54 protein-coding genes (2 of these 54 only partly in view) are annotated in these 56,774 nt (G+C 62.6%); 22 read left to right on the top strand and 32 right to left on the bottom strand.

Going from position 1 to position 56,774, the window contains the following annotated elements; genetic code table 11:
* Positions 1-1,098: the 5' portion of an acyltransferase family protein gene (locus tag ARGLB_RS11860; RefSeq protein ID WP_280959906.1), read on the bottom strand. 15 nt of this gene lie to the left of the window's left edge; only the first 1,098 of its 1,113 coding nucleotides appear in the window; it begins with the start codon at positions 1,096-1,098; its stop codon lies off the left edge, out of view.
* A gap of 653 nt (positions 1,099-1,751) precedes the next feature.
* On the opposite strand from ARGLB_RS11860, the gene ARGLB_RS11855 reads away from it, so the two are divergent.
* A complete protein-coding gene (locus ARGLB_RS11855) occupies positions 1,752-2,987 on the top strand; it encodes a glycosyl hydrolase family 28-related protein (RefSeq protein WP_175304987.1) in 1,236 nt (411 codons plus the stop codon).
* Between the two features lie 34 nt (positions 2,988-3,021).
* On the opposite strand, the gene ARGLB_RS11850 is transcribed toward ARGLB_RS11855, so the two are convergent.
* From ARGLB_RS11850 to pdhA, 8 genes are all read right to left on the bottom strand, one after another.
* Positions 3,022-4,440, bottom strand: a complete 1,419-nt coding sequence (locus ARGLB_RS11850; RefSeq protein ID WP_043418882.1) for a hypothetical protein — start codon at positions 4,438-4,440, stop codon at positions 3,022-3,024.
* 89 nt (positions 4,441-4,529) lie between these two features.
* Complete coding sequence (locus ARGLB_RS11845) at positions 4,530-5,153, bottom strand: SGNH/GDSL hydrolase family protein (RefSeq protein ID WP_003802694.1); 624 nt, start codon at positions 5,151-5,153, stop codon at positions 4,530-4,532.
* Positions 5,154-5,169: 16 nt separating this feature from the next.
* Positions 5,170-5,847: an SGNH/GDSL hydrolase family protein gene (locus tag ARGLB_RS22430; protein ID WP_280959905.1), complete on the bottom strand. Its 678-nt coding sequence runs from the start codon at positions 5,845-5,847 to the stop codon at positions 5,170-5,172.
* Between the two features lie 235 nt (positions 5,848-6,082).
* Entirely contained in the window at positions 6,083-7,324 is a 1,242-nt protein-coding gene (locus ARGLB_RS11835; RefSeq protein WP_043418880.1) for a MinD/ParA family ATP-binding protein, read from the bottom strand.
* Positions 7,325-8,443: 1,119 nt separating this feature from the next.
* Positions 8,444-9,268, bottom strand: a complete 825-nt coding sequence (locus ARGLB_RS11825) for an MBL fold metallo-hydrolase (RefSeq protein WP_003802685.1) — start codon at positions 9,266-9,268, stop codon at positions 8,444-8,446.
* Positions 9,269-9,655: 387 nt separating this feature from the next.
* Positions 9,656-11,212 (bottom strand): dihydrolipoamide acetyltransferase family protein, encoded by a 1,557-nt coding sequence (locus tag ARGLB_RS11820; RefSeq protein ID WP_003802683.1) that lies wholly within the window; start codon positions 11,210-11,212, stop codon positions 9,656-9,658.
* 4 nt (positions 11,213-11,216) lie between these two features.
* Positions 11,217-12,329 carry an alpha-ketoacid dehydrogenase subunit beta gene (locus ARGLB_RS11815; RefSeq protein ID WP_003802681.1) on the bottom strand — a complete coding sequence of 371 codons (1,113 nt, stop codon included), beginning with the start codon at positions 12,327-12,329 and terminating at the stop codon, positions 11,217-11,219.
* Positions 12,326-13,582: a pyruvate dehydrogenase (acetyl-transferring) E1 component subunit alpha gene (gene pdhA, locus ARGLB_RS11810; RefSeq protein ID WP_003802679.1), complete on the bottom strand. Its 1,257-nt coding sequence runs from the start codon at positions 13,580-13,582 to the stop codon at positions 12,326-12,328. The genes ARGLB_RS11815 and pdhA overlap by 4 nt, the downstream gene beginning before the upstream one ends.
* A 158-nt stretch (positions 13,583-13,740) precedes the next feature.
* On the opposite strand from pdhA, the gene ARGLB_RS11805 reads away from it, so the two are divergent.
* From ARGLB_RS11805 to ARGLB_RS23260, 3 genes are all read left to right on the top strand, one after another.
* The gene (locus tag ARGLB_RS11805) at positions 13,741-14,208 is read left to right on the top strand and encodes an Lrp/AsnC family transcriptional regulator (RefSeq protein ID WP_003802677.1); all 468 of its coding nucleotides are present in this window, start codon (positions 13,741-13,743) and stop codon (positions 14,206-14,208) included.
* A gap of 256 nt (positions 14,209-14,464) precedes the next feature.
* Positions 14,465-15,970 carry a tyrosine-protein kinase domain-containing protein gene (locus ARGLB_RS22815; protein ID WP_003802675.1) on the top strand — a complete coding sequence of 502 codons (1,506 nt, stop codon included), beginning with the start codon at positions 14,465-14,467 and terminating at the stop codon, positions 15,968-15,970.
* A 110-nt stretch (positions 15,971-16,080) separates the two neighbouring features.
* A complete protein-coding gene (locus ARGLB_RS23260; RefSeq protein WP_139023325.1) occupies positions 16,081-17,142 on the top strand; it encodes a glycosyltransferase family protein in 1,062 nt (353 codons plus the stop codon).
* Between the two features lie 1,640 nt (positions 17,143-18,782).
* Here the strand turns inward: ARGLB_RS23260 and ARGLB_RS22805 are convergent.
* The 3 genes from ARGLB_RS22805 to ARGLB_RS22795 form a co-directional block, all read right to left on the bottom strand.
* Positions 18,783-19,358: an acyltransferase gene (locus ARGLB_RS22805; RefSeq protein WP_003802668.1), complete on the bottom strand. Its 576-nt coding sequence runs from the start codon at positions 19,356-19,358 to the stop codon at positions 18,783-18,785.
* A gap of 2 nt (positions 19,359-19,360) precedes the next feature.
* Entirely contained in the window at positions 19,361-20,062 is a 702-nt protein-coding gene (locus tag ARGLB_RS22800) for a glycosyltransferase (protein ID WP_003802666.1), read from the bottom strand.
* Positions 20,063-20,472: 410 nt separating this feature from the next.
* On the bottom strand, positions 20,473-21,000 hold the full coding sequence (locus tag ARGLB_RS22795; protein WP_245531523.1) for an LbetaH domain-containing protein: 528 nt from the start codon (positions 20,998-21,000) through the stop codon (positions 20,473-20,475).
* 153 nt (positions 21,001-21,153) lie between these two features.
* On the opposite strand from ARGLB_RS22795, the gene ARGLB_RS22790 reads away from it, so the two are divergent.
* The 7 genes from ARGLB_RS22790 (at position 21,154) to ARGLB_RS11765 (ending at position 29,987) form a co-directional block, all read left to right on the top strand.
* Positions 21,154-22,182, top strand: a complete 1,029-nt coding sequence (locus ARGLB_RS22790) for a glycosyltransferase (protein WP_245531522.1) — start codon at positions 21,154-21,156, stop codon at positions 22,180-22,182.
* Between the two features lie 250 nt (positions 22,183-22,432).
* Positions 22,433-23,461, top strand: a complete 1,029-nt coding sequence (gmd, locus tag ARGLB_RS11790; RefSeq protein WP_003802656.1) for a GDP-mannose 4,6-dehydratase — start codon at positions 22,433-22,435, stop codon at positions 23,459-23,461.
* The gene (locus ARGLB_RS11785; protein ID WP_003802654.1) at positions 23,461-24,435 is read left to right on the top strand and encodes a GDP-L-fucose synthase family protein; all 975 of its coding nucleotides are present in this window, start codon (positions 23,461-23,463) and stop codon (positions 24,433-24,435) included. Before gmd ends, ARGLB_RS11785 begins: the two co-directional genes overlap by 1 nt.
* 3 nt (positions 24,436-24,438) lie before the next feature.
* Entirely contained in the window at positions 24,439-25,935 is a 1,497-nt protein-coding gene (locus ARGLB_RS11780) for a sugar transferase (protein WP_003802653.1), read from the top strand.
* Between the two features lie 62 nt (positions 25,936-25,997).
* Positions 25,998-27,311, top strand: coding sequence for a UDP-glucose dehydrogenase family protein (locus ARGLB_RS11775; RefSeq protein WP_003802651.1), 1,314 nt, complete (start codon positions 25,998-26,000; stop codon positions 27,309-27,311).
* Between the two features lie 95 nt (positions 27,312-27,406).
* The gene (locus ARGLB_RS11770; RefSeq protein ID WP_245531520.1) at positions 27,407-29,194 is read left to right on the top strand and encodes a DUF4012 domain-containing protein; all 1,788 of its coding nucleotides are present in this window, start codon (positions 27,407-27,409) and stop codon (positions 29,192-29,194) included.
* 169 nt (positions 29,195-29,363) lie between these two features.
* Positions 29,364-29,987, top strand: a complete 624-nt coding sequence (locus ARGLB_RS11765; RefSeq protein WP_003802646.1) for an LPXTG cell wall anchor domain-containing protein — start codon at positions 29,364-29,366, stop codon at positions 29,985-29,987.
* Positions 29,988-30,132: 145 nt separating this feature from the next.
* Here ARGLB_RS11765 and galU read toward each other — a convergent pair whose 3' ends face one another.
* On the bottom strand, positions 30,133-31,023 hold the full coding sequence (gene galU / locus ARGLB_RS11760) for a UTP--glucose-1-phosphate uridylyltransferase GalU (RefSeq protein ID WP_003802645.1): 891 nt from the start codon (positions 31,021-31,023) through the stop codon (positions 30,133-30,135).
* A gap of 86 nt (positions 31,024-31,109) precedes the next feature.
* On the opposite strand from galU, the gene ARGLB_RS11755 reads away from it, so the two are divergent.
* A complete protein-coding gene (locus ARGLB_RS11755) occupies positions 31,110-31,589 on the top strand; it encodes a VanZ family protein (RefSeq protein ID WP_003802641.1) in 480 nt (159 codons plus the stop codon).
* Here ARGLB_RS11755 and ARGLB_RS11750 read toward each other — a convergent pair.
* The 6 genes from ARGLB_RS11750 to paaA all read right to left on the bottom strand — a co-directional run bounded on the left by ARGLB_RS11750 (position 31,586) and on the right by paaA (position 36,572).
* Positions 31,586-32,365, bottom strand: coding sequence for an enoyl-CoA hydratase/isomerase family protein (locus ARGLB_RS11750; protein WP_003802639.1), 780 nt, complete (start codon positions 32,363-32,365; stop codon positions 31,586-31,588). The two genes, ARGLB_RS11755 and ARGLB_RS11750, sit on opposite strands and share 4 nt — an antisense overlap.
* A gap of 96 nt (positions 32,366-32,461) precedes the next feature.
* Entirely contained in the window at positions 32,462-33,688 is a 1,227-nt protein-coding gene (paaE, locus tag ARGLB_RS11745; protein WP_003802634.1) for a 1,2-phenylacetyl-CoA epoxidase subunit PaaE, read from the bottom strand.
* A 10-nt stretch (positions 33,689-33,698) separates the two neighbouring features.
* Positions 33,699-34,235 carry a 1,2-phenylacetyl-CoA epoxidase subunit PaaD gene (gene paaD / locus ARGLB_RS11740; protein ID WP_043418933.1) on the bottom strand — a complete coding sequence of 179 codons (537 nt, stop codon included), beginning with the start codon at positions 34,233-34,235 and terminating at the stop codon, positions 33,699-33,701.
* 5 nt (positions 34,236-34,240) lie between these two features.
* Entirely contained in the window at positions 34,241-35,164 is a 924-nt protein-coding gene (gene paaC, locus ARGLB_RS11735; RefSeq protein ID WP_003802630.1) for a 1,2-phenylacetyl-CoA epoxidase subunit PaaC, read from the bottom strand.
* On the bottom strand, positions 35,161-35,544 hold the full coding sequence (gene paaB / locus ARGLB_RS11730; protein WP_003802628.1) for a 1,2-phenylacetyl-CoA epoxidase subunit PaaB: 384 nt from the start codon (positions 35,542-35,544) through the stop codon (positions 35,161-35,163). The genes paaC and paaB overlap by 4 nt, the downstream gene beginning before the upstream one ends.
* Positions 35,541-36,572, bottom strand: a complete 1,032-nt coding sequence (paaA, locus tag ARGLB_RS11725; RefSeq protein WP_003802626.1) for a 1,2-phenylacetyl-CoA epoxidase subunit PaaA — start codon at positions 36,570-36,572, stop codon at positions 35,541-35,543. The genes paaB and paaA overlap by 4 nt, the downstream gene beginning before the upstream one ends.
* 166 nt (positions 36,573-36,738) lie before the next feature.
* Between paaA and ARGLB_RS11720 the strand changes: the two genes are divergently transcribed.
* The 3 genes from ARGLB_RS11720 to ARGLB_RS11710 all read left to right on the top strand — a co-directional run bounded on the left by ARGLB_RS11720 (position 36,739) and on the right by ARGLB_RS11710 (position 39,818).
* Complete coding sequence (locus ARGLB_RS11720) at positions 36,739-38,943, top strand: acyltransferase family protein (RefSeq protein ID WP_003802625.1); 2,205 nt, start codon at positions 36,739-36,741, stop codon at positions 38,941-38,943.
* A 186-nt stretch (positions 38,944-39,129) separates the two neighbouring features.
* On the top strand, positions 39,130-39,387 hold the full coding sequence (locus ARGLB_RS11715) for a hypothetical protein (protein ID WP_043418874.1): 258 nt from the start codon (positions 39,130-39,132) through the stop codon (positions 39,385-39,387).
* Between the two features lie 2 nt (positions 39,388-39,389).
* On the top strand, positions 39,390-39,818 hold the full coding sequence (locus ARGLB_RS11710) for a hypothetical protein (RefSeq protein ID WP_003802620.1): 429 nt from the start codon (positions 39,390-39,392) through the stop codon (positions 39,816-39,818).
* A 163-nt stretch (positions 39,819-39,981) separates the two neighbouring features.
* Here the strand turns inward: ARGLB_RS11710 and ARGLB_RS11705 are convergent, their stop codons facing one another.
* From ARGLB_RS11705 to ARGLB_RS11685, 5 genes are all read right to left on the bottom strand, one after another.
* Positions 39,982-40,278: a hypothetical protein gene (locus tag ARGLB_RS11705; protein WP_003802618.1), complete on the bottom strand. Its 297-nt coding sequence runs from the start codon at positions 40,276-40,278 to the stop codon at positions 39,982-39,984.
* Between the two features lie 120 nt (positions 40,279-40,398).
* Positions 40,399-41,388 carry an NYN domain-containing protein gene (locus ARGLB_RS11700; RefSeq protein WP_003802616.1) on the bottom strand — a complete coding sequence of 330 codons (990 nt, stop codon included), beginning with the start codon at positions 41,386-41,388 and terminating at the stop codon, positions 40,399-40,401.
* A 250-nt stretch (positions 41,389-41,638) separates the two neighbouring features.
* Complete coding sequence (locus ARGLB_RS11695) at positions 41,639-42,142, bottom strand: LGFP repeat-containing protein (RefSeq protein ID WP_003802614.1); 504 nt, start codon at positions 42,140-42,142, stop codon at positions 41,639-41,641.
* A gap of 110 nt (positions 42,143-42,252) precedes the next feature.
* Positions 42,253-42,744, bottom strand: coding sequence for a DUF3592 domain-containing protein (locus tag ARGLB_RS11690; protein ID WP_139023323.1), 492 nt, complete (start codon positions 42,742-42,744; stop codon positions 42,253-42,255).
* Between the two features lie 44 nt (positions 42,745-42,788).
* Positions 42,789-43,589: a helix-turn-helix transcriptional regulator gene (locus ARGLB_RS11685; RefSeq protein ID WP_003802610.1), complete on the bottom strand. Its 801-nt coding sequence runs from the start codon at positions 43,587-43,589 to the stop codon at positions 42,789-42,791.
* Between the two features lie 65 nt (positions 43,590-43,654).
* Here ARGLB_RS11685 and ARGLB_RS11680 point away from each other — a divergent pair, with 65 nt between their 5' ends.
* Positions 43,655-44,167 carry a VOC family protein gene (locus ARGLB_RS11680; protein WP_043418927.1) on the top strand — a complete coding sequence of 171 codons (513 nt, stop codon included), beginning with the start codon at positions 43,655-43,657 and terminating at the stop codon, positions 44,165-44,167.
* 37 nt (positions 44,168-44,204) lie between these two features.
* Here the strand turns inward: ARGLB_RS11680 and ARGLB_RS11675 are convergent, their stop codons facing one another.
* From ARGLB_RS11675 to ARGLB_RS11660, 4 genes are read right to left on the bottom strand one after another with little or no spacing between them, the layout of a single operon-like run.
* A complete protein-coding gene (locus ARGLB_RS11675) occupies positions 44,205-44,450 on the bottom strand; it encodes a hypothetical protein (protein WP_003802607.1) in 246 nt (81 codons plus the stop codon).
* A gap of 33 nt (positions 44,451-44,483) precedes the next feature.
* A complete protein-coding gene (ykgO, locus tag ARGLB_RS11670; RefSeq protein ID WP_011693081.1) occupies positions 44,484-44,606 on the bottom strand; it encodes a type B 50S ribosomal protein L36 in 123 nt (40 codons plus the stop codon).
* Complete coding sequence (locus ARGLB_RS11665) at positions 44,603-45,733, bottom strand: GTP-binding protein (RefSeq protein WP_003802605.1); 1,131 nt, start codon at positions 45,731-45,733, stop codon at positions 44,603-44,605. Before ARGLB_RS11665 ends, ykgO begins: the two co-directional genes overlap by 4 nt.
* Positions 45,734-45,785: 52 nt before the next feature.
* Positions 45,786-46,901, bottom strand: coding sequence for an EAL domain-containing protein (locus ARGLB_RS11660; RefSeq protein WP_003802603.1), 1,116 nt, complete (start codon positions 46,899-46,901; stop codon positions 45,786-45,788).
* A 147-nt stretch (positions 46,902-47,048) separates the two neighbouring features.
* On the opposite strand from ARGLB_RS11660, the gene ARGLB_RS11655 reads away from it, so the two are divergent.
* The 3 genes from ARGLB_RS11655 (at position 47,049) to ARGLB_RS11645 (ending at position 49,408) form a co-directional block, all read left to right on the top strand.
* Complete coding sequence (locus tag ARGLB_RS11655) at positions 47,049-47,450, top strand: YidH family protein (RefSeq protein ID WP_003802601.1); 402 nt, start codon at positions 47,049-47,051, stop codon at positions 47,448-47,450.
* A gap of 3 nt (positions 47,451-47,453) precedes the next feature.
* Entirely contained in the window at positions 47,454-47,807 is a 354-nt protein-coding gene (locus tag ARGLB_RS11650) for a DUF202 domain-containing protein (RefSeq protein WP_003802599.1), read from the top strand.
* Positions 47,808-47,989: 182 nt separating this feature from the next.
* Positions 47,990-49,408 carry an FAD-binding oxidoreductase gene (locus ARGLB_RS11645; protein ID WP_003802597.1) on the top strand — a complete coding sequence of 473 codons (1,419 nt, stop codon included), beginning with the start codon at positions 47,990-47,992 and terminating at the stop codon, positions 49,406-49,408.
* A gap of 201 nt (positions 49,409-49,609) precedes the next feature.
* On the opposite strand, the gene ARGLB_RS11640 is transcribed toward ARGLB_RS11645, so the two are convergent.
* Positions 49,610-50,632 (bottom strand): LacI family DNA-binding transcriptional regulator, encoded by a 1,023-nt coding sequence (locus tag ARGLB_RS11640; protein WP_003802593.1) that lies wholly within the window; start codon positions 50,630-50,632, stop codon positions 49,610-49,612.
* Positions 50,633-50,797: 165 nt separating this feature from the next.
* Here ARGLB_RS11640 and ARGLB_RS11635 point away from each other — a divergent pair, with 165 nt between their 5' ends.
* Positions 50,798-51,733 (top strand): dihydrodipicolinate synthase family protein, encoded by a 936-nt coding sequence (locus ARGLB_RS11635; RefSeq protein ID WP_003802591.1) that lies wholly within the window; start codon positions 50,798-50,800, stop codon positions 51,731-51,733.
* 116 nt (positions 51,734-51,849) lie between these two features.
* Entirely contained in the window at positions 51,850-53,148 is a 1,299-nt protein-coding gene (locus ARGLB_RS11630; protein ID WP_003802589.1) for an Nramp family divalent metal transporter, read from the top strand.
* 73 nt (positions 53,149-53,221) lie between these two features.
* On the opposite strand, the gene ARGLB_RS11625 is transcribed toward ARGLB_RS11630, so the two are convergent.
* Entirely contained in the window at positions 53,222-54,673 is a 1,452-nt protein-coding gene (locus ARGLB_RS11625) for an MFS transporter (protein ID WP_003802587.1), read from the bottom strand.
* Positions 54,674-54,770: 97 nt separating this feature from the next.
* Here ARGLB_RS11625 and ARGLB_RS11620 point away from each other — a divergent pair, with 97 nt between their 5' ends.
* The gene (locus tag ARGLB_RS11620; protein WP_003802585.1) at positions 54,771-55,148 is read left to right on the top strand and encodes a MarR family winged helix-turn-helix transcriptional regulator; all 378 of its coding nucleotides are present in this window, start codon (positions 54,771-54,773) and stop codon (positions 55,146-55,148) included.
* A gap of 58 nt (positions 55,149-55,206) precedes the next feature.
* Here ARGLB_RS11620 and ARGLB_RS11615 read toward each other — a convergent pair whose 3' ends face one another.
* Together ARGLB_RS11615 and ARGLB_RS11610 are read right to left on the bottom strand one after the other, a co-directional pair.
* A complete protein-coding gene (locus ARGLB_RS11615) occupies positions 55,207-55,887 on the bottom strand; it encodes a class I SAM-dependent methyltransferase (protein ID WP_043418919.1) in 681 nt (226 codons plus the stop codon).
* Between the two features lie 5 nt (positions 55,888-55,892).
* A protein-coding gene (locus ARGLB_RS11610; protein ID WP_003802580.1) for a glycosyltransferase crosses the window boundary here: on the bottom strand, positions 55,893-56,774 show its 3' portion. Its footprint extends 390 nt past the window's final position; only the last 882 of its 1,272 coding nucleotides appear in the window; its start codon lies off the right edge, out of view — the gene reads right to left on this strand; it ends in the stop codon at positions 55,893-55,895.

The following is a 56,774-nucleotide window of genomic DNA, read 5'->3' as shown; positions in this document are numbered from 1 at the left end:
TGCCTCGGTAAGTGTCCGCTCAGGCGCCGGCTCAGCGAAGGAGCCTGTCTTCTCGGCCGGTTCCGCCACGGGGCCGCGGCTCGAGGCCCGGTTCCTAAGCCGGGCCTCAAGGGGACGCTCAAAGAAGGTGTAGGCGGCGCCGGCAAGCGGGATGGAGATGGCAATTCCGACGACGGCGAACGCGGCCCGCTCGGCAAGGCTCTCCGGTCCAAGTTCCAGGGCTGTGCGCAGCACGAGTTCGTGGACCAGGTAGAGGGCGAACGACCATTCACCCAGCTTCACCATGGCAGGCGAGCTGGCGAACGTGGGGCGGCCTCCGCAGCGGTCCCGGTCCGCATAGGCAGCAATCAGCAGGGCGTAGCCGGGAATGCAGAGCGCGCCCGCCAGCGGCCCGGCGGTGTGCCAGGGTGCGATGCCGTCGACGATCTCGAGGATAAGGAACGAACCGATGGCCGCGGCCACTCCGACACCGATGCCGAACCTGGGCTTCCAGCCTTTCCGCATGGCGATGGCCAGGCACACACCCACAATAAACTCAGCTATCCGGAAGGCGGGGAACGTATAGAACAGGGCTCCCCAGTCGAAGCCGGGGCCGAGCGCGAGCAGGACGGCAATGAAGGACACAGCGGCAACGAAGACCGTGGCGCCGACGCGGAAGAGCTTCCCCGGTTCGAGACGTGCAAGCCGTACCGCCAGGAACGGGAACACCGCGTAGAAGAACGCTTCGCACGAGAGCGACCACGACACCCCGTTGTAGGCGTAAACCCAGTGCTGGTCGCCGAGCCAGCCCTGAACGAGGAGCAGGGAGGCAAGGAGTTGGGGAACTGACTGGTCCCCCTGCGTTGCGAAAACAAGGACGACGGCGGCCAGCGCCGTGAGCGCGTGCAGCGGCCAGATCCGGGCGAACCGGCGCCAGTAGAACTGGCGCTTGGTCGTCTTTGGGTTCATCGACCACGCGAGCACGAACCCGGACAGCAGGAAGAAGAAGGTCACGCCGGTCTGCCCCATGGACACGAGCGGGTACATCTCGGGCACCAGGGTCACTGCCGCGTGGTACAAAACCACGAGTATGGCGGCGATGAACCGCAGTCCTGTCAGTGAATCCAGCCGGGCGCGTGAAATGGTTCTCCTCCTTGGGTGACGGCAATGAACCGTCTAGTCTACCCACGACAAGGTGCATTATCACAAAAGGGTAACGGCGCACCTGGCCTTGGGACATAAGGAGTACGCATCTGGCCAGTACCTAGAACGCTGGGGTATGGCGCACTTCCCTGTGCAGAGCAGCTCGCGAAGGAGATCAAGACACGATTTTCCTCAATCTAGCGTTTGCATCCCCTGGCAGGACTCTGACCTAACTGAGTAACTACCTGTTCCACGCGGGTGCTCGTTGTCGAGAAATCACGTATCTTCCACGGTGGTCCAGCAAACTCCCGAGGAAATACCTTCTACTTATGGCTAGCGAGATTAGTAAAGAGGATCGTTCGGCGTCCCGGAGCGACAGCGCAGTTAAGCGCCGAGGGCTCCTCAGAGTTGGAAGCCTCATAACAGCATTTACTGGTGCTTCGGCAATTTCCGCTATCGCCGCTACGAGTGCCGAAGCCGCTACGAGTGACAATGCTGCTTCCACCACATACATTCCCGCGTCCGAAAAGGGCGCCCCACTAGGGGTGGCAACGCTGGACACGGCAGCAAAGCTCCCACCAGCTCTGCTTCCTGACCTATCGGCTACCTATTCTCCGAAGACAGATGTCGTGAACCGCAGCACAGACCAGCTAGGGATTACGAATGGCATCCTTGGACAAAAGGATTACCGGGACCGTGTGACCGGTGTGGCCTTCCATATGCGCGGACCCAAGCAGATTGATATGCGGGCGCATGGTTACGACGCAGACAATACGGGTGTTGCATCATCATGGGTAGCCTTGAACAACGCGAAGACCGCAGTGGGAACGGGCGGTGAAATCTTCTTCCCGCCTGGCCGGTACCTGCTGGACCAAGGCGGCATCGAATACTTGGCTGGACAAACTATCCGTGGTGCCGGTCCAGAACTGACCACTTTGGTGTTCTCCAATTCGGCGGGACTGGGTTCCAACCTCATCAAGCTTGCCCAGTACGGGCAGACAGTCCGCGACCTCAGCATCGACGTGACCAACACGACGAAGACTACGTACCCGATCCGGCTCATCAACAGCACGGGGGCGCGGGTCGTTAATGTCAAGGTCAACGGCTTCGCGGAAGGTGGCGTTTATCTAGCGGGTTCATCCGTCGATTCTGAGATCACGGATTACCAGTCCAGAGGCGCAAAGTATGGCATCATCACGGATCCAAGCTCGATTATCAACGGGCTGAACATCAGCCGGTTCCTCATCGATGGGCAAGGTGTGACAGGTGACGGGCTGGAGATCAACGTACCCACCGGCTCGCTCCAAAAGTTCAACTTCAGCCATGGAACCATTTGCAACTACGCCTTGTCCACATCGCGCAACGGTCTGGGTATCGGAATAGCAGGGCCCGCCAAGCGCGGCGTCATCTCACACATCAAGGTCACCAACACCGCTCTTGACGGCATCCACTTGGAAGATGGAGGCAGTGACATTCTCATCCACAGCAACCAGTTCGAGGACATCGGACGGGCCGCAGTGAGTGTCCAAATGCGCCTAGCCGCACACCTGTACGAGGCGATCAACGTCTACGGCAACACTGCAACGAGGGCGTTCGCCACCAGAGACACCTCAACGCCGGGCGGAGTGTACGAATTTTCTGGGCAGGCAGGTTCCATCAAAGCCAGCCGTATCGGCCCCAATATGGCACGCGACTGCGGTCAGGCCACTAAAGACACCGTTGGAGCCTTGCTGAGTGGTCTTGCCAGCTATTGCCGCATCGACGAGATGACGACAATCCGCCAGCTTGGCACCGGTGTTGGGGACGCGCTTGCTGTGCGCGACGGGGGAACCAACAATCGTGTCGCCACCCCGATCCGCATTTAGCCTTTAAGTGGCTGGTAAGACCTGGTCAGCACGCCTAGCAGTTGGTGGCAGCAGCTCTAGCTCGCTGCTCCGCCAGTCGCTTGTAGTGGTCAGGCACATTCGACTTCTTGGCGGCCAACAGGGGTTCCTTCTGCGGGATCTCGGCTGGATCTAGGGCCGCTGCCGTACCCAGCGCTGCAAGGGCGAATACCCATGCAGAATCGAGAGCGGGCTGAGACGTGAGAAGCGTGAGTGCGAGGGCCGCCAGAACTGGGAGCAATCGCCGGCCGTGAGGGTGGCGGCGCAGCGGAGCGATAGTGCTCAGCCCCATCAAGACTGAAAATGGGAGTCCATACGCCGCAATGGCCGCTACGAGGTTGACAGCACCGACTTTGTCTGCCGCTAGCCCACCTGAGAAAGGATCATTCTGGAGGGCCCAAAAGCCCATATCGGTGGCAATGGAACGCTCGGAGAGGGAGATTCCGTTCTGCTCGCCCTTAGCCCCGAATCCCAAGACGGGAGCATAGACAGCTGCCCAAATAGCGAAGGCGATCATGGCTAGGCCGAAGCAAATGCGCATGGCACCTTCGAACGAGGTCCGAGATCGCCCGTTGACGGTGAAGTCTACGGCGAGACAGAAAGCCAGCACACCGAACCCTGCAGTTGATACCGTCCCGAGTACTCCAGCAAGGATACCCAGTTTGACGATCTTGCTGCGCCACCCGATTAACGGGAGCAGGAAGTAGGCTACGCACCCGTACATGGCCATCCAGCCGGGCTCGCGTCCGAACCCGACAAAACGTGGCACGACAAAGCCCAGGATCGGCTGAGTAGATACCGTGGTCGTGAAGGGGAAATAGATTGGCTGTGGCGTCGGCCACGCCCCGATGATCATCGTCCCAACCGAGCCAGTTCCAATACCCATAACAGCCCACAGCCCGACGGTGCAGACATAGGACAACGAGACAGCGAAAACGACCGCGACGAAGCCCTTTACCAGGTATCCTCGGCGCGCCTTGTCTCCGACAATCACGACCACGGCCAGCACGCAGGCCGCCGTTGCCACATAGCCACTCATACTTTGACCAACGGTATCGAGCCCATGATAGCTGGCACGCAGCAGCAGCCAGAGATAAGCCAGGCTCACCCAAAATAATGGGCTTCTGACCGGCCGGTACTCACGTTCGGCGTAGAGAAATTGGCCCCGGTCTTGGATGAATGCGATTCCAGTTGCCAGAAGGAAGAGCATCAGGCCCACGTTCGAATATTCCTCGCCCCAGACGTTGGGGCGAATGAAGAACATGCCGGCTAAAGCAACAAGAGGGGAAAGCAGCTTGGGCTTTCGCGACCCAACCACAAGAAGCACGACAAGGCCAATAACTCCGACAGTGCCGACAGGGAAGGCAACAACGGCTACTGCGACTAGAGCGACGAAGAGAAGCCGTTGGCCTGCCCAGCGCGATATTATATCCACTTATCCCTCATACTTGGTTTTCAGCGACAACCATTATCGCTTAGAAGCATGTGCCGAGATCATGACGTGCGCCCGTCTCGCATGGTTCGCTAACGGATCCGGCGGGCTACCTGTCGCAGCGCCTGAACGAGGCGGCCGAGGGCGTACTCGACAGAGTACCTGACGCCCACTCGTCCCTTACCATCATTCCGAGCCATTGCGGACGGTCGCGGCGCACCCAGCGCGCTGGCCGCACGGTCGGCGATTGCCAAATGGCCTAGTGCGGTCGGATGGACACCGTCTGGCTTCAGTAATCGTGCGCCGCGGACATCGGCGTCGACGACAATGATTCCGCACTCGCTTGAGACGCGGTGCACGATGTCTGTTGCCTCTTGAGAGACAGGAACCGTCAAGGCTACTACCTGATCGCAGGCGGCGGTTAGAGTCCTGGCGGCTTGACGGAAGTTGCTTTCGAACCGGCCTGCATCCCACTGTCCGATAGCGTCATTGGTCCCCATGTTGAAGACCCCGACCGCATAGCGCTTACGTACCAGCGGTATCAGTTGCTCGACGATGGCGGAAGATGTAGCGCCGCCACGCCCGTAGCGGGTGTATGAAAGGTCCAGGGCGTCAGCTAGCCATTGGGGCCATCCCAAGGCGGGAACGCCCGCCATGCTGTCACCATGTCCGTTGATGACGCTGTCGCCAACGGCGACCAATCCCCCAGTAGTCATGCGAATCAGTTTACGTTTACCGGGCCGCTGCTATGCCAGCAGACTTCATCTTTTCGAGCATCGCGACGAAGATTACGTCGTGGCCGGCGTCCGTCGGATGGATGCCATCAGGACCGATAAGTTCAGGGTGACTGGCAAGCGGCTGTCCAATGTCGACGTACGTTCCGCCAGCAGCCTGCGCTGCTTCGCGGATCGTTGCTGCCATTCTATCGATCGAATCAGGGCGAGGGCGGCTGTCCCAAAGCGGGTTCGTAGCAATAATCTTCGCCCTGGGGAAAGTCTTCCTCAGCGTCTCGAAGAATCGCTCGATGGCGGCTGTTTCCGTTTCTGGCCCAACCTTGGCGTCATTGCGGCCTCCCGTTACAAGAACTACGTCTGGGCCCACGGTCCTGGCTTCCGGGATAGTCTCTACATAGTTGAGGCACCGATCGAGCCGACACGACTCCTGAGCCGCAGCTAGCTTCATGACATTGGACTTATAGCCCGTTCCGCCGCGGGAGAGATTGGTCAAATTCCATCCCTGGTTCCTTTGGAGCCGACCAATCCAACCCATGGTTCGGTCAGAGGCACCCGCCCCTTGCCCGAAAGAGTCACCGAATACCACGACTTTCGGGGCCGGCGGCTCTTGCGTCGGGGCCGGAGGAGTATAGTTCGCGACCTTATCAGACACGGGAGGCGGAGAAACTGGCCCCATCAGCGCGAATCCCGCAACACACGCGGCTGCAATCCCGATTAAAATCAGCTCCAGCATCTTCAGCTTCGTTCCATGCCGCATTCGCCGGCTCACATCCCCCATCGAAGTCAGACTGTCATAGACAATTCTACGGTCAGCGAAGGGGGCCACGGGACCGGTTATTCCGCCGCATGGCTTCGTATAACGCCTAGATTGCCGATGTGGTCATGCCATGCCGCCCCGTGATGCGAACCCGCTAACGGTACCCGTCCACGATCGCCGCGGCAATTTCCTTGTACGCGCGCCGCGTCTCCGGCTTCAAGTGGTCCAGCGTGACAAGATCGCCGTCTGCCACGCCCCTGTCGTGCGGCACGGCGATAAGCTCCCGGCACATGCCGGCTAGGTGCTCCTCGATCGCATCCTTGTCCACGCGGTTGGAGACCTCGTCCTTGTCAGTGATCACCACGATCGCGTTGCGGGCAAGTTCCTCGTAGCCGTGGCCGGAAAGCCACTGGAGCGTGCTACGGGCACGCTTGGCGCCGCTCACGGCATAGCCGGCGGCGATGATTAGGTTGTCCGCCGACTGCAGGATACCGCTCATCGCGTTGTGCGTCACGCCGGTGCCGCAGTCGGTCAGGGCCACAGAGTAGTAGCTGGAGATGAGCTTGCGGATCCGCAAGTATTCCTCAGCCGTAAGCGAGTCGGACACTTCGGGGTCCTGCTCGCCGGCGATGAGGTGCAGCCGGCCGGAGTGGTGCATGTAGCGGGACAGCTCGGTCAGCGAGTTGACAGAGTCGATGTTTTTGAGGAGGTCCGTGATGGTCCGCGGCATGGCCTTCTGGTAGATGCCCTCTCCGAGTGCGCGCTCCACGAGGTCGCCGGAGTCCGGGTTCGCGTCGATGGCGCAGGGCGGGTCGCCGCGGAACTCGGCCAGGGTGAGCCCCACGCCCACGGTGGTGGAGGTCTTGCCGATGCCGCCCTTGAGGCTGAGCACGGCGGTGTTGAAGCTGCCCTGCAGCTGGCGCGAGATCCGGCGCGCCAGCTCGTCCTCTTCGCGTTCCAGCGCGCTCGGGCCGAAGTTCCAGGCGCCACCGGTGGCCCGGTACAGGAAGCCGCGAAAGCCCTTCTTCGGTCGCGGTTTCTGCTGGCGAACAAACGACGTCGGCATTGCACCGGCGTCCGCTGTAGGCGCTTCAGGCTCCGGGAGGCTTTCCGGAACACGCGACGACGGTGCGCCCGCAGGCTGGCGGTCCGGCGTCGGCGGGGCGGCCGTGGCGGGCGGCGAGTCGGACAGCGCGTCGGCGGCCGCGGCCGCTTCGGCCCATGAGGAGCTGCGGAGGGGACGGGGCGGTGCAGTGGGCTCAGGTGTCACGGCGGGAAAGGTTCCTGTCCAGGCGTCGGAGCCGTCGGCATTGCGACGGCGGAAGCGGCGGCGGAGCTCGGGCTGCTCCGTGTCGGTATCGGCCTCGGCTAATCGGTTATCCGCTGGTTCAGGCATGGTTCAGTCCCCCGGGGCTCGCAGCGGCGTCCCGCTGCGGTGGTCGATTGGCTTGGTTCAAGCATTCATTCTAGGTGCTCGCAACTGCCCCAACGGTCAGCACCCTTGCCAACAGCCCTCCAGGCGCCCGGAGCGGCATCCGTTAGGTGTGCGTCAGGGCTGCTGACACGACGGCGATGGTGGCCACCAAGAGGACGGCCAGAGCCACGTAGCCCCACCACTTGGGCCTGCTGCGGTGCGGGTTAATGTCGATGTATGGCACGCTAATTCACACGTCCTTGGGCAACCTCAGAAACGGGAATGGCGGCAGGCCCAACGGCCCGACGCTTGAGCCGGAGCATCCAGTAAAGCCCGGCGAACGGGACCAGCAGACTGCCCATCAGGACGGAAAGCGCAAGTACAAAATCGGTGACAGCCACGGTTGAGACCTCCGTAAGCGGCAGCTCCTTCGACCCCACCAGAGCGACGATACTCAGCGTGCGACGAAGGGACTGGGAATGGACCCCCATTTTTTGGATCGATCGCCAGCCTACTTAGCAGTCTAGGGCGCTGTCCAACCGGACACGCCCTTTAGCAATTTCAGCCAAGTATTAACCTATGCGCTTGGCGCCTTGTTCCTTATCTACGGGGAGCCAGCACCACCACCACAGTCGTGGCTGCCAGGACCGCCAGCGCGAGATCTCATGCGGAAGATGCTATGTACGGCAGATCAAGAAAAGCTCAGCGTTTCCTCAAGGAATGCTCAAGACGGCACAATCTAGGCGTGAGTCCTAGTTTCCGTCGCCGCGGTGGCTGCCAGCACTGTGGCCACGCAGCCGGCGGCGAAGTCGCTGCGGATGCCTGCCGCGCCCAGCGTGTGGGCCGCTAAGCGGCGGCAGCGGTTCCACGGGCAAGCCCGGTACTACTGACCTGAAATACTCCTGCACACGCGGCATGTCCTGTTGGTCCAGCCAGGACCGCTCGGGCAATGGGTCATCGGCCACGATGTGCTGCTCAATGAGGCGGCGGATGGCTGCACCGATTCCTGTCTTCATGACCTAAAACTAGGGACGCCTGGGGGGCGCCAGTAGCGTAGTCACTACCTGTCTTTCCGGGCGCAAGGTACCGGGAAAGAAGAGACTACTCGGTTCGCTGCTGGGGGCGGGTCTCCTGCAGCCGCTTGATGAACCAGCGGGACTGCTCCGGCCCATACGGCAGCACGGGAATGGCTTTGGTGGCATCTGCCGGAGTGTCCCGGATGGACTGCCGGGCCTGTCGGACTGCCGTCGTCATGGTGTCCGCCATGGTCTTAACGAACCGGTCGCTGCAGGGCTCTCCGTGCCCGGGGACCAGGAATTCGTAGCGATGGCGAAGTGCTGAGAGGTGCCGCAGAGCGTCAGCCCACTCCTCCGGGTATGAGTCCTCGAAGGAGGGGTGCGATCCCTGTTCCACGAGGTCGCCGGCGAACAGGGTCGTCGTGGTTCCCACCAGGAGATCGCCGTCGGTGTGACCACGGCCCAGGTAGAAGAGGGTGACGGTCTGTCCGCCGAGGTCAACGAGCACGGGCTGGTCGCGGACAATCGCATTCGGAACGACCAGCTCCACGTTCTCGCCCGCGCCGGCGGCCATCTCCGGTTCGAGGTCCGTGACTTCGCTGCGCTGGGCGTCGCCGTTGTCGCTGATCTCCTCGGCGCAGTTTTCGTGCGCCCAGAACTCCTCGACGCCGGCCTCAGCGAACACGGCGTTGCCGAAGAAGTGGTCGTAGTGCGCGTGGGTGTTGACGACAACAAGGGGAAGAGTCGTCTTCTCGCGGACGGCGTGCAGGATTTCCTGCCCCTGCCGCGGCCCGCATCCGGTATCGATCACCATGGCCCGTTCAGTACCAACAATCAGGCCGGTGTTGAGCTTGGAACCGTCAGTTACCAGCACATAGTTGTCCGTGCCGGCCTCGAGCCATCGTGACATTTCTTCTCCGTACATCTGGGGAGCATCTGCTGGGGAGCATCTGCGGTCTTCAGGCCTCGATTCTATCCATCTGGCTGGGGAACATCGGGCAATTGCTTTGCCACCCGCCCGGGCAAAGGCCACAGGCCACCGAGCTGAATTTACTCGTTGGAAATGCCATCCTGGGTATGATCTGCACATGGGGACTAAACAGCACAGGAACTACTGCGAGACTTGCAACGCGATCACCAACCACGTCACGTCGTACAGCGACGACGGCGGCCGTCTGGTGGCCTCCGTGCGTTGCAGTGATCATTCGGACACCACACTGTAGGACGCGTCGACCTTCGCCGCCGCAAGAGATCGGCGACGGCGAAGGTCCGCCAAGGGAAACGGGCGATTTCCGGGCTACAAGTCGGCCAGCAGTGAAGTTGGGGATTCGATTGCGTCGGCCACGTAGCGAAGGAAGCCCGCAGCTGTTCCGCCATCACAGACACGGTGGTCAAAGGTCAGAGTCAGCTCCGTGGCTTTTCGGACGGCGAGTTCACCGCCGACTACCCAAGGTTTGTCGACGATCCGGCCAACTCCCAGAATCGCCACCTCCGGGTAGTTGATGATTGCTGCTGAACCGTCCACTCCGAAGACGCCGTAATTGTTCAGCGTGAAGGTCCCGCTGCCGAGGTCCGTTGGCGTCGCCTTGCCGTCTCGTGCGATGGCGGTCAACCGCTTGATTTCTGTGTCCAGTTGCTTTGCACTCAGCTTGTCCGCATTGCGTATGGATGGGACCACTAATCCTCGATCCGTTTGCGCTGCGAAGCCGAGGTTGACCCCGTCGAACTCCATAATTTCCTGGGACTCGCCGCCTGAAGTGTCTTCGGTGCTGACAAAGCGCGTATTCAAGGCCGGGTATTTCTTCAAGCCTGCCGTGACAAAGCGGGCAATGAACGCGAGCAGGCCGGGCGTGTTGTGAACCTCGGTCTTCTTGAGGTCCGCGCGAAGCTCAACCAGCGCTGTTGCGTCGACGGCTACCCAGACCGTGGCCTCAGGAATTTCGGACCGGCTGCGTGTCATGTTGGCGGCCACGGCCTTGCGTACGCCGCGGACAGGGGTGCGTTTCGTGATGCCGAGGCCTGTGCGGGCATCGATGGTGTACTTGGATTCGACAGCCTGCGGGTGTCCGGTTTCGAAAGCCTTGGTTTCGACAGGCTCAACCAGCGGCCCTTGGGCAGGCTTGACGGGCGTTTTAGTTATGGCAGCTTCGACGTCCCGACGCATGATTAGGCCACTCTCTCCGGAGCCCTGCATGTGTCCCAGGTCCACACCATGTTCTTTCGCCATTCGACGGACCAGCGGTGAGATCACAGCGCCCAGCTTTCCGGGAACTCGAGTGCGGAGGAGCAGGGCGTCGTCCGCCGAAGTGGTGAGCTTGGCGCCGGCGCCTTCAGTTTCGACAGACGGCGTACTCCTGGTTGAGCTTGTCGAAACCGCGGAGGCGCGACTGGGACGGGTTCGTCGGAACGTTGAAGTCCCTCCCGGCGTTCCATAGCCGATGAGGACATTGCCGGACCCCGCTTTTTCTTCGGCGCGGTAGGTTTCGGCGGCTGCCGATTCCTTGGTTTCGACGGGCTCGGTTTCGACAAGCTCAACCAGTGGCGTCGTGGTTTCGGCAGACTCGGTTTCGACAGGCTCAACCAACGGCGTCCCGGTTTCGACAGGCTCGATAGACGGCGTCACCGAGATTAGGGGCTTTCCTACGTCCAAGGTCTGGCCAGGTTCGCCGTGGAGTCCTGCCACGGTGCCGGCATAGGGGGACGGAACTTCCACTACGGACTTCGCCGTCTCGACTTCGGCGATGGGCTGATCCACCCGGATCTCGTCGCCGACGGCCACGAGCCAGTTCACGAGTTCGGCTTCGGTGAGGCCTTCGCCGAGGTCGGGCAGGAGGAATACCTTAGTTGCAGTCATCGGATCAGTCTTCCCACTGGAGGTCGTCAACGGCGTCGAGGATGCGGTCCACGCCGGGCAGGTAGTAGTGCTCGAGCTTCGGTGCCGGATAGGGAACGTCGAATCCTGTGACGCGGCGGATCGGTGCCGCCAGATAGTGGAAGCAGCGTTCCTGGACCCGCGCCACGATCTCCGACGACACCGACGCGAACCCATGCGCCTCGGCGATCACCACGGCACGGCCGGTCTTCCGGACGGAGGCGGCCACGGTTTCGTCGTCGAACGGAACAATGGTGCGGATGTCGACGACCTCGAGCGATCGCCCTTCTTCAGCGGCCGCGGCGGCCGCGGCAAGGGCCGCCGGGACGGATGGGCCATAGGCGATGAGCGTCGCGTCGGTGCCAGAGCGGGCGACGGCGGCGCGCCCCTCCATCGACGTCCCGCGGTCCGCCTTCGCTTCATAGTCCTCACGGAGACGCTCCAGGTCCACCAGGTCCTTGGACCAGTAGAGCTTCTTGGGCTCCATGAACATCACGGGGTCGTCCGAATCAATGGCTTCGCGGAGCATGCGGTAGGCATCGGCCGCGGTGGCGGGCGTGTAGACCTTCAGCCCTGCGGTGTGGGCGTAGTAGGACTCGGAGGAGTCGCAGTGGTGCTCCACTCCCCCGATGCCGCCGGCGTAGGGAACACGGATGACCATGGGCAGCTTCACCTTGCCCTTGGTGCGGTTATGCATCTTGGCCACGTGGCTGACGATCTGCTCGAAGGCCGGGTAGGCGAAGGCGTCGAACTGCATCTCGACGACCGGGCGCATGCCGTTGATCGCCATGCCCACGGCCATGCCGACGATGCCGGACTCGGCCAGCGGGGTGTCGAAGCAGCGCTGCTCTCCGAAGGTGGCCATGAGGCCGTCGGTGATGCGGAAGACGCCGCCCAGTTTGCCGACGTCCTCGCCGAACACTAGAACCGACTTGTCTGACTGCATCGCGTGCACCATGGCCGTGTTCAGTGCCTTGGCCATGGTGACAGGCTGCGGACCTGCCGCGCCCGCAGTGGCCGCGGCCGAGGCGGCTGCCCGGGCTGTGGCGGAGCTGACGTTGCCGTTCGCCTCGGAGGAGGTGGTGATGCTGGGGCTCATTCGGAGGCCTCCGCAGTGGATGCAGCGCCGGCGGCGTCGCGGGCGAGTTCGTCGGCGAGGAGGGCTGCCTGTTCCTTCAGTTGTGGTGTCGGCGATGAGAAGACGTACCTGAACAGATCTTGGGGATCGACGGGCACGTCTTCGCCCAGGCCGTTACGGAGTTGCGTCGCAACCGACTCTGCCTTTTCCGCGATCCGGGCTTCGCCGTCGTCGTCCAGCAGTCCCCTGCCCGCAAGGTAGGTGCGCATACGGCTCAGCGGATCCCGCGCCGTCCACAGGGCGACTTCGCTGTCCTGCCGGTATCTGGTGGCGTCGTCGGCGTTGGTGTGGGCCTGCATACGATAGGTGTGCGCCTCCACCAGGAGCGGGCCGGAGCCCTCACGGGCGAGCTTGACCGCACGGTCCAGGACAGCGAGGAGCGCGACGACGTCGTTGCCGTCCACCCGTTCGCCGGCCATGCCGTAACCGACCGCCTTGTGCGCAAGCGAGGGAGCGACGGACTGGTGGGCCAGCGGCACGGAGATGGCGTACTGGTTGTTCTGCACGAAGAAGATCACAGGCAGGTGGAAGACGGCGGCGAAATTCAAGGCCTCATGGAAGTCGCCCTCGCTGGTCGCGCCGTCACCGCACATGGCCAGGACCACGGTGTCCTCGCCGCGGAGCTTGGCGGCATGGGCGACGCCTACCGCATGGAGCAGCTGGGTGGTGAGGGGCGTGCACTGGATCCCGACCTTGTGTTCAAGGGGGTCGTAACCGCCGTGCCAGTCGCCCCGGAAAATGGTCATGGCTTGGACAGGGTCCACACCGCGCGCCATGACTGCAACGGCATCGCGGTAGGTGGGGAACATCCAGTCGCCCTCGGCAAGGCACAGTGCGGCCGCAACTTGGCAAGCCTCCTGCCCCTGGCTTGAGGGGTAGACCGCCATGCGGCCTTGCCGCACCAAGGCCGAGTTCTGGTCGTTGACGCGGCGCCCTATAACGAGCTGCGCATAGGCGGTAAGGAGTTCGTGATCACCAGGCAGCGGGTACTCGTGGCCGGGTTCAGTACCCTGTTCGGAATGGTGCTTCAGGTTGCCGTCCTGGTCCACCATCTGGATCTGGTGGCGGGCCGGCAGCATGTAGTCCTCGGCGGTGATGCCGAATTTGCGTACCGCCTCGGCTGCTGCGCCGGGCAGATATATATCCTCGGCCTGCTCAGGTCCGGGTTGAGCCTGCGCCGTCCCGGGGGCAGTGTGGTCTGCGGAGATCGTCATTGGTCCGTCCTTCTATAGCCACTATTCACTTTCAGTATCGTCCCGGACGATGTTTCGTATCTAGTGGCGCGGCTAACTGTGGAGAAGTACGTTGATCTCTCCTATCCTGAAAGACAAATCGTAATTGTGAGCTGTGTAAGTGGCGAGGTTGTAGACGAATGGCTGAACCGGACGAAGAGGAACAGTCAGCGGCGTCTTTGGACGATGTGGACCGCAACATAATTGCTGAGCTAACAAGGGACGGCCGGATGTCCGTGACACAGGTGGCGGAGAACGTCCATATTTCTCGGGCGCACGCCTACACACGGATTGCCCGGCTTACTGGCCAGGGTGTATTGACGAAGTTCACCGCACTTGTCGATCCGATCAAGGCCGGCTTGAAGTCATCGGCCTACGTGACGCTCAAGGTGCAGCAGCACTCATGGCGGGAGTTGCGGGAGCAGCTCCGGGCAATCCCCGAGATCCACCACATCGCACTCGTAGGAGGGGACTTTGACGTCATCCTTCTTGTGAGGACCGTGGACAACGTGCATCTAAAGCGAGTGATCTTCGATCAACTGCAGTCCATGGCTGGCGTACTGGATACACAGACGTTCTTGGTGTTTGAGGATGTTGATACGCGGTAACCACTGATCCAAAACCCGAACTGCTTTCAAGTTCGACCCATGCCTATGTTTCATACGTAGCACTAAGGGGCTTCATGTCCGAGCGAGTGCGCTCATACCAATCTGGAATTGGTCTTGACACCATTGTGGCACGGCCCATTCATCGAAGACATGAGGCCTACGGCCAGCGGTTATGATTGGTACGACCGCACGAATATTGCCGTTCTGGCGCCTTGCCGCTCGGCTGGTGTCAGTCAACCACCGAGGGGGCTCCGGTTTGGACCTACGCGACTATTTGCACATCCTGCGCCGCAACTGGATCTTGATTGCCGCAGCCTCAATGGCCGGGATCCTCCTAGGAGGAGCGGCCTCAATCCTCATTAGACCGACGTATACGGCTGAAACACAACTCTTCGTGGCGATTCAAAACTCCGGTTCAGCGCAAGAACTCCAACAGGGGAACACGTTCAGCCAGGCCCGCGTTCAGTCCTATGTAAAAACAGTTGCGACCCCCATCGTCCTAAAGCCTGTCATAGATACGCTCGGCTTGGAAACTTCCGTAAATGATCTCGCTCAAAGGGTAAAGGCAACCTCGGATCTAAATACGGTCCTCATCAATATTTCGGTAGCTGATTCGTCACCAGTGCAGGCGTCGGCTGTGGCTCAGGCCGTAGCTGACAGCCTGATCAAGGCTGTCGACACCCTTGAAAAGCCAAAAACCGGCGGAACGTCGCCAATCAGCCTTTCAATAATCACGCCGGCCGAGGCTCCCTCCGCACCTTCCGCCCCTAATACAAAACTAAACATTTTGCTGGGGCTACTGGTGGGTCTAATCCTTGGAGTCGCGAGCGCCCTTCTCCGCAGCAATATGGACAATCGGATTCGCGGCGAAGCCGACCTTCGGAAAGTGACCTCAGCCCCCTTACTTGGCGGTATCGCATTCGACCAGTCCGCAATGGATCGTCCGCTGCTAACGCAGGCAGGTCCGCAAAGTCCTCGGGCGGAATCATTCCGTCAGCTTCGCACAAATCTGCAATTTGCAAACGTCACGGGACATGCAAGTACCGTACTCATGACCTCTTCGTTGCCTGGCGAGGGCAAAAGCACGACGGCCACCAATCTGGCCATTGCGCTTGCCCAAGCGGGACAGTCTGTTTGTCTCATCGATGCGGATTTGCGCCGTCCCATGGTCAATGAGTACTTGGGTCTGGAACGCAACGCGGGCTTGACTACAGCATTGGTAGGCGCAGCAGACGTAAATCTCCTGCTTCAGCCTTGGGGCGACGACAACCTTTTCGTACTCACGTCGGGCCAGATACCGCCTAACCCTAGCGAACTCTTGGGTTCAACTGAGATGAAAGAACTAATCGTCCGGCTCGAAAGCGCCTTCGATACAATCATCATCGACGCACCGCCGCTGCTCCCTGTTACGGACGCGGCAGTTTTAGCCCAGCATGTGGGCGGAGTTGTAGTTGTAGTAGGTTCTCAAAAAACAAAGCAGCACGATGTTCAAAAGTCACTCGAGAGCCTCGAACTAGTGGGCGCAAACGTGCTTGGACTAGTACTCAATAGACTGCCTGCCAAGGGGCCAGATGCCTACACCTACTCTTACTACTCCAGCACAGACGAGCCGCCAGAAGCCTTCCACGGCTCGGATGTCGCCGTCGCATCCGGTACATCACTGAGTCAAGGTCGGCGATCCGTCAGGCGCTTCGACGAGACAATAGGCAGTGACGACCCTGCTCCAGCGACGAAGTTTCCGCACAGCGGAGCAAGCCGTTGAGCCCGGAACTGCCGAGCCCAAGCCTCCTTCGTCCCCCCAAGAAACTGTCAAACTTCATGCAATCAGCCGCGCGAATGCCAAGCGTATCTAGGCCGCTTGGGACACCAAATGTGCTCTTGGCCGAGCCACGGTTCTCGGGTCACCGGCTAGCTTACGTCAGAGTTCTCGCAGAGGAGGCGCTCCGCAGAGATCAATTGGTCCATGTTGCTCTGCCCTCTGACGCCGTCGACTCCGCTGAATTTCGGGTACACCTGTCAGATTTGCTTGGCAGGGTTTCTTTTATAGAGATCGCTAACTTTGGTCTCAATGCTCTAGAGGAGACAAGCAAGAGAGTCAATGCGTCTAGAACAGTAGTCACGGACGGTGATGGCTTGGCTCTTGAACTAGCCAAGCGGGGAAGCTGGCGCGGCGCGGGGCGCCTCTCCGTTCTGATTATGAGAGAGTCGGTTCAGCATCCAGGGCCGCGGATCCTCCGCTGGCTGAAGAACGGGGCAAAGAAGGCAATCGTTGGAAGAGCCGCTTTTCTTCCCGGTGTGGACCTTGCCGTCTTGAAGTCCGCTACCTGGTCCGGCAAGTCGGCGTTGCGAGTTGCAGTTGATCCCGTCCAGCTTTCCTGTTCGTCAGCAGACGTCGAAGCCATTCGCATGGACTGGGGCCTAGACAGTTCAAAGTACTGGTTTGCGGTGCTTGGTGCCATTACGCCCCGGAAAAACGTTCCGCTCCTGGCCGACAGCATCTCGCGAATCAGCAGAATGAACGTCGGCCTCGTCATCGCCGGCAAGATCGAGCCCTCGATCCGACAAGAAGTCGACGCAGCAGTTCAGGAAGCCGAGGGCGCCGGGGTAAACGTTGTCGTTGTTGATCGCACGCTAAGCGACAGAGAATTGGACGCCGCTGTTACGGTTGCCGATTGCCTCCTCCTCGCCCACTCAAATGAAGGGCCGAGTGGCCTCCTCGGTAAGGCGGCTTGTGCTGGGACTCGCGTTCTCGCGGCCGGAGCGCGAAGCCTCCGGGTCGACACTGAGGGGCTAGCTGGCCTAGCCGAGTGGGTAGAGTTGGAAGCTGACGCAATTGCAGATGCGATGAATCACGCCCGGGCCTCCAACGGAAGTGGGGCTAGGATTGCCACCGGTAGCGACTCCTTTCTGAAAGCGCTACTGCCAGTTGGCTAGCGAATTGACGGTATCCGAGTCTCGAAGGTCTCGGCGCCAGAAGAAGCAACGGGGGCTCTTCACTCAGACCCTGATGCTCGCCGCCGGCACAGGGCTGGGGCAGGTCATTGTGGCGGTCATGTATATATGGACGGCCAGATCTGTAGGGCCCGAGGAACTAGGGCCGACTGTCGCTGCCATCGGAATTGGCACAACGCTGGCCGGATTTCTCGACTTCGGATCAAACAACCTCTGGGTCCGGGAATCGGCAGCTTCCAGAATGAACTCTCGGACACTGGGGCACAGACTCACTGCTAAGCTCGCCGTCGGATTCTTGGCACTCAGTTGTTGGTGCTTTGGTCTGCAGGCTTTCGCGCCTGAATCAATGCTTTGGATTGCCGGCCCCATAGGGTGGTCAGTCCTAGTTAGTCAGAGCTTCGCGGTTCCCCTACGAGCTGCCGCTCGGTTAGACCTGGTTGCGATATCCATGTTGACCGATCGAGTCGTCGCAGGCGGCGTTTTTGTCATCTTCAACATGCTCTCCCTTTCCACGGTTTTCGCACTATGGGGAAGTCTCACCATCGGGCCGATCGCTGCTTCCGTGATGTCGCGATGGGTGCTGGGGCGAACCCTGCGGCCGCGCCTGCGGCTCAGCTTTAGGACGAACCCCTGGAATAAATCTGGCTACTATGGCCTTTCCTCCGCTGCAGTAAGCGCACAATCTCTGGATCTTTCCATTATGAGCATGGTTGGTGGGCCTGCCGCGGCTGGACTGTATGGAGCCGTGAACAGGTGGACTCAACCCATGAGCTTGCTTGCCGGAGCATTCACAACTTCCGCGGCACCATTGGTAGCAAGGCATGATTCGTGGGCTGCAGCGTGGCCGCACTTACGCCGCAGTGCTTCACTCGTCCTTGTCGCAGTTTTCATGTGCGTGTCGGTCGCCATTTTCGCTGATCCAATTGTTGGCCTGCTTGTAGGAGCTGAATATCGAGGCTCCGGAAATATACTACGCATCTTAGCCCTCGGAACGATTGGGGCCGTTCTAAATCAACCGCTCGCGGCCTTTCTACAGGCCTTGGGCCGCGACCGTGCAGTTTCAGTGATCACGATGACTGGCGTCGCCGTCCAATTACTTCTTGTCGCATTCTTAACGTGGCAAGCAGGCGCAGCGGGAGCCGCCCTGGCCTATTGCGTTCTTCAGTTGGTCATCCTAATGCTCCTCGCAATAATGATTCGAGGAACGCGGACTCCGAGAATAATCATTGGCCGTCACTCTTCACGGGCTGCAATCAGATAACAGCCGGCTGGCCCTGTCAACGAGGGCCGCGAATCAATTCGGCACATTGGGAATTCCCTTTCACCAAGGCCGAACGCTCGGCTCGGTAATGAGCCAACCGGCGAAACCATCCCGCAGAAGGCCCAGCATCCGCCACCGGTCTAGCCGGCCGCTATTGGGCCGAATTACGAGAAGCCCGACATGAGGGCCGAACTAGATACTCAAAGCGCTACCGCATAGGCCCATTAAAGGGCCCTGATCGTCGCGACCGAAATACAAGCGCACTCTGGCAATGCGGTGACCGAGACACCAACACTGACACCTCAGCACCGTTGCCACTAACCTTGGCACATATCGAGTTTGCCACATGTATTGGGCGGGATCAGTCGGTATGCCTTTGGCCGCTTAGTTCTGTCAATAGTTGCCCGTGGCTCGACCGTTCCTTCTCGTCCTTGAATCGACGCCCCACCACTCGCGCTGGGTTTCCAACCACAATTGAATAACTGGGCACGTCGCGAGTGACCACAGCGCCTGCTCCAATGACCGACCCTTCACCGATCGACACACCGCCGAGAATAATGCTCGAAGCGCCTATCCAAACATCACGACCAATATCCACTACATCTCGCGGACGCGCTCTACGGTTGCCAACCCACGTCGCAAAAGTCATAGGGATTCCGATTTCAGAGATTTCGTGATCTTCCCTGCCGATTATCTGGACATGCATGCCGATGAGCACATAATCGCCGATACTTCCGTTCACCTGCACAACGCTGCGAGGTCCTATTGCCACGTCATTTCCTATACGCAGCTCGTGGGGGGCTCCGACGATAGCGCCTCGCCCGACGCGGAAGTTCTTGCCGACAACCACATTTCCATGAACCGAGATTCGCCGCATGAGCGACCGAATAGCACCGTACATCCAGCTCGGGATCATTGACCGTGTCTCATTGTCCATGGCTATGCTTCCACATAAATATCGCGAGGTTGCCGGTCCAGCAACGCCGACTCGATCCCCTCCGCCATTGCCTCCGCAGAGTACCTCCGTTTAGTGAAGGCGGATGCTTCTGTGTCCGGCAACTTAGCCCGGTCCTTCCAGAGCGCTAGGATGGCGGTTGACAGAGCCAGAGGAGAATCTGAGTCAAAATAGTGAACTGCACCGGTTTCTTCCAGCTCAATTTCCGGGGAGTGCGGCTCGTCCCTGGCGACGATCATGGGGATACCAAAACCCAAACTCTGAGTGAGCCCCAGTCCGGCGAATCCTGGGGATGCAGAGCAAAAGGCTGTGGAGTAGTGGGTACGTAGTTCTCCCAAGTCGTCAATCCACCCCGGGAAGCTTATTTTATCCTCAACGCCAAGCAGTTTTGCCAGCGCGCGAAGCTCGTCTTCTTCGGCCCCACCTCCGATGAGCTTCAATCGAATGTCATTCGCTGACTTAGCTGCTTCCGCAAAACCTTGTATCAGGAGCTTCACTTTTTTCGACGGCGCAAAACGTCCAACGTAGATGATGTCGGTCCTGCCGTAAGGTGCGCTTGCCGCTGCTGGCTCGATATCGTCGTTGCGATAAAGAGAATTGGGTGCAGTCCAGACAGGAGCTCCGGGCAAATCGTGCTTGGCCTTCTCCGCATCCCTATATGTGTAGGAAATCGTGCCAGCGGACATACGTCTCATAAGACGTCTCAGGCCCGCGGTACGTGCCGTTACCCCGGCTTGGGGATGGATGTGACCCCAGACCAGTGTCCTACGCCGTAACAACAGCCGAGCAGTGAGAATAATCCAAGCGGTCAAACTCCTGGGATTGAGGTCTATGACAGACGTCTGAGCCGACATGGCTTGTCCGATGAAGCCCGTTTGGATGAAGGCTCGCTTCCCCAAGACCCTGTGCAACGAAACAGACTTGTAGAAGTCCCCGGGAACTCCGGTGCGTACCGAGGGGTCCAAATGTTCTGGACTCACATAAATGCTTAGATCATTGCCCATCTTTTGTCTCAGCAGTGTCATGCATTCAGTTCGATATTTGGGCAGTACAGCCAGGTACAGCACATACTTCCGCGATAAGCTTCGCCTGGAATTCAATTGCGATCTCCACTTTCGTTTTCTGCCAGAGAAGGCTTATAACGTGAACCCAGAATTTGCGGATCTGGTTGGCCAAAAATTGACTCAGGAGGCACGTACAGCCCTGTACGCACAACCGTGTTGGGTGTAATGATGGCCGCCTCTCCGATGGTCGCACCTCCGAGCACAATGCAACGCGATGTAATCCAGGCCCCGTTTCCGATCCTAATGGGTTTCGTGACAAGGCCCATGTCGGTTCTAACGGAATGACTGCCAGTTGTCAGGAAGGCATCCTGCGACAGGACTACGTCGCTCCCTACATAGACATGATCCTGATTATGGATCCACACCCCCTCACCTATCCAACAGCGGTCGCCTACATGAAGCTTCCAAGGAAACTTCACCCGCGTACGCGGTCGAAAAATAACACCCGTCCCAATTTCAGCACCAAAAAGCTGAAGTGCCTTTACCCGCAATGATGAACTTATCTGAAATGGGTTGCTTACCAGAAGCAACTCGACCAGCGCCCAGAGATAAACGATCAATCGTGGTTTGTCCCAGGCCTTCCGCTCTCCTGGCGCCTGAGACAGATCAATTACCCGAGGAACCTGTCCAGATGGGCTACGGGACTCCGACTCTTCCTTCACGCTTCCCCCTCTACGCAAGTCGCCATACGTCTGGCCACTATTGTTACACCTGTGAAAAAATCTCCACTCAAGATCACCATCCTGGGGCTCCATTACTCGCCTGAGCCCTCCGGAAACGCCCCTTACACCACCAGCCTTGCTGAGGGCCTGTCAGCGAAGGGCCACGACGTCCGCGTGCTGACTGGTTACCCCCATTATCCCGGATGGCGCGTACATCCTGGATTCCGAGGTTGGTCACAGGCAGAAGTCATGAACGGCATTCGAGTAAAACGGCTCCGACACCATGTTCCTCACCGGCCGACCGGTCTCAAGCGCCTTCATATGGAGCTGAGCTTCGGGCTTCGACTCCTATTTTCTCGTTGGGAACAGCCTGATGTCGTTGTGCTAGTCAGTCCTGCCCTGTTTTCGACGGCCATCGCTTTGGTACGCGCCCGATTCGGTGCTCGTCGTCCCGCCACGGCTGTGTGGGTGCAGGATCTTTACAGCCGCGGCCTTGTGGAGACCGGTCAAGCAAGCGGGCTGGGCAAACTGGCTGCCAGAGTTGAAGCGGGCATTCTTGGCATGGCAGACGGAGTCGTAGCCATTCACGAGCGCTTTGCACGCCATATCGTCGACGAACTTGGATTGTCACCCCAAGATGTACAAGTGATCCGAAACTGGACACATTTGCCGACACCTCCAGAGACAGACCGGCTGGCTACAAGAAAAAGTCTGGGCTGGTTAGATGAGGAGACAATAGTGCTTCACGCTGGCAACATGGGCAAGAAGCAAGGGCTGGAGAATGTTGTCGCCGCGGCAAAACACGCGAGCTTGATCGGTTCCTCGACTCGTTTTGTTCTTATGGGCGACGGGAACCAGCGCCCCGCGCTCATGCGAAGTGGCCAGGGCATCGCCAACCTGACTTTCATCGATCCACTTCCACAGGCAGAATTTCAGGCCGCGTTATCGGCTGCCGACGTCCTTACTAGTGAACGAACTGCCGGGTGTTCGCGATATGTCGGTGCCAAGCAAATTGACCTCGTATTTCAGTACGGGAGTCCCCGTTTTGGCTGCCACCGACGCAGGCAGCGTCACAGCTGAGGAGTTAGAAAGGTCACAGGGAGGTGTCCGAGTCGATGCTGACGACCCATCGGCTCTGGTTGCTGCCGCCGAGGCCCTTAGCCAAGACCGTTCACGGGCTATTGAACTCGGCACTAATGGCCAGCGTTTCAGGCGTGAAACATTGTCTGAGGGTGCTGCGATCGCACACTATGATGAGTTCATCACGAGTCTGGCAACGTCGCGCGGCCAATAGGTTGCGCGATTCGTATTTTTTTCTACTGGGGGCATTATGGCTAAGCGCGCACTCATCACTGGTATCACAGGGCAGGACGGCTCCTACCTAGCTGAACTACTGCTCAAGAAGGGGTATGAGGTGCACGGCCTCATTCGCCGTGCATCGACCTTCAATACATCCAGGATTGACCATCTCTACGTGGACCCTCACGATCCAAAGGCTAAGCTCTTCCTCCACTACGGTGATCTCAGCGACGGGGCCCGGCTAGTAACTCTCATCTCCGAGATCAAGCCGGACGAGGTTTACAACCTTGCAGCACAATCCCACGTACGTGTTTCTTTCGACGAACCGGAGCACACTGGAGATACCACGGGAGTCGGATCAATACGGCTCCTTGAGGCGGTCCGCATGTCGGGCATCGAGACGCGGTTCTACCAAGCGTCGTCATCCGAAATGTTTGGCGCGACACCGCCGCCGCAGAACGAAGACACACCCTTCTACCCTCGCTCCCCGTATGGGGCAGCCAAGGTGTACAGCTACTGGGTGACGAAGAATTACCGCGAGGCCTACGGCATGTTCGCCGTGAATGGCATTCTCTTCAATCACGAGTCCCCGCGCCGCGGCGAGACTTTTGTGACGAGAAAGATCACTCGGGCCGTTGCTGCAATCAAGGCCGGCAAGCAAGACCTTTTGTACATGGGAAACTTGGACGCCGTACGCGACTGGGGGTATGCCGCGGAGTATGTCGAGGGAATGTGGCGCATGCTGCAGGTGGATGAGCCGGACGATTTCGTGCTTGCGACCGGTGGTAATTACACGGTGCGGGACTTTCTCCAGATTGCCTTCGAACACGCAGGCTTGAACTGGGAAAACCACGTCCGATTTGACGAGCGGTATCTTCGGCCAACTGAAGTCGATGCCCTGGTAGGGGATGCTTCAAAGGCCCACCAAAAGCTTGGCTGGAAGGCCACTGTTCACACGCCCGAATTGGCCCGAATTATGGTAGATGCTGATATTGAGACCGACAAGCACGCTGGAAGGCACTGGATCGACACGGTGGAACTGGGGAGCTGGGGCAACTAGTGACGACCGAACCGGTGTTTGAGCCTGGCGCGCTTGACCGCAGCGCACCGTTCTATGTGGCAGGCCACCGTGGTTTGGTGGGTTCGGCCATTTGGCGGCATCTCAAGGCCGAAGGATTCACGAGTGTCGTTGGCCGCACGTCTGCTGAATTGGACTTGAAGGACCGCGAAGCTGTCTTTGAATTCTTTGCCGCTTCCAAACCTCGCTACGTGGTACTGGCGGCCGCTAAAGTGGGCGGCATACTTGCCAACCAGACATATCCCGTTGATTTTCTTAGCGATAATCTTCGAATCCAGGTCAACGTACTAGACGCTGCCCGGAAATTCGGTGTTGAACGCCTACTGTTCCTCGGCTCTTCCTGCATATATCCAAAGTTCGCCGAGCAGCCCATCCGTGAGGATGCGCTTCTCACCGGGCACTTGGAGCCTACAAATGATGCCTACGCCATTGCCAAAATCGCGGGAATCATGCAGATTCAGGCTATTAGGCGTCAGTATGGACTGCCGTGGATCTCGGCAATGCCGACGAACCTTTATGGTCCCGGGGACAACTTTTCGCCTACAGGCTCACATGTGCTCCCGGCCCTGATTCGGAGGTATGACGAAGCCGCCCAGTCCGGAGCCGAGAGCGTCACGAACTGGGGAACCGGGTCACCTCGGCGAGAATTCCTGCACGTTGACGACATGGCCTCAGCTTGCCTGCATCTACTTGAGCATTACGACGGACCATCCCAGGTCAACGTGGGGACAGGAACGGATGTGACCATCCGTGAACTCGCCACACTCGTGGCGGCAGCAGTAGGTTACGACGGAAGTTTCGAGTGGGACACCTCTAAACCCGATGGAACACCTCGAAAACTGTTGGATGTGTCCAAACTGAAGCAGGCCGGGTGGGCCCCGAAAATCAGCCTTGAAGAAGGGATCCAGTCGACCGTGGCCTGGTACCGCTCCAATGCAGAAAATATCCGAGCCTAACAAATGCTGGGGGGGAAGAATAGCGTCGGAGATGTGGAAGGTACAGTTCCACAGACCGCAGTGCGACAACCGCCAAACTGGCGTTCGACTTATGTTCGTCGACTGCGCCTCGTAGACGCCGGCGTTGTTATATGGGCTGTCGCCGGCGCCTACGCAGTTCGCTTTGGATTTTCCGACATTAGCTCCGGAAACATTCGAGAGGCGGACTACCTAATCCTATCTGGCACCCTGGTGATCGCCTGGTGGATCATGCTGGAACTCTGGGGATCCCGCGAAGCTAACGTCCTCGGTTCTGGGTCTGAGGAGTACAAGCGCGTGATAGCAGCGTCTGTTTGGCTGTTCGGCCTCGTGGCCGTGGTCTCCTACGCTCTGAGGATAGACACAGCGCGCGGCTTTGTTGGTCTGGCGTTCCCGGCAGGTGCGCTTGCGCTGCTCATCGCGAGATGGCTGGTAAGGCAGCACCTCTCACTCGAGCGGAGGCGCGGGCAAAGCAGTTCCCGCGTTCTCATCATCGGCGGCCCCTACTCGGCGGAGCATTTGATACGTTCACTGAGGACCGCTCCGGCAGCCGGGTATCTTCCCGTCGCTGCACACCTGCCCGGAGCTTCAAAAGGATCATCCGCCCTTGAGAAGCTCGGGATTCCAGTTACGGTGGGAGACGCCAGTGCCGACTCAATCTTGGATGTCATTCTAGATTCAGATATAGACGCTGTTGCGGTATCCGCCGGAGTCAACGTGCATCCCCAAGATCTTCGTCAACTTGGTTGGGAGTTGGCAGCTAGAGACATAGGAATGATACTTGCACCGGCGTTGACCGACGTTACCGGTCCCCGCATACATACACGTCCGGTTGCCGGCCTTCCTCTTATTCATGTATCGACACCAAAGCTTACGGGGGGGAAAAAGGTCGCCAAGCGATCTTTCGATATCGTCCTCGCCGGAATGCTGGTCCTTATCTTGTCGCCCCTATTCGCGGTTCTTGCACTCTTGGTCAAACTAAGCAGCCCGGGACCGATCTTCTATCACCAGGAACGCATAGGGCTGCGAGGGACAACATTCAAAATGTTGAAATTCCGTTCCATGAAAGTGAACGCAGACGCGGAATTGGAGGCGCTGCTTCGTGCTCAGGGTTCTTCCGACAAACCACTGTTCAAGGTCGAGAACGACCCTCGAATAACGCCAGTAGGCCGCGTCCTGCGCAAGTTCTCACTGGACGAGTTGCCTCAGCTCCTGAACGTACTTGGGGGAAGTATGAGTCTCGTCGGACCTCGACCTCAGCGTGAGGGTGAGGTCGCACTGTATGACGACGCTGCACATCGGCGACTCTATGTGAGCCCGGGAATGAGCGGATTGTGGCAAGTCAGCGGTCGCTCCAACCTAACTTGGGAAGAAAGCATCAGGCTTGACTTGTACTACGTGGAGAACTGGTCGCTGATGGGCGACGTCCTCATACTCTTCAAAACCTTCAAGGCAGTTTTCGTGGGCACTGGAGCCGTTTAATCTGCTCGCCCAAGCCGATAAAACTTGCTAATTCATCTTTGTGTTTAGGGGAAAGCAAAATAATGCGTATTTCAGTCATCGGCTGCGGATATCTTGGCGCTGTCCACGCCGCATGCATGGCCCACTTGGGGCATGAAGTCGTGGGCATTGATGTCGACGAACAAAAAGTTTCCGAACTTTCTTCAGCCCGTGCCCCATTCTATGAGCCCGGTCTATCAGAACTTCTTGAGCAGGTTCTGAACACGGGACGCTTGTCGTTCACAAGCAACGTCGCGTCGGCTTCTGGGAGTGACGTTCATTTCATTTGCGTGGGCACCCCTCAGAAGAAGGGGGAGAACGCCGCCGATATGACTTATGTCGACGCCGCGGTTGCAAAGTTACTCCCCTACATATCTGAGGGAGATGTAGTTGTTGGGAAGTCCACAGTCCCTGTCGGAACTGCAGCGAGACTGGCCGGGCTAATTAAGGAAATACAGCCGCTTGCACACTTGGTTTGGAATCCTGAATTCCTGCGAGAAGGGCACGCAGTCTCTGACACTTTAAATCCTGATCGCTTTGTGTACGGTGTCGAAGACGGATCAGAGGACCATCCAGCAGTTGCCGTGTTGGATGAAGTCTACGCGGCGCCCCTGTCTTCGGGGACGCCTCGATTGGTGACAGACCCTCCGACCGCAGAACTGGTTAAGACGGCTGCCAATTCCTTCCTGGCCACCAAGATTTCCTTTATTAACGCCATGGCGGAGGTCTGTGAGGCCGCCGGCGCGGACGTCACGAGCTTGGCCGACGCCATAGGGATGGACGACCGAATCGGACGGAAGTTCCTGAATGCAGGAATCGGGTTTGGAGGAGGATGTCTCCCGAAAGACATCAGAGCCTTCATGGCCAGAGCCGGTGAGCTCGGGGCGGACCAAGCGCTGACGTTCCTCCGAGAGGTTGACGCCATCAACATGCGCCGACGAACTCGGGTCATCGAACTTACCCGGGCGCTGTGCGACGACAGTCTTCTAGGCAAGAGGATCGCTGTGCTGGGCGCTGCCTTCAAACCAGAGAGCGATGATGTGCGCGATTCGCCAGCGCTGAGCATTGCAGCCCAACTTCAACTCCAAGGAGCCATTGTTACGGTCACCGACCCCAAGGCTCTCAAGAACGCGGCCAAAAGGTTCCCTGAACTTCATTATGAGCCAGACCCAGTCAACGCAATCTCGAAGTCTGACGCGCTGCTGCTCTTGACAGAATGGCAAGAGTACCGCGACTTGGACCCCTATGCCCTAAGTCCCATCGTAGCCGCTGCACGAATCCTGGATGGCCGAAACGTACTCAATGCCGAGAAATGGCGTGCGGCCGGATGGACTTACAAAGGGCTGGGCCGCCCCTAGACATGGCGAACTCGGAAACTTCGGAGCCAACTCAACCGGAAGCGCGTCAGTTCAGGGTTACGCACAATAGAAGACGACGTCGCCAACGTCTTCTCTTGCTTTGTGCCGCGTTTGCAATCCTGATCGCCGTGATGCTTGCATCCGCCTTGTGGCTCGGATCAAAGGCTCTATTTATCAAGTCTGAGCTTGAGAGCGCGATGACGCTCGTCCCTGTGGTCAAAAGCGATGTAATTCAGGACCGCCCGGTGGACGCCTCGGATGCAGTAAAGAAGCTCACCGCCCATGTTTCTGCAGCCAGGAATGCAGCGGATGATCCCCTTTGGACAGTCGCATCCGCGATTCCAGGCTTAGGGGGCAACTTCGCTGCGGTGACAGAAATAACACGATCGGCAGGTGACCTAACCTCCCTAGGAATTGTTCCACTGGTCAAGGCTTTGGACGGATTGCAATGGGAAAGTCTGGTGCCCGGTTCTCCCAAGACCGATCTGCAGCCCCTACGGGATGCATCACCGACGGTGGCTTCCGCAGCTCATGCGATACGGGCTTCAGTTCAGAGACTTAATGGAATCGAGACCGGGAGTCTTTTGCCGCAGGTGACTCAGCCGCTGTCTCTAGCCAAAGACCAGCTGAGCAGCATTGCCGACGCGCTGGATGGCGCTGCAGATGTGGCACGTCTTGCGCCGCCGATGCTGGGCGACGCCACGCCTCGGACGTACCTACTGGTGGTTCAAAACAACGCAGAATCGCGTGCTTCCGGCGGCATTCCGGGGGCTCTGGCCGAAATCAGCTTCCGTGAAGGCAAAATGACTCTGGGCGCCCAGAGCAGTGCGAGCGATATTGGTGTCATGTCTCCCCCGTTGGTCGTGGAGCCTGAACAGCGACAGATTTACTCAAGTCGGATAGGGAAGTTTTTTCAAGACGTTAATCTCACGCCAGATTTTCCAACCACCGCCGCGACTGCTCGGGCGATGTGGGAAAGGAAGACAGGCAATCGGGTCGATGGCGTCATCTCCATCGATCCGGTAGCACTGAGCTACATCCTGGAGGCCACAGGGCCGATTGCGATTAGTAATCCTGACCTGCTGAGCTTAACCAACGGCAGTAACCTGCCGACCAAGCTCAACGCAGACAACGTAGTTCGGACACTCCTGTCAGACGCCTACGCCAACATCGAGCAACCCAAGAACCAGGATGCTTACTTTGCGGGCGTAGCCCAGGAAATCTTCGGTGCCATCAACGGCGGAAAAGGCGGAGCCAAGAGTTTGGTCGCGGGGATCGTCCGGGCTACTTCTGAAGGTCGGGTGCTACTCTGGTCTGCCTCGACTCAAGAACAGGACGTTTTGGCCAAGTATCCAGTTAGTGGATCAATCTCTGGCTCTAGCATTTCGCCCGCTCAATTCGGCATCTACTTCAACGATGGTACCGGCGCGAAAATGGATTACTATGTCAAGCGCAGCGTTCAGCTCATCGAAGAATGTGAAGCCCACGGCTACGGTCGCATCAGGGTCCGCATAACAAGCACAAACACTGCTCCTACAAACGCGGCAACGGCGTTGTCTTCTTATGTGACCGGCGCTGGAGCTTTCGGCGTGCCCGCGGGGAGCGTCCAGACAAACATCACGGCGTATGGACCAGTGCAGTCGAATATAGAGACGGCACTTGTCGCTGGCGAGAAAACGGGCTTCGCGGCCAACCGGCACTCGAGTCGTCCTGTCGGTACACTCACCATTCGCCTCGCACCGGGCCAGAGCCAAACGGTTGAATTTGCCTTCGGAAAAATCGTGCAACACACCAAACCAGTTGTTGCCGTGACACCGACAGTACAGGCATTGAAGGACGTGGTCTTGGAAACGAAATCTGCGACATGCGCTCCACCTGCATAGCCAGTTGATTAACAGTATGTAAAGTGTCTGGATTCACTTTGGAGCCTGCACCTTCGAGGTGCTAATCTCTCCTTGGGTAACACCACGAGATTCGCCCCACGGTCACATGGGGATGGGGAATCTCCACAATTATGTGACATCCGTGTTGAAAAGGTCTCAGGGGGGACAAATGAAGAAGTCTATTGCTGCGCTCGCGCTTGCAGGAACCATCGCACTGACCGGCACAGCGCCGGCCATGGCCGCTAACTACCCGGCAACGCCTGCCAATGCCGCCGTTTCTGATGGCGTTGTTGGACCCGGCGAAGCCTTTACTTTCTCCGCCAGGGGCTTCTTCGCTGGCGAACCGTTGATCATCCGGGTAACCCCGGGCGCTGCCCCGGCTGCGACGGGTGCAAGCATTGCTGGTGCCGGCGCAAGCCGCTCTGTGCCGAGCAAGATCAGCGTGTACGCCGCTGCACAGGAGTTGAACGCAACGGCTGACGCTTCCGGCGCAGTTGCGCTGCCGCTGACCATCACCGACCCGGGCGTTTACACCATCACCGCCACTGGCGTTAACTCCGGCCACACCAGCACTCCGGTCACCGTTACTGTTGAAGGTGCCGCAACGGGCTCCGGAACCGTTGCTGGTGGCACAGGCACCGACCTCTCCAACACCGGAGGTGCGGGATTGGCCAACACCGGTGCCGACTCCAGCCTGGTGCTGTGGTCACTCGTCGGTGCAGGTGCACTCGCCGCCGGCGCCGCTTCGGTGGTCGTCGTTCGCCGCCGCGCAAACGCAGAGGCATCCGCCTAAGTAATAAGCTCCACGCTTCAAAGAAGGGACCCATTCCGGCTTTTCGGAATGGGTCCCTTCTTTGCCTGGAATATCAGTGCGCTTTAAAGCGAGGAAGCCCCGACGGGCCGTCGGGGCTTCCTCTCTTGCTCAGCTGCGTGCGCGCCTACCCGTTGAAGTCCTTCATCCAGGCCTTCAAGTCTTCGCCGAATTCGGGGCGCTCGGATGCCAGTGTGATGACGGCCTTCAGGTAGCTCAGCTTGTCTCCAGTGTCATACCGGCGGCCACGGAAGACGACGCCATATACGCCGGATCCCTCGTCCACACCTGCGGCAAGGGTCTGCAGGGCGTCGGTCAGCTGGATTTCGCTGCCACGGCCGGGCTCGGTCTTCTCCAAGACGTCGAATACGGCCGGGTGCAGTACGTACCGGCCGATGACCGCCAGATTGGACGGCGCCTCGTCCACTGACGGCTTTTCCACCAGGCTGTTGACGCGCACGTAGCCCTCGCCATCAACAGGTGTGATATCGGCGCAGCCGTAGGCACTGATCTGCGACGGCTCCACCTCGATCAGGGCAATCACCGACCCGCCGGTCTTCGCCTGGACCTCAATCATCGTGGTCAGGAGCTCGTCCCGCTCGTCGATGAGGTCATCGCCCAGCAGGACCGCGAACGGCTCCTCACCGACGTGCTGGCGGCCGCACAGGACGGCGTGTCCAAGGCCCTTGGGTTCGCCCTGCCGGACGTAGTGGATGGGCCCCAGACCGGAGGCATGCTGGACGGCGTCGAGGCGGGCCTGATCGCCCTTGAGTTCAAGGGTCCGCTCCAGAGCAGGCGCCCTGTCGAAGTGGTCTTCCAGTGCCCGTTTGTTGCGGCCGGTGATCATCAGCACGTCGTCCAAGCCGGCACTGATTGCCTCTTCCACGACGTACTGGATGGCCGGCGCATCTACTACCGGCAACATCTCCTTCGGCATCGCCTTGGTGGCAGGCAGGAAGCGCGTGCCCAAACCGGCGGCCGGGATAACTGCTTTACGAACTGATTTCCCCATAGTCATGAACGAACCCTATAAATTGGCTCACAAAAAGTGAAATTTCCGGGCGCAGATTTCGGCGGAATCAGAGACTCCCGTAGCTTTTCTGTATGGGGAAATGGAAACGAGCAGACGATGCCGGGCTGGCGCGTGTGTTGCTTGCCCTGTATCTCGCCGCTCTCGCGTTCGTTGCCTTCTGGCCCACGCCCGTTGACCGACCCGTAGCTGGGCGGCTGCAGGCGGCGCTGTTTGCTCTCCACCATTCAGGGCTTCCCGATCTGATCAACTACCAGTTCGTGGAATTCGCCTCCAACATCCTGCTGTTTACACCCATTGGCATCCTCGCAGCATTGGCCTTCCCGGCATTCCACCGGGGACGGATCGTGCTGAGCGCATTCCTCGCGTCCTGCTGCATGGAACTGGGGCAAAAGCTGTTCCTGCACGACCGGTTTCCCAGCGCCATGGACATCGTGGCGAATACGGCCGGCGCGATGCTGGGGGTTTGGGTGTTGGGGGTGGTGGAGGAGTGGTTTCGACAAGCTCAACCAGCGCTGCCGCCCAAACCAGCCCGGCCTCCGAAGATCGGTTAGCCCTTGAACTGCGGTTCGCGCCTTTCTTGGAACGCTTTGAAGCCTTCTGCATAGTCTTCCGTCTTGCAGAGCCGCGCTTGCTCGGCGTTCTCCTCCTGCATGGAGGTCCAGAGGCCCAGACGCTGGTCGCGGATGTGAGCCACCAGCTCCTTGCTGGCTTTGAACGCTCCCGTGGCACCTGTGGCAACCTTGGCCACAATCGAACGGGTTGAATCCAGCAGCTCGTCCGCCGGCAGCGCCCGGCTGAACATCCCCAGGGCCACGGCTTCGGCACCCGAGATCAGCTCGGCCGTGTAGATCAGATCCAGCGTCCGGTGCATGCCCAGGCGCTCGGTGAAGTACCAGTGCCCGCCCGAATCCATCGTTGCCCCCAGCTTGGCGAAGGGCGAACCGAACTTCGCGTTCTCCGCCACGTACACCACGTCCGTGGCCAGCAGCAGCCCCAGCCCCACACCCAGGCAGGCGCCCTGCGCCGCGGCGAACGTCGGAGCCGGGAACGCGCTCATCTTCTGCAGCAGCGGCTGCACCAGGCCGCCCAGGTACGCCTCGGCGTCGTCACTCTCCGGCGTCACGCCGGCAATGTCCCGGCCCGCGCAGAAGGCGCGCCCCTCTCCCCTGAGCAGCAGCGCCCGCACCTCACCGCGCGAGGCGGCGGCAGCGGCGTCGTCGTACGCCTCGGACAGCTCCGCCAGCGCCTGCTCGTCCAGCGAGTTCAGCTTCTGCGGGGCGTTGAGGACAACTTCGGCGACGCCGTCGGCAATGGAAAGGGAAATCATGGCTGCTCCTTTGAGACCGTCCCCACCCGCACCCTAACCTCGCAAGCTCGGTCAGGGAACCCTGCGGGCGTGGGCCCGTTTTAAAAAAATTTAGGACTACACGTCGAAATCGACGGAGACTTCCTTGCTGGTGGGGTGGGACTGGCAGGTCAGGACGTAGCCCTTGTCCAGCTCATCCTGCTCCAGCGCGTAGTTTTCGTCCATGGTCACGGTGCCGGTGACCACCTTGGCGCGGCAGGTGCCGCACACTCCCCCGGCGCACGCGAACGGCACGTCCGGGCGGACCCGCAGCGCGGCGTTGAGGATGGACTCGCGGGCGTGCGTCGGGCTGGCCACCTCGCCCTGCAGGCCGTCCAGCTTGAAGGTGATCTTGTAGGTCTCCTTGGACTCATCCTCGACGACGGGACGGCCGGCGTTGCCCTCGGGGCGGTCCGGCTTGCCGGAGGTGAACAGCTCGAACCGCACGTGCTCCGGCTTCACGCCCCGCTCGGCCAGGGTGTCCCGGCACAGCTGCACCAGCTCGAACGGCCCGCACAGGAACCACTCGTCCACGTCGTCCGCGTGGATGGCGGTGCCCAGCAGCGCCCGCAGCTTCTCGGCGTCGATCCGGCCGCTCAGCAGCGGCGCGATCCGCTGCTCGCGGGACAGCACGTGGTGCAGCGCCAGACGCGACGGGTACCTGTCCTTCAGGTCCGCGAGCTCCTCCAGGAACATCACGTCCATGGCGGCCTTGTTGGCGTAGATCAGGTCGAAACGGGTGTCCGGGCTGGCGGCCAGCAGCGTCCGCGCGATCGCGATCACCGGGGTGATGCCCGAGCCCGCGGCGATCGCCACGAAGTTCCCCGGCTCCCCCGCCAGGTCCTCCGGATGGTTCATGGAGTTCATGACGTTCTGGTCCACGGCCTGCCCGTCCCGGCCGTGCTTGGACACGAACGCGCCCATGGGGCTCATGACCTCCAGGGTGTCCCCGGCCTTCAGCTCGGCGTTGGCCCACGTGGAGAACAGCCCGCCCAGGTCCTTCTTGATGGCCACCCGGATCTCGCTGCTGCCGTCCGCGAAGCTGCGCGGCTCGGCGCAGATGGAGTAGCTGCGGCGGATCTCCTTCGGCTCGCCGGTCTCGTCCGGCAGCGTGGTGCGCAGGGCCACGTACTGGCCCGGCAGGTAGTCGAAGTGCCCGGCCAGCTCGGCCGGCACCGCGAAGGTCACCTCGATGGCATCGTCGGTGAGCCGGCGCACCTCCGCGACGGTGAGGGTGTGGAAGGACGGACGACGGCGGCCGGTGGCCTGCGCCGATTCGGCGGCAGTCTGGCGGACAACAGGCATGGGAAATTCCTTACAGGACTTTGAAGTAGTCGAACGGTTCCCTGCAGTCCTGGCACACGTACAGCGCCTTGCAGGAGGTGGAACCGAAGCGGGTGAGTTCCTTGGTGTTCAGCGACGAGCACTGCGGGCACTTCACGGCCAGGCTGAGGCGGACGGGGCCATTGTGGCCGAGGGCGGCCCTGCCGGAGGGCGGCGCGATGCCGTACTCCCGCAGCTTGGCCTTGCCCGCCTCCGTCATCCAGTCCGTGGTCCACGCCGGACTCAGCACCAGCTCCACGTGCACACTGGGGTAGCCCTCCTTGTGGAAGGCGGCCTTCAGGTCATCGCGGATGGCGTCCATCGCCGGGCAGCCCGAGTACGTGGGCGTGATGGTGACCTGCACGGCGGGAACCGGCCCGCCGTCGTCGAACAGCCGCACGCTCCTCAGGATGCCCAGGTCCTCGATGGTGAGCACGGGGATCTCCGGGTCGCAGACCGTGGCGGCGATATCCCACGCCTTCTGCTCGGCAGTGATGCCTGTCTTGGTCTCGAAGTCCGATACGTACACGGCAGTCACCAGCTTGCTCCGGGATGCTCCCGGGCCAGCACCTGCATCTCGGCCAGGATGTAGCCCAGGTGTTCGGAGTGCCTGCCGCGGCGGCCGCCGCCCGGGGCGAACGGCACCTCCGGCACCTCCAGCTCCGCTTCCTTGAGGACCTCGCCGGTGAGGCGGTCAAAGTCCGCCCTCAGGCTGGAAGGCTCGACGGCGGCGCCCGCCTCCGCCAGGCGGGTCACCAGCTCATCGGTTTCGAAGAGCTCCCCCACGTACGGCCAGATGAGCTTCAGGCCGTGGATCATCCTCTGGCGGGACTCGTCCGTGCCTCCGGCCAGGCGGAGGACCCACTGGGCGCTGTGGTCGCGGTGGTAGTCCACTTCCTTCACGGCCTTCGCTGCGATGGCAGCCAGCGTGGCGTCCGTGGACTCGGTCAGCCGGCGGTACAGCTCGAACTGGTAGTAGCTCACCACGAACTGCCGGGCGATGGTGACGGCGAAGTCCCCGTTGGGCTGCTCGAACAGGTGCGCGGAGCGGAACTCGTGCTCGCGGCGGAAGTACGCGAGGTCGTCCTCACTCTTGTCCCAGGCGCCGCCGGCGTAGCTGAGGAAACTCCGGGCGTGGCCCAGCTGGTCCAGGGCGATGTTCCCGAGGGCCACATCCTCCTCCAGCTCCGGGGCACGGGAGATCCAGTGGCCGAGACGCTGGGCAAGGATCAGGGCGTCGTCGCCCAGGCGCAGCGCGTACTCGGCCACGTCCTCGGTGGGCTTCGCCAGGCCGGTGCGGACCTCGAGCGCGATGTCCTCGGGGCGGAGCGCGTTGCCCGGGGTGATGCGGGTGGCGCTGGCCGACCCGTCGCCGCTGGCACCTGCGCCCGCGACGCCGACGGAGATGTCGCCGTGGCCTGTGGTCTCTTGCGCTTCTTGCGTCTCGGGAGTACTCACAGGTGCTTCACCCCTTCGCTCTTGGTGTAGTACGTGGCATGCCGGTAGTCCTTGCCCTGCGGCGACTCGAAAAACGAGCCCTTGGCGTCCGGGTCGCTGGAGGCGATGGCGTCCGCCGGGACCACCCAGATGGACACGCCCTCGTTGCGGCGGGTGTACAGGTCGCGGGCGTTGCGCAGGGCCATGGCGGCGTCCGGCGCGTGCAGGCTGCCGGCGTGCACGTGGGACAGGCCGCGGCTGGACCGGACGAAGACCTCCCACAGACCCCAGGCATTGCCGGTGGTTTCGGCGGGAGCGGCCGCCGGGCTCGCCTTTGGAGCCTCGCGGTTGATTTCAGTGGCCGAGCTGGCCGGAACTTCCGGGTTGCCATGGGGACTCATGCTGCGAATTCCTTTGTCTTCATTGACTGTTTGTGTGCGTAAGCCGCCGCTGCCTCGCGGACCCAGGCGCCGTCGTCGTGCGCCTGCCGGCGGCGCTCAAGCCGCTGCGAGTTGCAGGGGCCGCGGCCTGCCAGGACTTCCTTGAATTCGTTCCAGTCGAGCGGGCCGTGCTCCCACTTCCTGGTGTCCTCGTTGAAACGGACCTCGCTGTCCGGGAGGGTCAAGCCCAGGACCCGGACCTGCTCCACCATCATGCCGACGAACCGCGAGCGCAGCTCATCGTTGCTGAAGCGCTTAATGTTCCAGGCCGTGGACTGCTTGGAGTTGGGGGAATCGTCGTCCGGCGGGCCGAACATCATCAGGGCCGGGGCGTACCAGCGGTTCACGGCGTCCTGGGCCATCTGCTTCTGCGCGGGCGTGCCGTTGGAGAGTTCCAACAGGATCTCGAAGCCCTGGCGCTGGTGGAAGGACTCCTCCTTGCAGATGCGCACCATGGCCCGGCCGTAGGGACCGTACGATGCCCGGCACAGCGGCACCTGGTTGCAGATGGCGGCGCCGTCCACCAGCCAGCCGATGGCACCCATGTCCGCCCAGGTCAGCGCCGGGTAGTTGAAGATCGAGGAGTAGCGGGCCTTGCCGGCGATGAGGTCGTCCATCATCTGATCGCGGGACTGGCCCAGCGTCTCGGCGGCGGAGTAGAGGTAGAGCCCGTGGCCGGCCTCGTCCTGGACCTTGGCCATGAGGATGGCCTTGCGCTTCAGGCTGGGGGCACGGCTGATCCAGTTGGCCTCCGGCTGCATGCCGATGATCTCCGAGTGCGCGTGCTGCGAGATCTGGCGCAGGAGGGTCTTGCGGTAGGCGGCGGGCATCCAGTCGCGCGGCTCGATCCGGGAGTCCTCGGAGATCACGCGGTCAAAGTATGCCTGGCCCTCGGCCTCCAGCTGGGCCTGGCCCTGATCGGCGGCGGGGGCTGCCGCGCCCGGGGCTGCCGGCTGGTCAGGCACTGACTGCAGGTTCTGCGCTGCCATGGTTGCTCCTATGCATTCACGTCCGTACTCGGATTATTTACCGACCGTTCGTTCAGGATATGCGGAAGCGGCGAAGGGCGTCAAGCAACTAGCAAGGCCTAACCAGATATGCCCGGCGGGTAAAATGTCAGCAACACCGGTCTCATTTGGGGGAATTCTCTTGTCCATGACTCATGTCCGCGTGCCAGTGGGCCGGGCTGCTCAGCGCAAAGCGAATTTCTCGGCGGTGAGGACGGACAGTCCCTGGGCGCGAAAGCGCTATGACATCCAGGGCCTTCGCGCACTGGCAGTTGGCCTGGTTATTGCGGATCACCTGCTGGGTTACCCCACCGGTGGCTTCATCGGCGTGGATGTCTTCTTCGTGATCTCCGGTTTCGTGATCACTGCCAGCCTGATCCGGGAGCATGAGAAAAGCGGCAGGATCTCCTTCGCCGACTTCTACCGGCGCCGGGCGCGACGTATTCTGCCGCTGGCATCGGTAGTTATCGTCCTGTCGCTCGTCGCGTCATGGGCTGTGTTCTCCACTGCGCGCTTCGTGGGCATTGCCCAGGACGGGCTGTGGGCGTTCCTGTCTGCGGCCAACTGGCATCTGGCCATGATCGGTACTGACTACATGCAGGCCGGAGGGGTGGTGTCCCCGCTACAGCACTACTGGTCGCTGGCCGTCGAGGAACAGTTCTACATCGTCTGGCCATGGCTGATCGTGCTCATGCTCGGATGGGGAGCGTCCAGGCGAGGCCGGTCGTCTTCCGGGGCCCGGCGTTCACTGGGTCTGGCCGTACTTGCCGCGGTCGGAGCATCGTTTGTCTTCGCCATGTGGGAAAGCTCCGCGGCACCCACCGTCGCCTACTTCTCTACGTTTTCCCGTGCCTGGGAGCTCGGCTGCGGTGGTCTGTTGGCCGTCATTGCGCCGGTTCTGCTGCGCATTCCAGACCGCATCAGGCCCGCTTTGGCCTACACCGGCCTCGCAGGAATCGCCGTCGGCGCCCTCGCCATGGCACCGGACCTGACCTTCCCGGGTCCATGGGCAGCGGTGCCAGTCCTTGCAACCATGGCCGTCATCTCCGCAGGGACCGGAGGGGAGCAACGGCTGCTGGCTCCGCTGACTAATCGCGTCTCCCGCTACCTGGGTGACATTTCATACTCTCTGTACCTGTGGCACTTCCCTGTAATCATCCTTCTTGAAGCACTTCGGCCATCGAGTGGCGTCGTGGACCACGCCGTCGCGCTAGCCCTCATTTTGGCGCTGTCAGCATGGTCCTATCACTTCATTGAAGAGCCAGTCAGGCACTCGCAATGGCTTGAACCCAAGGCAGCCAGGGCGGCTAAGGCGCCGCACGGGGCCCAGACCCGGACCCGGCTGGCCTATGCAGCGGTCATTACTCTTGCCCTGGCTGCCGCCATCGTCGTGGGCTTCACCCTGGTGAAGGCCACCCCCGTCACCGCAACGGCTGTTCGGCAACCAGTCGTGTCGCCGGGTGCTTCCAACACTGCTGCTGCGAACACCCCCTCGGCAAAGCTGAGCCAAGAACTCACTCTTGCGCTCTCGGCATCTCAGTGGCCAGAGCTTACGCCTGCGATCGACACACTCGGCGACGCAGCGAAAGCGCCTGAATGGGTCGAGGACGGATGCCTGGGCGACGAGCGAGGCGCTCTGGAAGACCCGGCAGAAAATGCAGCCCGCTGCGTCTACGGAGACGAAGCGGCCAAGAAGACGGCGGTGGTTCTCGGCGACTCAGTGGCCATCAGCTACGTTCCAGGCATACGCGCCGCACTTGAGCCGCAGGGATACAAGATCCATGTTTACACCATGCAGCAGTGCCCGTCTGCGGCGGTTGATGTGATTAAGGCTTCCAAATCGGCACACCCCAAGTGCGCCCCTTTCCGGACGTGGGCCCTTCAGCAGATAGCCTCGATGAAGCCTGACATGGTGATCAGTTCCAGCTCAACAGGAACGTTGGCGCGACTTGCCAGTGGAGCAACGGGCGGTGCCGCGGCCGACGAGTGGAGCGAGGCGTCCAAAAAGCTGTACACAGAACTCTCTGCCTCGGCCAAACAGGTCTTCGTGCTGGACCCGCCTCCACGCGGCCGCAAGTTCGCCGAGTGCGCCACGAAGATAAGCACGCCTGCGAACTGCGCATCCAAGGTGCAGCAACTCTCACTGGACATGACGGCCGCCGGCCGATCGGCCCTTGACCCCGCCGAGCTGACGAACGTTCACTTCGTGGAGACCGTTGGATGGTTCTGCGTAGCGGGGAGCTGCCCCGCTTTCGCCGGTACCTCACCTATGCATGCAGACGGGGCCCACCTCACGGCGGCCTATTCAACGTCACTTGGGCCCGTGCTCTCCGAGGCGCTTGCCATCAAGTAAATACAGGTTCGCAGTGGCCCGCCCCGGACCAAGAACCTGTACAGCTCACGGGAACAGGTGTACTTTTCAAAGCAGGGTCCTGTATGGCTGAAGTTCCGCAGGAACCTCCTCCGGCGCCGTGCACCGCCGGGGGTACCCGCTGTAGCCTCACGGCGGACACCGTGCACCCCGAGGAAAGAGCCTGACGTGGCCACCTCCCATTTCCAGCAGTTCCTTCACGACGCAACCACTCCCGACGCAGACACCGACAGCCCGCTGGGACCGGACTGCCTGTACGGGCTGTACACGAGCTGGTGCCTGCTCCAGGGCGTGAAACCCAAACGCCCCGCCGTCTTCAGGGCAGGAATGCGCCTGTGCGGGGTAAATGTCCGCAGCGGCAGACTGAGGATGAAGGGACGCGCAGCAGCAGACTATATCCTCGCCAGCTACCCGTTCGCCTTCTGATCATGTCGCTGGGTTTTCACGGCTCCCGCCAGGACGGCGCCGGCAGGCACCGGGTGCTCCCGGTGATGTGCGGCCATTGCGGCACCGACCGCCAACTCACCATCAGATCAGTCACGGGGCTTCAACACTCGCCTCCGGAGATCGTCCTCGTCTCCTACACCTGCGGCCAGTGCGGGCTCTTCAGTGAGCATCCTGCCCAGGCCGCGGATCTGTCCATGGTCCTGGCCCGTGCCGACCAGACCGGGGACGTGCTGATCTTCGGCGGGCACTACATCCACTGTGGGCGGCCGATGCGGAAAGCCGGGTCGGAAATCCGCCGGCTCTCCGCACCGCTGTCCACCGAGGGCACGGACGCGGACCCCCTGGATGTTTATCTCGCCACCCGGGTCCTCAGGTGCGACTGCGGGTTCCAGATGGAACTGCCGGAATAGGGATTGGCAGGCCGATGGCCGGCTTAGGCCGGCTGTTTCGGCCGCCACACGCCGAAGCGGTTGCCCTGCGGGTCGAGGAGGTGTGTCCGTGCGGCATCCGGGTCGGCCGAACCGATCTCGAAGTGGTTGACGATGGCGGCCATTGCGGTGTTCTTCCGATCCGCTAAGGCATGACCTTGTACAGATCGATGACGGTCTCTTCGGGAGGCGACGTGAACCCGCCCTCGATGCCCTGCTGCATCCGGGGAAGGAGGATGCCGTCGCGGAATTTCTCCCAGCTCTCCCTCGACTCATGGACAGCCATGATGGTCCATCCACCTTCGGAAGCGCCCGCGGCATGGAAGATCTGGCCGTCGGGCAGGCGCCCCTCGCCCGGGTGCACGGCTGCGATTGAGGCGTCGTACTGGTCCTTGGTGCCCCCTGCGAAGAAGTGCACGATTCCGTACGGTGCGGCGTTCATTTCTGCTCCTTGGATGATCCGGATGGTGCTGGACATGCCAACCATTGACCCCGTCATCCGGGATGTCAATGGCTGCAGCCAAGGAGGGATTCTTGTTCGATGGAGCAGGATTTTGCAGAGTTACACGAGCTGGTCGAGTTTCAGCCAGAAGGCATCGCGTAACGCTCTCCGCACACCCTGGAGGTCCGTCTTGTACTCACCGATCCGCTGGGCGCAGTCCTTGAGCAGGACACGGTCAATCTCCACCGGCAGCACCGGGCGGTCCGCCAAAAGCTCATTCAGTTCCCCTTGGGTGGTGGAGCCGTACCAGCTGACGGCCACACTCTCCCCAACCTCCTGCGCTACGTCGAGGGCCGAGCCCTCATAGACATCAGAAGTCATGGCTCCGCCGCCTGAGCTGTACACGAGGTGTGCTTCTGACCGGTGCAGCTTCGGGGCTGCGGGCTGCACTGGCGGCCGGACCGACGGTGGCGCCGGCCGCGGTCCGGATCCAGGCGTGGGCCGGGGCGGAAATGGCCCCGGAGTCGGCGCAACGGGGGTGGGCCGGGGCGCCGCCGAAACGGATTTGGCGAAGCAGGATTCGATGAGCTCGGCCGGAAGGGTGATGATGCTGTCCACGCGCAGAGCCAAATGTTCCGCGACCGAGGCGACCCCGAGCCGGTGGCTCGGATCGTCCAGGCCCACCAGGACCACCTTCATGCCGAGATCCTGTGCGGCTTCGACGGCCTCTGCAAGGTCGTCATCGCCCGAGACCAGGAAGGCCACCGACGCCGCCCTGTTCCGGGCAACTCCGACGAGGTCCAGACCGAGCTTGAGGTCGACGCCCTTCTGTTCCCCGTTGAACGAGATGCGGCCAAGCCGGACCTTAACGTCGGGAAGCAACCCGATTTTCTTGTGCTGGTCCGTGAACAACGCATCCTTGGAGGCGTCGTACCAATAGACGCGCAGCGATTCCAGGCCACAGTGATCCTTGGCGCGGCCCAGAATCCCGCGTATGAGTTTTTCGTAATTGACGCTAAACGCTGACCGCAACGACGTCCCGGCGACTTGGGTTCCGCCGACGGCGAGAAGGAAGCCTGCGTCGACGAAGATTGCGCTCTGATGCATCATGTCTGTGATGCTACCGGCCACAAACGATAGACCAGTTGCTTTCCCGTGCCGGGCGAGGCGCAGGCATAGTCCCGCCGGCGGATGGGACATCCTGACAGCAGCAGCTTATGGAAACCCGACAAACCCTATGAAGCTGCCCACGGTCCGCATAACTGTCCGTTCAAGCCCCCTCACCGCAGCGTCAGCTTGCTGCTCCCAGTTCACGGGCTATTCGCAATGTGGCCATCATGGTCCTCAAAAACTCTGGTCCTCAGAAGCTGGCGTGCGGCGTCGCGGCCTGAACGACGGCGCCGTCCTCGGCGCTCCAGATGATCTGGCCGCCCTGGAACTTCTGCATCCGCCTGCCGTCGGGGTCGATGAGTTCGCCGGTGAGAGGGTAACCGAGACTGCCGTTCTGGGAGAGGATGCCTTCAAGCATCGTCGGGTATCCGAGCCGGCCCTTCTCGTAGCCAAGCTTGCCGTAGGCGGTGCGGATCGCGCCCCGTGAGACCTGGGCGCCGGTCGACTGCGAGTAGACGACGAACCCGCGCTGGTACTGCCGGTATGCCCCGCCGTCTTTCAGGCCGGTCCGGACCGGACCCAGTGCAGAGCCGAGGTCGTTGCCGGCGGCTACTGTGCTGATCTGCTCGTCGCGCGGCATCGGGGTGCCGATCACTCCGCCGGCGTCTGATGCGGCGTGGACCGGTACGACGGCCAGAACGGAGCTGCAGAGAAGGCCGAGACCGAGCACGGCACCAAGAACTTTTGAACGCATGATTCCCCCATTGAAAACGGCCGGAACGGCCCGGCTGGGAAATCGTAACTGATGCCGGCGACAAAATTTGCGCATAATCCAGTGATTGGATCTTGCGTCGCCAGCCGCGGCTAGCCGAGCCTGTTGCTGCGGCTCTTCCCCCGCTTCGAAAAAACGAGGATGAGAACGATGGGAATGAAAATCATGGCCAGGATAGTGCCGATGCCCCGGACCATGATGCCGCCGCTCTCGTAGCCCAGCACGACTGCCTGGCCGGGCTCCTGCTCGCGGTACGCCACCGTGACTTCCTCGCCCTGCGTCGGGCGCTGGTCGTGGTCCACGGTGGCCGAGGTGTAGCGGACCGTTCCGTCCGCAGACGTGTACCTCACCCTGATGTCCCTCTGCGAAGCCCTCCTGGCGTCGTTGAAGTCAACGATGGTTCCGGTGGTGTGCACACCCGTCCGCGCGATCTCGTCATCCGCATCAGCCATCCGGGAACCGACACCGATCATCACCGGCCCCACCAGGACCATGACAAGGGCCAGCACCACGTTCAGGGCGCGGCTCAGCAGTGTTTGGGGCTTGCGGTTTACAGCGGCATCCGGGGTACTCACGGCGCCCATTCTGCCGGATGGCCGGGGCTGAAACCTATCCGGGCGCGACAGGCTCAACCACCGGATCCGGCGGCAACCGCCTGCCGGTACGTGCTCGGGGTGAAACCCAGGTACTTCTGAAAGTCATTTGTCAGATGCGCATGATCGGCGTACCCAAGCTCGGCAGCTATCGCCGCCAGATCCGCTGACGCATCCAGGCGCGTCCGCTCGGCCGCGTCCTGAAGCCTCCGACGGCGGATCAGCGCGGCAGGGCTGAGGCCGATGTACTTCCTGGCCACACGCTGCAGGGTCCGCTGCGAAACCGCCAGCGCAGACGCGGCGTCCTCCACCCGGACTACCGAGGCGTCCGAACCGATGACGTCCATCAGCCGGTTGGCCAGCAACGCCTCCTCGGACACTGCGGGCCCGGCAAAGCAGGCCAGCCACCCCGCAAAGGCATCCACTGCGCGCTCGCGGCGAGTATCGCCGTCGTACGTGTTCATGACCGCCGAGACGGAACGGTGCAGATCTTCCGCGGCCACCGCCACTTCCGTGTCCCGCAGGCTGGCGGGATCGTCGGTGAACAGCGGCACGGCCGCCGGCCGCAGCAGCGCACCAACCGCCCAGCCCCGTCCGGCCAGGTCCCGATGGGCGGCCCGGGTAGTGGGGCCGGAGAAGGCCACGCCGTCAGGCTGCACCACGAGGTTGGAGCCCGGGTACGCGATCAGGTGCTGGCGGGATGTGCGGCCGGGCTCTATGTCCCACTCCGGAATCCAGATCCACTGGACCAGGTCCGCCACGGAGGCCGGCGCCGGAAGGCGGTGGAAACTGGGGAGCCGGGCCGGGTACAGGATCCCCTTGAACGAACTCTCCATCGGTCCCCTCAGACTGTCGTGAATCTCCAAGCGCCGCCGCTGGCGGGGCACGTAGCGTCATGGACATGACAGATACTACAAGCACCGAATCGACCACCGCCGCCCACGGAGAGCACACGACGCACGGGATTCCGAACGGCCTGACGAGCCTCACGCCGTTCCTCGCCGTAACCAGCGCCAGGGAAGCGATCGCCTTCTACAAGGACGTGTTCGGCGCCCGCGTAGTCGGTGCCACGGAGATGCGCGGAGTGGTGGTCCACGCGGAACTCGACTTCGGGAACGGCCACCTCCAGATCGGCGAACCCAACCCCGAATACCACCTGGTTCCGGCGCCGGAGGGCGAAAACGACTGCTACTCCCTTGGCCTCTACTGCCCGGACGCCGACGCCCTGGTGCAGCGCGCCGAACGGGCCGGAGCCACGATCCGCGAGCCACTGGCCACGTTTGTCTCAGGCGACCGGTACGCCAGCATCCGGGACCCCTTCGGCGTCCGCTGGTCCATCATGACCCGCGTGGAAGACCTCTCCGAGGAGGAAAGCAACCGCCGGGTCGACGAATGGGCGGCGCAGCAGGGCTAACGCTGACGCCCGGCATCTGCATGGCCGCCCGCTGACGTCAGCGGGGCAGGGGCGGTTCGGGGGTTTCGCCGTTGCCCACCGCCTCGATCCAGTCGACCACCTCGTCCGGGAAATAGAACCCTGGGGGCTCGTCGTCCCCGCCCTGCCGGGCATCCGAGGCGGCCGGGCCGCCGGCTTCCGCGATCTCGGCGGCCAGGCCCTCCGGGACGGCGTCGCCGTTGTTATCAATCAGCCATGCCTGCGTGGCGGGCTTGAGGTTGGGCCACCACTGCTCGATGTTCATGGTGGAAGTCTGCCACCCGGAGACGCGCCTCGGTTAGCCTTGGCGGGCCTTCATCCGCGGGTTTTTCTTGTTGATGACGAAGGTGCGGCCGCGGCGGCGGACAATCTGGGCGCCGGGTATCTTTTTCAGCGCCCGCAGCGAGTTCCGTACTTTCATGGGTTGCTCCTTTGTGTTGTTTCGGTTGTCCGGTTCAGGTCGAACGGGTCATTGAGTGCGCCGGGGCCGGAGGCCATCTCCGCTTCGGTCAGTTCGCAGCCGGTGAGCAGCGCGGCGATTTCGGCGGCGTCCACGTCATCGCCGGTGACGGCCAGGACCGTTCCGCGGTCACCGAATTCGGGATGCCAATCCAACACGACGTCCGGATGCTCCGCGGGAAACGCTGCCAGGAGGGGGTGGCGCTGCGCCTGCCAGGGACCCGTGTTCTCCAGCCAGACCCGGGGCCCGATGCCCTGAACGGCGATCCTGCAATCCGGTGCTGATGCCACCCAGAGCCGGCCGCGGAGCCAGCAGGATCCTTCGGCGAGGGATGCCAGGGCGTGACGGAAGCGTTCCGGATGCAGGGGCCGCCCAATCCGCTGGACCACGGTGGTGAAGGGCGAGGACGACTCGGCCGGGATCCGCACGGAACCCGGAACGGTGCGCGCCATTGCCTCTGCGAGGTTGTGCCGGCCCGGCCGGATGTCGCCGGCACTTTCGGCCACCACCGCGTGCGGAGCCAGCTCTCTGATCAGCTGGATTCCGCGGGCCCGCGCTTCAGGATCAACGGGCACCAGTGCCGGGTCGGCCAGCAGGACAGTGTCGCCGAACGACAGCTCCCCCATGAGGAATTCCCCCGGCGTCCGCTCGTCCTCCGGAACGGGGGTGAACCCGGACTCGAACAGTGAGTGACGGTCCCAGATCTGGTCCTCCACAGCATCCGGGGCGCAGGCCAGCGCCACGGAGTCAATCGTGAAGGCGCCGCCGAGGCCCCGCAGCAGAGCCTGCACGGCCGTGGAGCCCGCCACGCCCGGAGGCAACCCCAGAAGGAGGCGGGAACCTGCCGTCAGCAGCCGCTTCACCGTAGGCACCACGTCCAGGCGCACGGTACAGCTCAGGCACCCGTGTTCCAGCACCGACTCTTCCCGCTCAAGGCGGCGGCCCTCTTTGAACGTTCTGCGGATGACGAGCCCGTCCTCCAACAGATCGTGGAATACGACAAGGGCGTCCGGGGAAGCTGCAGCCAGGGCCGCACAGGCCTTCTGGCGGCTGAAAGCATCCAGGGAGCTCACAACAGTTACACGCATGCCAGCAACCCTACATGCGAATGATTCTCATCTACAACAGCACAGGCGGCGGTCAGTGTCCGTCCGTCTGTGGCGGCTGTCCTGCCATGCGCCGCCCGCGGCGGTTCTGGAGTGCCGTGGCGGGGCCGGCCCAGGTGGCCCATTCCTTGACGTCGATGGTGGGCATGCCGAGGAAGTGGCCTTGGCCGGCGGCCACTGCCAGCCGGGTCAGGACCGCAAGTTCGGCGGCGGTTTCAATTCCGACGGCGGCCAGCGCCGCCCCGGTCTGCCGACCGAATTCGACCAGGTCGGCCACCAGGTACTGGCGGCTTGGGTCGGCGTCGATGCCCGCAACCAGGCCGCGGCCGATCTTGATGACGTCCGGCCGGAGTGAACGGATGTGGCGCATGGAGGCAGCCTCCGTCCCGGCCTCGTCCACCGCCAGCCCCATGCCGGAACTGCGCAGCGGCGTCAGGACGTCCAGCAGGGGTTCCAGTTCGTCCGACTGGAGCGGTTCGGTGAGTTCCAGCATGATCCGGGACGGTTCCAGAGCCGCGTGTTCCAAAAATCCCGGCAGCCGGGGATCCAGGCACACGGCCGGCGAGAGGTTCAGGGCCACCACCAGATGGTGCGGCAGATCCTGCGCCGCGGCCACAGCCGCCTGCAGCGCCGAGAACTCCAGGTCCGCACCCAGCCCGACGGCGGCGGCATTCTTGAACCAGGATCCTGCACCGTCGCCGTCCTCCCACAGGAACCGCGTCAGTGCCTCCGCACCGATGACACCGCCGCGGCCAAGCTCGTGGATCGGCTGGAACGCCGTGACCAGCATGCCGCCATGCAGGATCGCCTCGATGGCGGCCTGCCCGCGGCCGGGGACGCTGATCTGCTCCGCGGCCGGATGCCGGTGCGCATCCTGCTTATTGGGGTTCGGCCTGTTGTTGGCCTGCCGGGCCAGGGAGCGCGTGAAGATCAGATGCTCATGGAGCGCGGCCTCAGGATTTCCGGGATGCGCCGCCACATGCTCCCGCAGCCGCTCCCGGACCTCGGCCCCCTCCGGATCCGTGCCTGCCAGGACCGCCTCGATGATCTCGTAGGCCTGCTCCCGCACCAGCGGGACCTCGGCGCCAGCCCCGCCAGTCCCGCCGGCGCCCGGCTGGCCGTCACCGGAGGGGAACCGGGTACTGTCCAATGGGCACTCCTCTGACTCCGGGCGGCTGGCCGCTGGCTGGACTTCCTGCCCTTTGGATGCATCATAAGCGCAGGTGAGCCGGGTTTACACGCCTGTGAAAACAATTTCACCAATCTGTAAACAAACGTCACTGACTAGACTGTGAGCGTGCCGTCCACCCCGCCTCCCCCGTCCGGCCCCGACTCCCGCAGAAGCAGGTTCGCCGAAAAGCTCCTGCCGGGCGGCACCGAGCCCGACCCACGGTTCACCCTGGCCAATGAGCGCACGTTCCTGGCGTGGATCCGCACCTCCCTGGCGCTCCTCGCAGGCGGAATTGCGGTGGAGGCCTTCACCACGGACGTCTTTCCGGAGCCCATCCGCCGCGGGCTGGCGGTTCTGCTCCTGCTGCTGGGCATGCTGCTGAGCGCGGGCTCCGCCGTACGCTGGCTGCGGGTCGAGGCGAGCCTGCGCTCGAACCGGCCGCTGCCCCTGCCGCTGATCGGTCCGCTGCTCGCCGCCGGCTGTGCCGTCGCGGCGGCGGTGGTGATCGCCGTCGTCGTTCTGGCCTGAACCATGGACGAAAACCCGGCCACTGCTCCCCTGCCCGGCGACGGCCCGCTGGACGGCGACCCCGGGCTGCAGCCAGAGCGCACCGCGCTCGCCTGGGGCCGGACCGTGCTGACGCTGGTTGCCGCGAGCGCGATGAGCCTGCGCTGGCTCCCGGACCAGGGACCGTTCGTGCTGGCGATGTTCGGCCTCACCGTCGCCGCAGGGACGGGCATCTACGCCACCCAGCGGCGGCGCTACCGGCGCAGCGTCGAAGGAATCAGGGCCGGGCATTTGACCCCGGACACCGCCGCGGTGTTCTGGACCGCCGGAGCCTGCGTTGTCCTCGGGGCATTAGGCGTCTGGCTGGTGCTGAACTGAGCCGCCTGGCCGACGCACCTACGAGAGCGCGAACGGACAGTTAAGCCCCGGCCGAGGGTTTATCTACCCGTCCGCCCCGACGAACAAATTCACTGTTGCCCGGCACAGGCTGTGAACCTACACTCTGGACATCACCCAACGTTCCCGGAGTATTTCACCCCCTGACCCGGAAGCACCGACCGATGGCTACAGTTCATCAAAACAGCCCCGGACGCGAGACCGAACAGACGCTGCAGGAGCTGCGCGGGCGGCTGTCGGGCTCGTTGATCGAGCCGCAGGATCCCCTCTACGACGATGCCCGCGCGGTATGGAACGGCATGGTCGACGTCCGTCCGCTTGCCGTCGCCCGGGCAGGTGCTGTCGCGGACATCGACGCAGTGCTCGACGCCGCACGGCGCAGCGGCCTGGCACTGGCCGTCCGCGGCGGCGGCCACAACATCGCCGGACACGGCACGGTCAAGGACGGCCTCGTTCTGGATCTCGGCCCCCTCCGGCGGGTGAAGGTCGACGCCGGGAAAGGGCTCGTTACCGTCGAGCCCGGGGCAACGCTGGCAGACGTGGACCGGGCCACGGCCGAGCACGGCCTGGCCGTACCGCTGGGCGTGATCAGCGGAACAGGGGTGGCCGGCCTCACCCTTGGCGGCGGGGTCGGCTGGCTGACCCGCACCTACGGCCTGACCCTGGACAACCTGGATTCCGCCGACGTCGTTACTGCCGGCGGGGACCACGTGCATGCCAGCAGCCAGAAGAATTCCGAGCTGTTTTGGGGGCTGCGGGGCGGCGGCGGAAACTTCGGGGTCGTCTCCTCCTTCACCTTCCGCGCCCACCCGCTGCCGGCAACGCCCCTGGGCGGGAACCTCTTTTACCGGCCGCAGCACTGGCGCAACGCCCTCATGGCGGTCGCTGCCTGGACCCGGAACTTGCCCGAGGCGATGAACCCGATCATCTCCTTCCTGGTGCTGCCGCCCGAATTCGGGATGGGTGATGAACCGTGGATGGTTGTCGGGTTCGCCTGGGCATCCCACGACCACCAGGCCGGCCTGAACCTCGTGGACCAGCTGCGCATCCAGGCTCGCCCCGACGAACAGGAAGTGGGGCCCACGTCATGGCTGGACTGGCAAAGTGCCATGGACACCGTATTCCCCAAGGGCTCACGCGGCTACTGGAAGAACGTGTCGTTCTCCCGCCTCGATGAGGAGGTGGTCGGCGTCCTGCTGAGTTTCGCCTCCGAACTGGCCTGGCAAGGGACCGGAATCGACATCCACCACCTGGACGGCGCCTTCGGCCGGGTGCCGGAAGGCGCCACGGCCTTCCCGAACCGGTCCGCGCGCTACTGGCTGAACGTCTACGGATTCTGGCGCGATCCGTCCGAGGACGAACGGCTCACGGCCTTCGCCCGCAGGGCCTACGCCCTGATGCAGCCGTTCTCCGAACACGGCGAATACGTCAACTTCCTGGGCGCCGAACTCGGACAGGATGCCGACGCCGCACTCCACGCCTACGGGCCGGAGAAATACCGGCGCCTCGTGGCCATCAAGAACCGCTACGACCCGCAGAACGTGTTCCGGTACAACCACAACATTCTTCCCACGCCCGCCTGATCCGCCGTCCGCCGGCGCCACATGGAGCCCAAACGGGGGTTCGGCGTTTCCGGCAACATTCTGCCGATACGGCCCCCATGCGTGCGCCGGGAACCAAGCAACGCCGAAAGCGGCGATATGTTGCCGAAACGGGTCACCTACATTCTGAAAATGGGCCCGCCCACCCATCCCAGCCTCATCCAAAACGAGGGGGTCGAAGAGTTACCCCTGCCCCTGGGGGTGGCCGCTTGATTCACGGGGGATGAGCGTAGGCATGGACTTGCTCACCCGCGGCTCTTTGTTGGGATCAATAATGAGGTCGATGGCGGTCCTGGCTATTTGGGCAAGGGGAGTCCGGACCGAGGTCAGCGGGGTAGGAAGACGGGACGACAGGGGGATGTCGTTGTATCCGACCAGCGACAGGTCCGCGCCGATGCTCAGCCCGTGGCGGTGTGCAGCGGCCATGACGCCCATCGCAAGGTTGTCATTCGCCGCGAAAATCGCGGTGGGGCGTCTCCCGGCGCCCCCATCAAGCAGGGCATCGCCGGCCGCGAAGCCGTTCTCTATGCCGTAGCCGCCGGCGATGCTCCAGTTGTCCGGGAGCTCAATGCCGGCTTCATGCATGGCCCTTCGGGCCCCGTCCAAACGTGCGTTCGCAGTGGATGTGAACGACGGCCCGGTGACGACGGCGATGTCCCGGTGCCCGAGGTCGATGAGGTGGCGGACGGCCAGGTAGCCGCCCACTTCGTCGTCACCGAGAGCCGAGGGGCTGACGCCGTCGGTACGGAGCACCAGGGCGTGGGCCACCCTGCGTTCGCGCAGGAGCCGGGGCAGTTCGTCATCGAGGCGGGCGGTGGCCAGGATGAGGCCGTCCACATTGCGGTCCAGCAGCGTCTCAGCAGCGCGGCGCTCGTCGTCGGGTTCGTCACCGCTGGTGGCAACCATGGCGAAATAGCCCCGGTCCGCGGCGGCCCGTTCGAGTTCCTCGAACATCAGGGCCATCACAGTGTCGCTCAGGCGCGGCACGAGGACACCCAAGGTCCGCGTCTCGCCCCGGCGCAGGCTCGATGCGAACGAGTTCCGGCGGTATCCAAGTTCCTCCGCGACCTTGCGGACGTGCACGGCCGTGGCGGACCGGGAGACCGTGCCGCGTTCGTCGAGGGCGCGGCTGGCGGTGGAAATGCTCACGCCGCTTGCCGCAGCAACGTCCCTTAATGTGACGGTCGCGGCGGCGCTGGGTTCCATGGCAATGCTCCTCTGCAGGGTTGTTCTGAAACACACTCTATTTCCTCCCGGATGAAAACGTTCCCTTGACAGCGAGCTGAACCACGTTGCAGAATGAAAACGTTCCCGCAAACGTTCCCACAACGGCGGGACTGCCGACCATCAAAGAAGACATGAGGTACTGAAATGACCATCGATCTCCGCGGGCTGGTCCCCGCCCCCGTCACCCCGTTCAACCGCGACGGCAGCGTCGACGTCGACGCAATCCACCGCCTCGGCGGCTGGCTGGCCAGCGTTGAGGGAGTCAAAGGCCTGGTTGTGCTCGGCCACGCCGGCGAAGGCACCTTCCTGACCCAGGATGAGCAGGCGCTCGTGATTCGCGAGTTCAAGAACGCCGTCAACGGCCAGATCCCGATCATTGCGGGCATCACCGGCGAGGGAAACACTGTGGCCGCACTCGAGGCCAAGCGGGCTGTTGAAGCCGGCGCTTCCGCAGGCCTGGTGTACCCGTCCCATGGGTGGCTCCGGTTCGGGTACCAGAAGGGCGCCCCGCAGACCCGTTACAAGGAGATCTACGAAACGTCCGGACTGCCGCTGATCCTCTTCCAGTACCCGGACGCCACGAAGGCGACCTACGATCTGGAGACCCAGCTGGAAATCGCCGGCCAGGAAGGCGTGTTCGCCACCAAGAACGGCGTCCGCAACATGAAGCGCTGGGACACCGAAATCCCGGTGCTCCGCGAAACCTACCCGGACCTGCAGATCCTGACCTGCCACGACGAGTACCTGCTGCACACCATGTTCGACGTTGACGGCGCCCTGGTGGGCTACGGCGGGCTCGCCCCGGAACCGCTGGTGGAACTGATCGCGGCCGGCAAGGCCAAGGACTACGCGGCGGCCCGCGCCATCCACGACCGGCTCCTGCCCGTCACCAAGAACGTGTACCACCGCGGCTCGCACATGGAGGGCACCGTCGCCCTCAAGGAAGGCCTCGTTGCCCGCGGCATCCTGGAGCACGCCACGGTCCGCCCGCCGCTGCTGCCCCTCGCCGAAGGCGCCGGCGCGGAAATCGCCGCAGCCCTGCAGTTCGCCAACCTTGGAAGCGTTACCGCTACCGTCTGATCCCTTTGGATTCCTACGGGTGGCGGGCCTGACGCCCGCCACCCGCACCCAGGCTTTCTATCTCCACCCGGTCAACGACGACCCCCAGCAGTGCCGCTGTAGAAGGAGGACTCGCCATGAGCGAGCACAATAGGACCATTACACATCCCGCACAGAGGGAATCCCGGATGGCCACCCCGCACGTAGACCCCTCGCCGGCAACGAAGGGAAAACGCCGGACGTTTCTTGGCTACCTTGCCCTCATGGGCCCCGCCTTCGTGGTGGGAGCCTGGCAGTTCGGCCCGGGCAACCTCACCACCGCCGTGCAGGCCGGCAGCCGCTACGACTACACCCTGGTGTGGGTCATTGCGGTCTCCACCATCCTCATGATCTTCTTCACCGACATGAGTGTCCGGCTCGGCATAGCCACGCCGACCTCCCTGATCACCTCGATCAAGGAACACCTGGGCAGGCCAGTGGGCGTGCTGGCCGGAGTCGGCGTCTTTGGCATCACACTGATGTTCTCCGTCGGCAACGCTGTCGGCTCCGGGCTTGGCCTCTCCCTGGTCTTCGGCGGATCACCCGTCCTCTGGACCGTTGCCTGCACAGTCGCCGTCGCCCTCGTCCTCGCCTTCCGCAACGTCTACGGCATCATCGAGAAGGCGCTCCTGGTCATCGTCGCCCTCATGGCCGTCGCTTTCGTCGCCAGTGCCGTCGTCGCCCAACCCGACTGGTACCGCGCCCTCGAAGGGGCGGTTCCCACCCTCCCGGCGGGCAGCGAAATCCTCATCGTGGCCCTGGTTGGAACCAACTTCTCCATCAACGCCGCGTTCTACACGTCCTACGGCATCAAGGAAAACAAGCGCACCCGCGCCGACTACCGGGACATCACACTGGTCGACACGGTCCCCGGCATCGTCGCCCCCGGCATCATGACGGCCCTCGTCATCCTCGTTGCCGCCGCGGTCCTGGGCAAAACGGGCGGAGACGCGGCGTCCATCGGGGCCCTGGCATCGATCTTCGAGCCGCTCGCCGGCCCGGTGGGGTCCATGCTCTTCGCCCTGGGCCTTTCCGGTGCCGCGTTCTCTTCGATGATCGCCAACGCCACAGCAGGCGGCACCATGTTCTCCGATGCCATGGGCCGCGGCGCGAATGCAGGCTCACCCGCAGCCCGCATCGTCACCGGCGTCATCCTCGCCTTCGGACTCGTCGTCACCCTCTCGTTCCAGGCGTCACCGGTCGGCCTGATTGTCATCGCCCAATCCCTGACCGTGCTCATCGCCCCTTTGCTCGGGGTCCTGCTGCTCATCATGAGCAACAAGACGGCGGTGATGGGCGACCTGCGAAACAAGTGGTGGCAGAACCTGTTTGGAATTATTGGCCTGGTGGCCATCGTGGCCTCATCCATCCGGCTCATCACCACCCTCATCGGATAGGTTCACAGCAGATCAGCTGCAGCGAAGCGGTGCCCCCTCCCATGGAGGGGGCACCGCTTCGCTGCAACGTGGGCTAGGCAGCCAAGGCGACCGTCCGCAGTCGGGCCGGCACAGCCGCAACCAGCAGCGCGGCGATGGCGACGGCGGCACTCAGCACCAGGCCCGGCCGGTACTGCTCAAGCATGGCGGCGGCGCTGGGGACGGTGCCGCCGTCGGACTGCCCGCCGCTGACCATGGCGGTGGTGACGGCCAGGACCAGGGCGGCCCCCACCTGGGTGCTGGTCTGGATGAGTCCGGCCGCCAGGCCCTGCTCGGAATCCTTGATGCCCGCGGTGGCCTGGACGTTGATGGACGGGAAGGCGAGGGCAAAGCCGATGCCCAGCAGGATGATGGACGGCAGGATGTCCAGGGCGTAGTTGGGTGTGGTGCCCACCCGGAGGAACAGGACGTAGCCAAGGCCCATGGCTGCCAGTCCGGCCAGGATCAGCCGGGTGGCACCGAACGCGTTGATGAGGCGGTCGGCGAACGGCGCGCTGGTGGCGACGATCAGTCCGGTGGGCAGCAGGGCCAGAGCCATCGCCAGCGGGCTCCAACCCAGGGCGGACTGCAGGAAAAGCGTCACGATGAACTGGAAGCTGAGGTAGGAGCCGAACAGCCCCACCGCGCTGAGATTGGCCCGCGCCACCCAGCCCTCGCGCAGGATGCCAAAGCGGATGAGCGGGTGCCTGACCTTGTTCTCGATCACGGCGAAGGCTGCCAGCACCGCGGCAGAGATGATGAATCCGGCGATTGTTGCCACAGATCCCCAGCCCTGGTCCGGTGCGGACACCAGCGTGTAAACGAGTCCCAGCATGCCCAGCGCGAGGGTGACGGCGCCCCAGATGTCGTGGCCGCTGTCCGTGGCGTCCGGCGTATCGCGCGGGATGAAGCGGTTGCCCAGGATGACCACCAGGACGGCGATCGGCACGGAGACCAGGAACGTCCAGCGCCAGCTCAGGCTGGTCATGAGGCCGCCGACGACGAGTCCCAGGGAGAAGCCGCTGGCACCGAAGGTGGTGAAGATGGAGAGGGCCTTGTTGCGCTCGCGGCCCTCGGCGAAGTTGGTGGTGATGATGGAGAAGCCCGTGGGCGCCGTGAACGCAGCCGCGAGGCCCTTCACGAACCGGGTGGCGATGAGGATGGCGGGGTCATCCACGAGTCCGCCCAGCAGGGAGGCGGCAGCGAAGACCGAGAGGGCAATGAGGAAGATCCGTCGGCGGCCCAGGAGGTCCGCGAGCCGGCCGCCCAGGAGCAGCAGGCTGCCGTAGCCCAGGACGTAGGCGGAGACGATCCACTGCAGGGCGTCCGTGCCGAGGTTCAGTTCCTGCCCGATGGACGGCAGGGCGACGCCCACCATGGACACATCCAGCCCGTCCAGGGCCAGGACGGTGCAGACAACCATCAGCAGGAGCCACTGGGCCCGGGTCCAGCGGACGGCCGTGGCAATCGGTCCGGCACTTCGTTCGAGGGTGGTTGGTGATGTCATGCCCCAAAATCTATATGACGCGTCATTCAATGACAAGGAATATGACGCGGAATATTATGACGTGGACTTGAGTTCGCCGGTCGGCTAAAATCAGGGCATGGCTTCGACGACGGACCGCCTGCTGGTTGAGCAATGGCGCAGCATCCAGGACGCATACTTCCGCACTTCGTGCGCCCTCGACCGGGCGCTGGACGCCAAGTTCGACATCGGCCTGAACGAGTTCGAGATCCTGGACCTCGTGGCGGAGAACAGCAAGTCATCGTGCCGGATGAAGGAACTTGGCGAGCGGACCCCGATGAGCCAGAGCGCCGTCTCCAAGGTGGTGGACCGGCTGGAGAAGGCCGGCCTGCTGACCCGCCAGTCCTGCGCCGACGACCGCCGTTCGCTGTACCTCGAACTCACGGCGGCGGGCCGGAAGCTCCACCAGGCGGCCGCCGTCGAACACCGTGCGCTGCTCAAGGAAAACCTGGCCTGACCCGCCAAAGCCACGGGGCGCCGTCGTACTTCTTCAATCAGCGGCTCACTCCCCCAACTCAACCAGCGGGCGGCCCCGGGCTGGTGGCGTGGCCGAGAATGTGGGCCACCGGAGGGGTCATCGACTGGACGGAGAACCCGAAGCGCTGGTTGTCCTGGATGGTGAATCCGGCCGCGGCGATGGCGCCGAGGGTATCCCGGTTGAGGTGGCATCCGCCGGCGATGCGCTGCCATGCCGGCGTGAGCAGGTCTTCGACGGCGGCCAGGACGGGGCGCCCAGAACGGACGTGCTCGTAATAGGCCAGGGTCCCGCCGGGGCGCAGGACACGCCGCATTTCCGCGAGCGCGGCAGCCTGGTCCGCGACGCTGCACAGCACGAGGCTGGCGACGACGGCGTCCACGCTGCCGTCGTCGGCCGGGATGCGCTCGGCTGCACCAGGGCGCACCGTCACCGGCACGGCGGCCGTGGCGGCGCGGCTCACGGCAAGGCTTCTGAGGTAGTCGTCGGGCTCCAGGGCCAGGACGTGGGTGACGGCCGTCGGGTAAAGCGCGAAGGCCGAGCCGTCCCCTGCGCCGATCTCGATGACCGTCCCGTGCAGGCCGGCCAGCATGCGGCGGCGGTTATCGGTGGCACCGCGGCGGTTCATCTGCCCGACAGCACGCGCGTAAGCGCGGGCGAAGCGCGGATGCTGGAGGTGCTTCAGCTCGCGGCTGCCCGTCGGGTCCTCCGGAGTGTCCATGCCGTTCACGCCTTCCGTAACATCGCTTCCATCTCGTCGATAAGCCCGTCCACGCCCGGGGACGCGGCAATGGCCGCGCCGATCCGCTGGCTCCCGGCCCGGTAGCGGCCGTCGCTCAGCACCTTCCGCACGGCGTCGCGGATGGCATCCGGCTTGGGCCGGCCCGTTCTGAGATTGATTCCGACGCCGGCCCAGGCCACCCGGGCAGCCCCTTCCGGTTTGTCCTCGGTGTCCCCCGCGACCACGATGGGCACGCCGTTTTCCATGGCATAGTGAAGGCCGCCGTAGCCGCCGTTCGTGATGTACACGGAGACCTTCGGCAGGAGCTCCGCGTCCGGCAGGAACTCGGCGGCCCGGGCATTGGCCGGAAGCGGCGGAAGTGCTGACAGCGGGCGGCGGCCGGTGCTGACGACGACGGTGACGTCCTCATCGGCAAGGCCCTCGAGCGTGGGGCCCACCAGGGCGGTGAAGTCCGCGTTGGAGACGGTCCCCTGCGTCACGTAAACCACCGGGCGGGAGCCGTCCAGCTCGCCCCACCAGTCCGGCTTGGGGGTTACGGAGGCTGATGCGGCGTGCCGGGACATGGGCCCGAAGAAGCGCAGGTTGTCCGGCGCATCCGAGCGCGGGTACTCGAACTCCTCCACCGTGAACTGGGCGAAGAGTTCCGCGCTGCGCATCCAGTCGAGGAAAAACGAACCATCGGGCTCCACTCCGGCCAGCGCACGCATCCGTTCGTCGACCTGCCGTTGCGTGTCCTTGAGCGCCACGTTGGCCACAAACCAGTTCAGGGCCCTGTTCCGGAACCGTGACAGCGGACCGCTTCCGGGCATGAGCCCGAGCCCGAAGGGTGCGCAGTCCCGGCTGGAGAGGGTCAGGGGCAAGATTCC

This window comes from Arthrobacter globiformis NBRC 12137 (genome assembly GCF_000238915.1).
Taxonomy (GTDB): domain Bacteria; phylum Actinomycetota; class Actinomycetes; order Actinomycetales; family Micrococcaceae; genus Arthrobacter; species Arthrobacter globiformis.
This window is presented reverse-complemented; position numbering and strand designations above follow the sequence as displayed.

Coding starts and splice junctions, on each gene's coding strand:
- ARGLB_RS11780 (WP_003802653.1), top strand. CDS start 24,439: ATGCTGGGGGGGAAGAATAGCGTCGGAGATGTGGAAGGTACAGTTCCA.
- ARGLB_RS11630 (WP_003802589.1), top strand. CDS start 51,850: ATGAGCGAGCACAATAGGACCATTACACATCCCGCACAGAGGGAATCC.
- ykgO (WP_011693081.1), bottom strand. CDS start 44,606: ATGAAAGTACGGAACTCGCTGCGGGCGCTGAAAAAGATACCCGGCGCC.
- ARGLB_RS11720 (WP_003802625.1), top strand. CDS start 36,739: ATGACTCATGTCCGCGTGCCAGTGGGCCGGGCTGCTCAGCGCAAAGCG.
- ARGLB_RS11825 (WP_003802685.1), bottom strand. CDS start 9,268: ATGTCACGATGGCTCGAGGCCGGCACGGACAACTATGTGCTGGTAACT.
- ARGLB_RS11690 (WP_139023323.1), bottom strand. CDS start 42,744: ATGGGCGCCGTGAGTACCCCGGATGCCGCTGTAAACCGCAAGCCCCAA.
- ARGLB_RS11645 (WP_003802597.1), top strand. CDS start 47,990: ATGGCTACAGTTCATCAAAACAGCCCCGGACGCGAGACCGAACAGACG.
- ARGLB_RS11710 (WP_003802620.1), top strand. CDS start 39,390: ATGTCGCTGGGTTTTCACGGCTCCCGCCAGGACGGCGCCGGCAGGCAC.
- ARGLB_RS11820 (WP_003802683.1), bottom strand. CDS start 11,212: ATGACTGCAACTAAGGTATTCCTCCTGCCCGACCTCGGCGAAGGCCTC.
- ARGLB_RS22805 (WP_003802668.1), bottom strand. CDS start 19,358: ATGGACAATGAGACACGGTCAATGATCCCGAGCTGGATGTACGGTGCT.
- ARGLB_RS11705 (WP_003802618.1), bottom strand. CDS start 40,278: ATGAACGCCGCACCGTACGGAATCGTGCACTTCTTCGCAGGGGGCACC.
- ARGLB_RS22800 (WP_003802666.1), bottom strand. CDS start 20,062: ATGTCCGCTGGCACGATTTCCTACACATATAGGGATGCGGAGAAGGCC.
- ARGLB_RS11700 (WP_003802616.1), bottom strand. CDS start 41,388: ATGATGCATCAGAGCGCAATCTTCGTCGACGCAGGCTTCCTTCTCGCC.
- paaE (WP_003802634.1), bottom strand. CDS start 33,688: ATGCCTGTTGTCCGCCAGACTGCCGCCGAATCGGCGCAGGCCACCGGC.
- ARGLB_RS22430 (WP_280959905.1), bottom strand. CDS start 5,847: ATGGGGCCAGTTTCTCCGCCTCCCGTGTCTGATAAGGTCGCGAACTAT.
- paaB (WP_003802628.1), bottom strand. CDS start 35,544: ATGAGTCCCCATGGCAACCCGGAAGTTCCGGCCAGCTCGGCCACTGAA.
- ARGLB_RS11750 (WP_003802639.1), bottom strand. CDS start 32,365: ATGATTTCCCTTTCCATTGCCGACGGCGTCGCCGAAGTTGTCCTCAAC.
- ARGLB_RS11815 (WP_003802681.1), bottom strand. CDS start 12,329: ATGAGCCCCAGCATCACCACCTCCTCCGAGGCGAACGGCAACGTCAGC.
- ARGLB_RS11650 (WP_003802599.1), top strand. CDS start 47,454: ATGGACGAAAACCCGGCCACTGCTCCCCTGCCCGGCGACGGCCCGCTG.
- ARGLB_RS11680 (WP_043418927.1), top strand. CDS start 43,655: ATGACAGATACTACAAGCACCGAATCGACCACCGCCGCCCACGGAGAG.
- ARGLB_RS11695 (WP_003802614.1), bottom strand. CDS start 42,142: ATGCGTTCAAAAGTTCTTGGTGCCGTGCTCGGTCTCGGCCTTCTCTGC.
- ARGLB_RS11845 (WP_003802694.1), bottom strand. CDS start 5,153: ATGACTACTGGGGGATTGGTCGCCGTTGGCGACAGCGTCATCAACGGA.
- galU (WP_003802645.1), bottom strand. CDS start 31,023: ATGACTATGGGGAAATCAGTTCGTAAAGCAGTTATCCCGGCCGCCGGT.
- ARGLB_RS11640 (WP_003802593.1), bottom strand. CDS start 50,632: ATGGAACCCAGCGCCGCCGCGACCGTCACATTAAGGGACGTTGCTGCG.
- ARGLB_RS11635 (WP_003802591.1), top strand. CDS start 50,798: ATGACCATCGATCTCCGCGGGCTGGTCCCCGCCCCCGTCACCCCGTTC.
- ARGLB_RS11665 (WP_003802605.1), bottom strand. CDS start 45,733: ATGCGTGTAACTGTTGTGAGCTCCCTGGATGCTTTCAGCCGCCAGAAG.
- ARGLB_RS11620 (WP_003802585.1), top strand. CDS start 54,771: ATGGCTTCGACGACGGACCGCCTGCTGGTTGAGCAATGGCGCAGCATC.
- ARGLB_RS11755 (WP_003802641.1), top strand. CDS start 31,110: ATGGGGAAATGGAAACGAGCAGACGATGCCGGGCTGGCGCGTGTGTTG.
- ARGLB_RS11775 (WP_003802651.1), top strand. CDS start 25,998: ATGCGTATTTCAGTCATCGGCTGCGGATATCTTGGCGCTGTCCACGCC.
- ARGLB_RS11675 (WP_003802607.1), bottom strand. CDS start 44,450: ATGAACATCGAGCAGTGGTGGCCCAACCTCAAGCCCGCCACGCAGGCA.
- ARGLB_RS11625 (WP_003802587.1), bottom strand. CDS start 54,673: ATGACATCACCAACCACCCTCGAACGAAGTGCCGGACCGATTGCCACG.
- ARGLB_RS11615 (WP_043418919.1), bottom strand. CDS start 55,887: ATGGACACTCCGGAGGACCCGACGGGCAGCCGCGAGCTGAAGCACCTC.
- ARGLB_RS11765 (WP_003802646.1), top strand. CDS start 29,364: ATGAAGAAGTCTATTGCTGCGCTCGCGCTTGCAGGAACCATCGCACTG.
- gmd (WP_003802656.1), top strand. CDS start 22,433: ATGGCTAAGCGCGCACTCATCACTGGTATCACAGGGCAGGACGGCTCC.
- ARGLB_RS11835 (WP_043418880.1), bottom strand. CDS start 7,324: ATGCCTGAACCAGCGGATAACCGATTAGCCGAGGCCGATACCGACACG.
- ARGLB_RS11685 (WP_003802610.1), bottom strand. CDS start 43,589: ATGGAGAGTTCGTTCAAGGGGATCCTGTACCCGGCCCGGCTCCCCAGT.
- pdhA (WP_003802679.1), bottom strand. CDS start 13,582: ATGACGATCTCCGCAGACCACACTGCCCCCGGGACGGCGCAGGCTCAA.
- ARGLB_RS11805 (WP_003802677.1), top strand. CDS start 13,741: ATGGCTGAACCGGACGAAGAGGAACAGTCAGCGGCGTCTTTGGACGAT.
- paaA (WP_003802626.1), bottom strand. CDS start 36,572: ATGGCAGCGCAGAACCTGCAGTCAGTGCCTGACCAGCCGGCAGCCCCG.